This window comes from Pseudomonas sp. R9.37 (genome assembly GCF_963878885.1).
Classification (GTDB): Bacteria; Pseudomonadota; Gammaproteobacteria; order Pseudomonadales; family Pseudomonadaceae; genus Aquipseudomonas.
The window spans coordinates 399,749-440,485 of the sequence record NZ_CAWNZA010000047.1; the positions used below are offsets into that span (position 1 = coordinate 399,749).

Below are 40,737 nucleotides of genomic sequence, written 5' to 3' on the forward strand. Positions count from 1 at the left end.
CCAGATCCGCCCCATCCTTGGCCCGATGATCTTCCACGCCCAGCACCCCACCGGGCTTGAGCACCGTGTAGAACGCGCTGAAGGTGGCCGGCGCGGTGCCCGCGTCAACCCAGTTATGCACATTGCGAAAGGTCAGTACCGCATCGGCCGACGCAGGCTTGCCGAACACCGGCGCCTTGGGATCGAATTCGACAACCTCGGCCTTGGCATAACGCGCAGGGTCGGCGGCGAATTTCTTTTTCAGGTTCTGTTCGGACGTCGCGGCGTAAGCACTGCTGCTCGCAGCCTGCACGGCGGCGACGTAATGCCCATGGTCCTTGAGCAACGGCGCCAGGACCTCGCTGTACCAGCCGCCGCCCGGGGTGATTTCGATCACCGTCTGCTTGGCGCCCAGGCCGAAGAATTCCAACGTTTGCTGCGGATGGCGATAAACGTCGCGCGCGCTGTTGGCCGGGTCGCGCCAGCTGCCGGCAAGCACGCTGGCGTACTGCGCGGCGGTAATCGGTGCGTCGGCTGCCTGGCTGAGCGTTGGAACGAGGAGGGCGGTGAGGGACAGAGCTGCAAGCGTCGTTTTCATGATCATCCTGTAAGGGGCCACTGTGCCGTCGAGGCTAGCATGGGCCCTCTACCGGGCGATCACACATTATCCGAGGTGCACCTCACCCTTGGTTATAAGCCCCATGGCGATCATTGGTTTATTGCGTTTGTAGCGCACCAGACGCTCGCTGAGCGATTGTGGCAGCACCGTGTCCTGAGTGAAGCCCATACGCCGGTACAGACCTTCCAGATCCGGATGGCACAGCAGCCACACTGTGCCTTCCACTTCGGCCACAGCCTGCAGAATCAGCCGCGCCGCCAACCCGTTGCCGCGATACGCGGGGTCCACGAACACCCCCGTCAGCCACTGCCCGCCCAGCACCGGGCTCAGGCACAACCCGGCCACGATCTCGCTGTCGCGCGCCACCCATAAACGCCCGCCTTTGATGGCTTTCATCGACGAGTCGTGGCTACGGTAAAACTTGTTGAGCAGCGGCCACAGCGGCGCTGCCAGCGGTTCGAGGTGCAGTTCGGGCATGGTCTTCAAGCGAGCAATATCAAGGGTCGGGGATTATAAGCGCCTTCTGCCCGGCAATAGGTGGTATACCCACTGTTACATCCCCTTCAGTTGAGCATGCATCATGGCCAAAGGTATGGATTCAAAGAAAGCCGCGAAGAAGAAACCGGCAAAAACCGCCGATGAAAAACGCGCTGACAAGAAAGCCAAGAAGTCCGACACAGGCCTGTTCGGTCACTGAGTTACAAGCTTAGAACCAAACGGTCTGCAAGATTTTCAAGCCTCAATGCACAGAGCAGGAAACACCTGCTCTGAGCTGCCGATGGCCAACTACCTTGATCTGACCCAGCGCCGGGAAATCGAAGCCCTGGTGCACCGTTTTACCGCCCGAACCGAATGGCCGACCTGGCTGTTGCTGATCGGCGTGTACACCGGCTGGTTCGCCGTGATGCTCGCCAGTCAATGGCTGGGCCTGTGGCTGAGCACCTTGCTGCTGATCCCGTTGGTGACGCTGTGGCTGTCGGTGCAGCACGAATTGCTCCACGGCCATCCCACCCGCTCGCTTCTTGTGAACAAACTGCTCGGCTATGCGCCTTTTGCCGTGTGGTATCCCTATACGCTGTACCGCGAAAGCCATTTGTTGCACCACAACGATGAAGACCTGACGCTGCCGGGCATCGACCCGGAAAGCCGCTACCTCAACCAATCCCAATGGGACAACAGCTCGTTGTTCAAACGCAGCGTGCATTGGCTGACCAAAACCGTGCTCGGCCGTTTCCTGCTCGCGGCGCCGTTGGCAATTGGCCGATTGGCGCGCCATGAGTTTCAACGCTTGCCCCACGTGTGGCCGATGTGGCTGGCCCACGGCGCCGTGACCCTATTGATGCTGAGCTTCATTGCCCACTGCAGCGCACTGCCGGTGTGGCACTACCTGCTGCTGGTCAGCGTGCCGGCCTTGTCCCTGGCGTCGATCCGTTCCTACTATGAGCACCGTCCACACCTGCAGCCGGAACAGCGCACCGTCCTCAACGAAGCGGCCTGGCCCTGGACCTGGCTGTTCCTCAACAACAACCTGCACCTAGTGCACCATGACTTGCCGAAACTGCCCTGGTACTTGCTGCCCACCGTCTACCACGCCCGCCGCGAACAATGGGTGGCGCGCAGCGGCGGGTTTGTGGTGCAGGGCTACGGCCAATTGATCAGCCGCCACGGCCTCAAGGCCATCGACAGCCCCCGGCACCCTTTTGCCTGAGAGACGCCCATGAGTGATCACTACGCCGAACTGCTGATGTACGTCGCCCCCGAAGCGGTGCAGCGCGCCAACCAGCAGTGGTTGGCGCGGATAGTCGAGCGTCTGAACCTGAGCCGCCGCAACGCCGACCACCTCGACCTGCACGGCCTGTGGCTGGCGCCCGAACTGCTCGTCACGCAAACCTGCGGCTATCCGCTGATGACCCAACTGCGCGGCCAGGTGCGCGTGATCGGTCGCCCACGCTACGAGTTGGCCCACAGCAGCCAGGGCGAACATTGCAGCCTGCTGCTGGCCCGCGACGACGACCCGCGCACCGCACTGGCGGACTTCTACCTCAGCCGTGGCGTGATCAATGGCCATGACTCCAACAGCGGCATGAACCTGCTGCGCGAACGCCTCGCGCCGTTGCAGCGCGGCGGTCGTTTCTTTGCCAGCGTCGGTATCAGCGGCGCCCACCGTGAAAGCCTGCGCTGGCTGCGCGAAAACCTTGCCGACCTCGCCGCCATCGACAGCGTCACCTACGACTACCTGGCGCGTTTCGCCCCGCTGGAAGTGGCGGGGCTGCGCATCGTCCCCCACAGCGCGCCGAGCCCGACCTTGCCTTACATCGGGCCGCTTAGGCTGAGCGATGAGCACGTGGCGCAGATCCGCGAGGCAATGAACCTGGCGTTGCAGGATTTACCGCAGGTGGTCGACACGCTGGGTATCCAGCAAGTGCTGCCCGCGCGCGAAGACGACTACCGCGTGCTGTTGGATTACCAGCAACAGGCGGTCAACGCAGGTTATTCGAAGCTTCAATAAGGTTATATAAAAATACCTTTTAAATATTATTAATGAATAAGCCGCCTTGCTAGGATCGCTCCACCGGAACACCGGACATAACGCGCAACCTACTCAGATGGAGCCACTATGTCCGGCGCCGACACTTCTCACAGCGATTACGTGGGCGGATTGTTCCGCAGTCATTACGACTGGCTGTGCAGCCGTTTGCACCGCCATCTCGACTCGCGTGCCCACGCCGAAGACATCGCCGCCGACACCTTCGTCCAACTGCTGAGTTCGCCAGGCGTGGTGCCGATTCGTCAGCCCCGCGCCTTGCTCACCACCATTGCCCAGCGCCTGATGTACCAGCTGTGGCGCCGGCGGGATCTGGAGCGCGCTTATCTCGATGCCCTGGACAACGACGAAACCTGCACCGCACCGTCTCCCGAAGACCTGGCGCACATGCTCGAAGCCTTGCAGGCCATCGACCAGTTGCTCGACGGCTTGCCGGCCAAGGTCAAGGCGACCTTCCTGCTGTCGCAACTCAATGGCCTGACCTACCCCGAGATCGCCGCCGAACTGGGAATTTCCCAGCGTTCGGTCAGCGATTACATGGCCCGCGCGCTCAACCGTTGCCTGCGGCTGTGCCTGGAATGAACGACGCCTTGATCGACAGCGCCACGCGCTGGTACGTGCTGCTGCGTTCGGGCGAGGCCACGGCGGCGGACTGGCAGCGCTATCACCACTGGCGCGCAGCCGACCCGCGGCATGACGCGTTGTGCCGGCAACTGGAAACGCGCCTTGGCGTGTTTCAGGTTGCGCAAGCGCAAGGCGTAAGCGGCAAGGTTCTGCAGCAAGCGCTGGATGCGCCTTCCAGCCGCCGCCATGTATTGCAGGTCGCATTGGCGGGTGCAGGCGTGGCCATGGGCGCTGCGCTGTTGAGCAAACCCATGGGGTTAGCGGACCTGACTGCGGACATCCGCACCGGCACCGGTGAACGTCGCACCGTTACCCTGGCCGATGGCAGCGAGTTGTTGCTCAACGCGCAAAGCGCGGCGGATATCCAGTTCGACCCGCAGCGGCGCCTGGTGCGCCTGCGCGAAGGCGAGTTGCTGGCCAGTGTCGCCAGCGACCGTAACCGCCCCTTTCTGATTCAGACCGAGCAGGCGCAGGTGCGCGCCTACGGCAATCGCTTTGTGTTGCGCGAGCGGCAAGGGCAGGGCCAGGTCGTGGCGCTCGATGGCGCGCTGGAAATCGATCGTCAGAGCGGCGAACGCCTGCAACTCGCCGCCGGCCATGAAGTGCATTTCGACCGCGCCGGCTTCGGCCCGGTGCAGGTCAGTTCGGCCGGCGCCACGGCGTGGATCGACGGCTTCCTGCAAGTGCGTGACCGTCCGCTGGCCGAAGTCATCGACGCGTTGCGGCCCTATCACACTGGCGTGTTGCGCCTGGACCCGTCAGTCGCCGGCTTGCGCGTCAGCGGCCTTTATCGGCTGGACAACCCGCAGCAAATCCTCGACACCCTGGCGCGCACCTTGCCGATCCACATCACCCGCCGCACCGGGTTGTGGGTGACCGTCAATGCGGCCTGACGGACTTGCTCGGCCAATGTGGGAGCTGGCTTGCCTGCGATGGCATCACCTGGTTGTGGCAGATGGACCCAGTCGCCTGCATTGCAGGCAAGCCAGCTCCCACAGGGGTGGGGTTTTCACTTCGCGGGTGGGTTCTATCGACATAACCAAACGATCTGCAAGTTTTGCCCCCGCCATCCCACATCACTCCCGTAAGCGCTGCGGGGAGCAGCGTTCTCGAGTTTCCTTGGGGGGAGCCAAAGTGAGTCAGTTCAACCGTGTGCCGCTTCGAACCTTTGCCCTGGTGCCGTTGGCCAGCCTGTTTGTGTCATTTGCCGCCAGCGCCGAAGAGGCGCGTCAGGTCTACCACATCGCCCCCGGCCCGCTGGATGAAGTGCTGTTGAACATCAGCCGCCAGAGCGGCCAGGTGATTTCCTTCACGCCACAACTGGGCAATTATTCCTCGGCCACTGTCGACGGTTCGCTGTCAGCGCACCAGGCGGTGGACGCCGCGCTCAAGGGCACCGGCCTGCAAGTGCAGGTGAGCCCGGACGGTGCGTTCATCATCAAGGAAGGCGCAGCCAAAAACGCGACCAGCAGCGTCAAGGCGCAGACCAGCGCCGCGCAGGCGCCGACCCTCGACCGCGTGGTCGCCATCGGCACGCGGCGCAGCAATGCCACCGCCCTGACCAGCAGCGCGCCGGTGGATGTGATCAACGCCGAAGAACTCAAGCAAACCGGCGCCACCAGCCTCAACCAAGCGCTGTTCCAACTGCTGCCGTCGTTCAACTTTCCGCAGAACAACAGCGCCACCCGCGGGCAAGACCCCAAGGGCGCTTCCTTGCGTGGCCTGTCGCCTGACCAGACCTTGGTGCTGATCAACGGCAAGCGCCGGCACACCTCGGCGGTGGTGAATATTTCCGGTGGCGTGCCGTTCATTGGCGCCCAGCCGGTGGACCTGGACATGATCCCCATCAGCGCCATCGACCACGTCGAAGTGCTGCGTGATGGCGCGTCGGCGCAGTACGGTTCCGACGCAGTGGCGGGGGTGGTCAACATCGTGCTCAAGGAGCGCGACAGCGGTGGCGGCATCAACACGCAACTGGGCAAATACGCCCAGGGCGATGGCTTCAGCAAAACCACCGACGGCTGGTACGGCATTGGCCTGCCGGGCGATGGCTTCCTGACCCTGAGCTTCAACACGCTGAACAACAAGCCCGACGACATTGGCGACAAGTACGTCGCCGACGGTCACGTGCAAGACCCACGCTGGGGCGGCGCCGGGCGTGACAAATACAACCTGGCGGCCAACGCCGAGATCGGCCTGAACGACCAATGGCGCGTCTACAGCTTCGCCACCTTCGGCCAGGACACCTCGGTGAACAACACGCCGCCGCTGTTGGCCAGCAGCCCGAACAACGTTGCCTCGATCTACCCCGGCGGCACGATTCCCAAGTACCGCTATCGCTACGAAGACGGCGCCATCACCGTGGGCACGCGTTATGAAGACGACAGCATCGGCCGCTTCGACCTGAGCGCCACCTATGGCCGCGACGAGCACGACGAACTGGCCTTCAACACGGTCAACCCGAGCTACGGCGCCAACAGCCCGACCAAGTTCAACGTCGCCACGCTGATCAACGACCAGACCAACATCACTCTCGATTACGCCAAGGACCTGGACGTGAACTGGTCCAGCCACCCGCTGACTGTCTCCGGCGGAGTGGCTTATCGGCATGAGCAATATCGCCTGGAAGCCGGCGACTACGATTCCTATTCCTACGGCGGCATCGATGGCGTACAGGTTGGCGCGGTACAAGCCTCGGGCCTGACCCCGGAAGACGCCGGCACGTTTAAACGGGACGTGGGCGGCGTGTATTTCGGCCTCGAAAACCAGGTTACCGACAAGCTGCAAGTCGGTGTTGCCGGGCGCACCGAGCACTACTCGGACTTCGGCTCGGCCACCACCGGCAAGCTCTCGGCGCGTTATGACTTCACCCCGCAAGTGGGCGTGCGCGCCACGGTCAACAATGCTTACCACGCGCCGAGCCTGGGGCAGATTGGCACCTCATGGACCACCACCACCAACCTGGACGCCAACGGCAACCCAGTGCTGACGCGCATGCTGCCGGCCGACAACCCGGCGGCCCGTGCCCTTGGCGCGCAACCGCTCAAACCTGAGAAATCGACCAACTACTCGTTGGGCCTGGTGCTGCGACCGGCAGAAAATGCCTCGCTGACCATCGACGCCTATCAAATCTCGATTCGCGACCGCTTGCTGTTCAGCGGCGGCATCTCCGGGCCACTGGCCGAGCAGATCCTCACCAATGCCGGTTACGGCCAATACTCTTGGGCGCAGTTCATGACCAACGCTGCCGACACCCGCACGCGCGGCGTCGACATCGTCGGCAAGTACAACCTGGACCTCGCGCAGTTCGGCAACCTGGCCCTGTCCGCCGGCTACACCAAGGCGCGCACCACCATCGAGAAAGTCCACGAAAACCCCAACGGCTTTGAAGTGCTGACCCGCGAAGCGCGTGGCTTTATCGAACACGGCTATCCCGAAGACAAACTGGTGTTCGGCGCAGTGCACACGCTCAACCAATGGACCATCGCCCTCAACCAGACCCGCTACGGCAAATACCGCAAATACGCGGCCAGCGAGACCAACGCGCAGTACGACCAGGTTTTCAGTGCGCAGTGGAGCACCGACCTCGACGTCAACTACGCGTTCACCCAGCAACTGCGCGTGTCGGTGGGCGTGAACAACCTGTTCGACAGCAAGCCCGACGACTTCAACAGCCGCCTGCGCCAGACGCCGGGCCAGCAATACAGCTACCTGTCACCGACCGCGCCGGAAGGGGCGTTTTACTACACGCGGCTCAGTTATGACTTTTAACAAATGACCCTGCGATCTAGAGGCTGCTGAAGATCAAATGTGGGAGCGGGCTTGCTCGCGAAGGCGTCGTGTCAGTTAGCACATGTATCAACTGATACGACGCCTTCGCGAGCAAGCCCGCTCCCACACTGACGCTGCCCACTTTGGATCTGTTTTGAATCTCCAAGAGGCTACTCATGAGAACACTAAAAAACCTGCTCGGTGGCTCGCTATTGGCACTGACCGTCCTGGCCCAGCCGGCCCACGCTGCCGATGCCGTCAAACCGATCCACTTCGGTGATATCACCTGGGAAAGCGGCAGCCTGATCACCGAAGTGCTACGCCTGATCGTCGAGAAAGGCTACGGCCTGCCCACCGACACCTTGCCCGGCAGCACCGTGAGCCTGGAGGCCGCGCTGGCCAAGGACGACATCCAAGTGATCGGCGAAGAATGGGCCGGGCGCAGTCCGGCGTGGGTCAAGGCTGAAGGCGAAGGCAAAGTGTTCGGCCTGGGCGACACGGTCAAAGGCGCCACCGAAGGCTGGTGGGTGCCGGAATACGTGATCAAGGGCGACGCCGAGCGCGGCATCAAACCCCTGGCCCCGGACCTCAAGTCGGTGGCCGACCTGTCGCGCTACAAGGACGTGTTCCGCGACCCCGAAGACCCCAGCAAAGGCCGCTTTCTCAACAGCCCCACCGGCTGGACCTCGGAAATCGTCAACAGCCAGAAGCTCAAGGCGTATGGCCTGACCGACACCTTCGTCAACTTCCGTACCGGCTCCGGCGCGGCGCTGGATGCCGAAGTGGCGTCGTCGATCCGCCGCGGCAAACCGGTGTTGTTCTACTACTGGTCGCCAACCCCGCTGCTGGGCCGCTTCAAGCTGATCAAACTGGAAGAACCGCCGTTCAACGCCGAGGCCTGGAAAACCCTGGCCGACGCCAACAACCCGCACCCCATCGGCACCCGTTCAATGCCGGCGCATCTGGCGATTGGCGTGTCGGCGCCCTTCAAGGCGCAGTACCCACAACTGGTCACGTTCTTTGAAAAAGTCGACCTGCCGATTGACCTGCTCAACGGCGTCCTTGCGCAGATGAGCGAGAAACGTGAACAGCCACGCCAGGTCGCGCTGGCGTTCCTCAAAGCGCAGCCGAACGTCTGGCAGCAATGGGTGCCGGCGGATGTCGCGGCCAAGGTCAAGGGAGCCCTCTGATGCTTAAAGCCCTCGCTGTTGTTGTGCTTTCGCTGGTGGCCAGCCATGTGCTCGCCGCCGAACCTTCCACGTTGCGCATCGGCTACCAGAAAAGCTCGGTGAGCATGGTGCTGGCCCGCGAGCACAAGTTGTTTGAAGACGCGCTGCCCGGCACCCAGGTGCAATGGATCGAATTCCTTGGCGGCCCGCCGCTGATCGAGGCGCTGAACGGTGGCAGCCTGGACATCGGCAACATCGGCGACATCCCGCCGATCTTCGCCCAGGCCGCCGGCATTGATCTGCAGTACTTCGCCGTCGAGCCGAATGAGGGCAAGACCGAAGCGGTGTTGGTGCCCAAAGCCAGCCCGATCCAGAACGTGGCCGAACTCAAGGGCAAGCGCGTGGCGCTGCTTAAGGGTTCCAGCGCACACAACCTGTTCCTCAAGAGCCTGCTGCGCGCCGGTTTGCAGTGGAAGGATGTAGACGTGGTGTACCTGTCGCCGTCCGATGGCCGTGCCGCGTTTGAACAAGGCAAGGTCGACGCCTGGGTAGTGTGGGACCCGTACTACTCCGCGGCCGTGGTCGACGGCTCCGCCCGCGTGCTCGGCGATGGCCAAGGCCTCAACCCGGCGGGCAGTTTCTTTGTGGTCAGCAGCCCGTTTGCCAAACAGCACCCGCAAGCGGTCGGCACGATCATCAAGACCCTCGCCAAGGCCCAGCGCCTGTCCCTGGACCAACCCGAGCAAAGCATTGCGCTGATGGCCAAGACCCTGGGCCTGCCACCGGCGGTGGTTAAAAGCTACTTCGAACACCGCTCACCCGCGCCGATTCGTCCGCTGGAGGCCGTCGACATCGCCAACCAGCAACGCACTGCCGACCTGTTTTTTGCCAACGGCCTGATCCCGAAGAAGGTCGATGTGCAGCAGATCGTGTTCAAGGCGCCTTGAATCCTGCGGCCAGCAAGGCTCCTGTGGTGAGCCGGCTTGGTGTAGCAAGCCGGCCAGGTGTGGCGAGCAGGCTTGTTGTGGCGAGCGGGCTTGCCCCGCGTTGGGCTGCGCAGCAGCCCCAAAACCATTCACCGCAGTGTGTCAGGGGACGCGCGCAGGTTTGACATGGGGCCGCTTCGCAGCCCAACGCGGGGCAAGCCCGCTCGCCACGAGAAGCCCGCTTGCCACAGGAGTCCCACTCGGCACCCCAAGCCCGCAAGGCACAACAAGTTCTAAAACCTCCCATCAGTGAGCAGACCATGCAACCGATCTACATCGACTTTCTCAACGGCCTGGACATCGACGCGCTCAACCTTTCCAACGAGGAAATCCTCACCGCCATCCAAGCCAGCCTGGCGATTCAGGGCCGTGGCGAGGCGGTGATCGAGCCGCGCACTCACCTGATTCCTGGCGGCGGCATCAATGGCCACTTCAACGTGTTGCGCGGCGTGCTCGGCGGCGACATCGGTTACGCCGGGGTCAAAGTGGTGGGCGACTTTGTCGATAATTACCGCAAGGGCCTGCCGTCGGAGTTGGCGATCCTCAACCTGCTGGACCCAGCCACCGGCATTCCCAGGGCCATCCTCGACGCCTCGGCAATCACCGACATGCGCACCGGCGCCGTCACCGCCATCGGCGCCAAATACCTCGCCCGGCCCGACAGCAAAGTGCTGGCGCATATCGGCGCGCGTGGCACCGCGTATTGGAATGTGCGCCTGCTGGACCATCTGTTCGACTTCGAGGAAATCCGCGTGCATTCGCGCCGCAGCGAAAGCCGCGAAGCCTTCGCCCACCGCCTGCGCCAGGACTTGGGCAAGCCGGTGATTGTCACCGACGACTGGGAGTCGGCCGTGCGTGGCGCCGACATCGTGGTCGAGGCCTCGCGCCTGGATCAGCCCGAGCCGTTGTTGCGCACCGACTGGATCAAACCCGGCGCCTTCGTCGTGCCCTACGGCACCATGAGCGCGGTGCAATTGTCGCTGACCGACATCATGAGCAAATTGGTGGTGGACGATTGGGGCCAGTGCAAAGGCGGGATGTTTGGCGCACTGCGCGCGCATGTCGATGCCGGCAAGCTCAGTGCCGACACCCTGCACGCCGAGCTTGGGCAGATTGTCGCCGGCTTGAAAACCGGCCGCGAAAACCCGGAAGAAACCATTCTGTTCTGGCACCGTGGCCTGAGCCTCAGCGACATCGCCCTGGGCCATGCACTGCTGGAAAAAGCCCAGCGATTGGGCATCGGCCAGCGGCTGCGCTGGGCATGATCAGCTTCGATCCCCAAGGCTTGGCGTTGGCAGATCTGCTCGCCATTGCCCGGCACGACACACCGGCGCAGTTCAGCGCGCAAGCGCGCCAACGGATCGACGAAGGCCACCGCCTGCTGCTGAAGCGGGCGGCCGAAGGCACGCCGATTTATGGCGTGACCACCGGGCTCGGTGCCGCGGTGGACACGCCCGTGGCACCGTTGCAGGCCACTATTCCTCTGGGCCGAGCGGTGGGCGTCGGGCGTCTGGCCAATCGCCAGGAATTACGCGCAATCACCGCCGCCCGTTTGGCCGGGTTGGCTCAGGGCCGTTCGGGCATTTCACCGGCGGCGGCCGAGGCACTGTTGGCGTTGCTTAATTCCGGTGCCGAGCCCGAGGTGCCGTTGCTCGGCTCGCTGGGCGAGAGTGACCTGGCGCCGTTGGCTCACTTGAGCTTGGCGCTTACGGTGCCGTTGACCGGCAAGGATGGCCTGGCGCTGGTGTCGGCGAATGCGGCAAGTGTCGGGCTGGGGGCGTTACTGGTGGCCGAGGCGCAGCAGGTGTTACAGGCCGTGTTGGCGGCGCTGGCGTTGTCGTGTGAAGGCTACCGGGCCAACCTCAGCCCGTTCCAGCCGTGGGCCTCACGCTTGCGCCCGGCGCCTGGGCAAACCGAGCAGTCGGCGGCGTTGTTGCACCTGCTTGAAGGCGGCGATTTGGCGTACAGCCCGCGCCGCTTGCAAGATCCGTTGAGCTTTCGTTGTGCCACGGTTGTGCAAGGCGCTGCGCAACAGGCGTTACAGCAACTGCATGAACTGATCGAGTTGGAACTGCGCAGTGGCGCGGATAATCCGGCGCTGATCAGCGAGGAATCTTTGGTGTTGGCCACGGCCAATTTCGACAGCACGCACCTGGCCCTCGCCGCTGAAGGTTTGGGCCTGGCGCTGATTCGAGTCGCCGCGTGCAGCGCCGAGCGCATTGCCAAGTTGCTGTCGCCCGCGTCCAGTGATTTGCCGCGCTTTCTGATCACGCAGCCGGGGCATGTCGGCATGGCGGCCTTGCAGCGCACCAGCGCGGCGCTGGTCGCAGAGATCGGGCACCTGGCCAACCCGCTGCCCGCCGTGAGCGTGCCGGTGGCCGATCGGGTGGAAGACTACGCCGGGCAGGCGCTGGCGGTGGTCGACAAGACCCGCCGGTTGACCGAGCGGGTGGTGTGGTTGGCCAGCATTGAACTGATCGTCGCGGCGCAGGCGGTAGACCTGCGGGGTGTATCGCGATTGGGGCAGGGCACGCGGCGGGTCCATGATGCGGTGCGCAGCCAAGTGGCGCATCTGGATCAGGACCGGTCGGGTTCGGTGGATGTACTGGCGCTGAGTGCATTCATCACCGATGGCAGCTTGACACCCTTTCTTTGAAACGAAGCAGATCAACGGTAGGAGCGGGCTTGCTCGCGACTGCGGTGTATCAGTGAATGCATGTGCTGACTGACCCACCGCATTGGCGAGCAAGCGCGCTCCCACATTTTTATTTGCATTTCAGGTCATGCGGCCTCGGCGGCCAATGCGGCGATAGCAGCGGGCCGTGATCCTACGCGTAGTTGAAACGCCGCCAACGCCGGCCACTGTTGCAAATCAATAGCGTGGACACCCGCCCAGCGCAGCACCACAAACAAATACGTGTCCGCCACCGAATACTGCTCGCCCAGCAGGTAATCCTGACGCTCCAGTGGCTGCACCAGAATCGCAAAGCGCTTGAACAGCGTGGCCAGAAACATCGCCCGCACTTCGCCTTGAATGGCCGGGTTGAAGAAAATCGCCAAGCCGCCATGAATCTCGCTGGCGATAAAGTTCAGCCATTCCTGCAACCGCACGCGCTGCCAACTGCCATTGGCCGGGGCGAGCAGGGCCGCGGGTTTGAGGTCGGCCAGGTATTGCAGGATGGCGCTGGCTTCGGTCAGCACATCGCCGTTGTCCAGTTGCAGCGCCGCCACGTAGCCCTTGGGGTTGATCTGCAGGAAATCTTCGCCGTTGCCGAAGGTTTTAGCCTGGTTGTTCACCTGCACCAGCTCGAACGGCAGCGCCAATTCACGCAGCACGATATGCGGGGCGAGCGAACAGGCGTTGGGGAAAAAATACAGTTTCATCAAAGGCGACTCCGTTGGGTTTGCGCCAGTCTCGCGGGCGTGGCACCGTGCGTAAAATTAAACCTGCAGACCCCATCCATAAGGACAGCTACTGCCATGATGAACCTGATGCACTGGCGCCTGCTGGTGGCCGTCGCCGACCACGGCAGCATCACGGCGGCTGCCGAGCAGGTGGGCATGACGCAGTCCGCCGCCAGCCAGGCCATGGCGTCCATGGAGGCGACGCTGGGCGCGCAACTGTTTACCCGTGAACCGCGCAAGACGTTGCCCACAGCGCTTGGGCTCGACGTGATCGCGCAGGCGCGGGTGATGATGGGCGCGCTGCAGGCCATTCGCACCACGGTGGATGAAGCGCGCCCGCTGCTGCGTGGGAACATTCGCATCGCCAGTTTTCCGAAGGTGCTGGCAACTTTTCTCACGCCGTTGCTGCAGCGTTTCCGTCAGTTGAACCCGGGTATCGAGGTCACCACCCTGGAAGTGACTGACAGCGAAGTGCACACCTTGCTCGACGCGGGACTGATCGATTTGGGCGTGGTGCTCAACCCCAAACCCGAGCGCAACGCCACGGTATTGGGTCGCGACCTGTGGATGGCAGTGCTGCCGGCCCACCATCCACTGGCGCAGTGCCCGCAGGATGCCAGCGTGGCGCTCGAAGCCTTACTCGAACAACCCTTCGTACTGGCCACCGGCGGCTGTACCGCGAATGCCCGCAGCCTGGCGGCCGACGCCGGCCTGCGCCTGCACGATATCCGCGTGGAAGTGCGTGAATGGAGCAGCGCCTACAGCCTGGTGCGCGAGGGCGTCGGTGTCACGCTGGTGCCGGAAATGGCCTTGCCGGCCCAGCGCAATGGCCTGCGCGTGATGCCGTTGACGGTGCCGTTGTACCGTGAGTTTGCCTTGGTCGGTTCGCAGACTCTTCCACCCTCGGCGGCGGCCGGTGCATTGTTAAAAATGCTGGCTGACTAGTGGCCTTGCATAGCGCCATGCCCTGTCTATGCTCACCCAGAACCGTTGATGACGCTTGGCATGTAAAGCGATTCGGATGGTTTTTTCCCCATGAAGGTGTGCCAGCAATAGCCAACTGAAGAATGGAATGCGCCGTTTCAGGCGCCGGGAATCTAGGGTGATCTGACCATGTTCAACCGCCATCACAAATCCGACCTGCAAGAAATCGAACGTTTTTCCTGTGCTCTCACCGAAGCCAACGCCAAGCTTGCTGCCATCAGCCGCTCCATGGCGATGATCGAGTTCGACCGCAACGGCGTGATCCTCGACGCCAATCCCAACTTCTGTAAAACCATGGGCTACAGCGTGGAGGAGATTCGCGGCAAGCATCACCGCATCTTTTGCGAAGAGGCGTACACCCACACCGAGACCTACGCCAAGCTGTGGCGCGACCTGGCGCGGGGTGAAGCGCTCAGTGGCACGTTCATGCGCCTGAACAAGCGCGGTGAGGAAGTGTGGCTCGAAGCCAGCTACATGCCGGTGCTGGACAGCAGCAATCAGGTGCAGAGCGTGATCAAAGTGGCATCGGACATTTCTGCGCGGGTCCACCATGAACACGAGAACCAAAGCCTGATCGATGCGATCAGCCGGTCCATGGCCGTGATCGAGTTCACGCCACAAGGCCAGATCATCAATGCCAACGACAACTTTTTGCGCACCGTGCAGTATTCGCGCGAAGAAATCATTGGCCAGCACCACAGCATGTTTTGCCACCGCGGCGAAGTGGAATCCCCGGCGTACAAGGCCTTTTGGGCTTCACTCAACCGCGGCGAATACCATTCCCACCGCTTCGAACGCAAAAACAAATACGGCAAAACCCTGTTTCTGGAGGCGTCCTACAACCCGATCTTCGATGCCAATGGGCGCCTGTACAAAGTAGTGAAGTTCGCCAGTGACATCACCGATCAGGTCACCACCCTGCGTACCGCGGCCGATTCGGCCCACGCCACCTCAGTACAAAACGACGCGTGCGCACGCAAGGGCTCGGAGGTGGTGCAGCAAACCGTGCAGATCATCGAAGAGATTTCCCACGACTTGAACCAGGCGGCCCAGAGCATCGATGCGGTGAGCAAGCAGTCGGACATCATCGGTTCCATCGTGCAGACCATTCGCAGCATCGCCGAGCAGACCAATATGCTCGCGCTCAACGCGGCCATTGAAGCTGCGCGGGCCGGCGAGCACGGGCGCGGGTTTGCGGTGGTGGCCGACGAAGTGCGCAGCCTTGCGGCGCGTACCAGCCAGGCGACGGTGGAGATTGTGGATGTGGTGCGCAAGAACCACGACCTGTCGCTGAGCGCGGTTTCGAGCATGCAGTCGAGCCTGAGCCGCACCGGGCTTGGGGTGGAGCTGGCGAATGAAGCGGGGCAGGTGATCCTGGAGATTCAGGAAGGGTCACGGCATGTGGTGGATGCGATCAGCCAGTTCAACTCGACCCTGCAGCTGCAGTAGGCACGGTCCCTGTGGGAGCAGGCTTGCCCGCGATAGCGTCACCTGGGTGTACTTGATACACCGGGGTGTCTGCATCGCAGGCACGCCAACTCCCACATTTTGATTGGCCGTGTCGGTTAAAGCGCAGCCAGGGTCTCTTTCACCGACTGCGCCGGGTCCGTGGCTTTCGCCGCTACTTGCTGTTCTTGCTGCTGCTTCACACGATCAGCCACTTGCTTGGCAATCGCGTCCTGTTTTTCCTGCGGCATGGCCTGCACCTGCGCTTCGGTCAAACCCTGCTCCTTGAGCAGTTGTTCGCGAATGCGTTCGGCCGGGGATTTGTTCATGTAGTCGGTGAAGTCGGCCCGCGCGCTGCTGGTGGTCGAGCCGGCGGCAGGCACATCGGTGCTTGTTGCCGTCGTGGTGGAGGCCGTCGTGGCTTGCAACTGCACACGGGTCTTGGCAAAGGCTTCGTCGATACGGTCGTTGGCCTTGTCCAGGTCCTTCTGCGCGGCCGGCACGGTCACGCTTTGCTGCGCCGCTTGCAGGGCACCGCTGTACAGCGTGCTGGCGGCGGCATTGGCCGGGTCCATGTCGGGTCGCTTGAGCTGTTGGACGGTCGACACCGCTTGGGCGTTGTTGTTAACCAGCATGATCGGTCACCTGAGGATGTGTTCGGTGTTTGAGGTGGAGCAAATAGCATGCCGAGGGCGATGTGCCCGGTTTTATTGGGGATGACACCGCCGTCGCGGCAACCTTTGGCCCGCCGGCGGCCAAGGCTTGCCGTCAGTGCGCAATATTTTCCAGTGCCAGGTTACGCGTGCGCGGCCCGAACCAGCTGATGGTGATCATCACGATCAACATGCTGCTGGCGATAAACGCCAGCACGCCCGGCGTGCCCAGGTGTTCGAGGATAAAACCGATCAACAGGCTGCTGAACACCGTGGACAAACGGCTGAACGAATAGCAGAAGCCCACCGCCCGCGCGCGGATATTGGTGGGGAACAGTTCGCTTTGGTACGAGTGATAACTGAAACTCAGCCAGGCGTTGCAAAAGGTGATCATCACCCCGCAGATCACCAGCCCCACCGCCGTGGTTTGCAGGGCGAACAGGCTGCCGAAGATCATCGCGCCCATGGCCGAGCCGACGATCTGCCATTTGTTTTCGAAGCGGTTGGCCACCTTCACAAACAGCAACGGGCCCAGCGGGTAGGCGAGGGTGATGATAAAGGCGTACAGCAAGCTGTGGGTCACGCTCACGCCCTGGCCCGAGAGCAACGCCGGCAGCCAATTGCCGAAGCCGAAAAAGCCGATGGCCTGGAACACATGAAACACAATCAGCATCAACGCGCGGCGGCGGTAAGGCGGTTGCCAGATATCGGCAAAACGGCCGTTGCCCTGCACGCTGACGGCTTCGGGTTCGGGTTCATCCAGCGCTTTGCCGTGGTCTTTCTGGCAGCGTGCTTCCAGGCTGTCCATGATCTGACCGGCCTGGTCGAAACGGCCTTTCTGCGCCAGCCAGCGCGGTGACTCCGGCAGACGCTTGCGCAGTTGCCAGATAAACAGCGCAAACACCGCACTGCTGAGCACCACCCAGCGCCAGCCCGACACCCCGAACGGCGCCTGGGGCACCAGCCACCATGACATCAACGCCACCGCCGGCACTGACAAAAACTGGATGAAAAACGCAAAGGCAAAGGCCGAGCTGCGCATGCGCTTGGGCACCAGTTCCGAAAGGTAGGCGTCAATGGTCACCAGTTCGATGCCCAGGCCAATGCCCACCAGAAAGCGCATGCAGATGATGCCCAGGGCGGAGGTCTGGATGCCCATCAACACCGTCGCGACGGTGTACCAGATCAACGCGAAGGTGAAGATCGCCCGACGCCCGAAGCGGTCGGCAATGGGACTGAGCAGGCTGGCGCCGAGGAACAGGCCGAGGAAGGTTGCCGAGGCGAAAGCGGCCTGGTCGGAGAACCCGAACACGCCCTCGCTGCCAGTGTGGAAAATCCCGTCGCTGATCAGGCCGGGGCTGATATAGGCGGTCTGGAACAAGTCATACAGCTCGAAAAAACCGCCGATCGACAGCAACGCCACCAGGCGCCAGAGCGTGGCGACGGCGGGCAAGCGGTCAATGCGCACGCTGATGTGGGCGGCACGGATCGGGTCAATGCCGTCCGTGGCTGAGGCGGTGAGTGTCGACATGGGCGGATTCCAGGGGCAGTGACCTGGAATCTTAGCGGGCTAACGTAAACCGGCGCTTGTGAAATTGCGTGCGCCACGGCACGCAATTGCCGATTTATTGCGCCAAGCCTTCCGGTTTGAAGGTTTTATGGCGCAGGGGGTCAATAGGTGATGGGCATCTCGAAGGTCTGGAATGCATCATCCACCGGCTGATAGCCCAGCACCCGTGTGGTTTCGCTCAAGTCCAGGCGCTTGAAGCGGTTATTGGAAATGCCGTGGGCGATCAGGTGTTTGACCCCTTCGACGTCAACCGAACGTTGCAGCAATTGCACGGCGTCACGCGGGCTGAGCCAGGCGCTGAGGTCGCGGGCGTTGTTCAGGTCGGGGGCTTGGCGCGATTCGAAGGCGCCGATGCGCAGGGCAATGGTCGACAGCGCGGTTTTTGCCGCGTAGTAGCTGCACAGCGCCTCGCCGTAGCATTTGCTCACGCCGTAGAGGTTGCCGGGCATGACCTGCATGCCGGGCGTGATCTGCCGGTCAACCGGGTAGCCCTCGATGGCTTGCGCGCTGCTGGCGTACACCAGGCGTGTTACGCCCGCGGCCACGGCGGCTTCGAACAGGTAGGTGGTGGCGAGGATGTTGTTGGGCAGCAGGTCCTCGAACGCGGCGCTGGCGTCGGGGATGCCTGACAGGTGCACGATCACGTCGATGCCGTTGAGCAGGCCGGCCAGGCTGGCTTTGTCGCTGAGGTCGGCTTTTATGTAACGGTGCTCGCCCAGGTCGAAGTCCGGTGCGATGCGGTCAGTAAGGGTGAAGCGGTAGCGGTCTTTCGAGGCTTCGAAAAACACCTTGCCGATTCTGCCGCAGGCGCCGGTGAGCAATACGTTGAGTCCTTTCACGGTGGTGTCCTTGTTTCAGTTATGACCGCCAAGGGCGAAGGTCTGAAAGCCCGGGCGTTGGCTGAGGCGCTGGTAGTAGGCCGCCACTGCGGGGTAGGGCGGGCGCTCCATGGGGGTGTTCTGCCAGCGATGCACCGAGAGGCCGATGAGGATATCGGCGAGGGTGAATTCGTCGCCAGCCACGTAGGCGCCGGTCTTGGCCAGCTGTTGCTCCAGCAGGCCCATCTTGTCGTTCCATACCCGCACGGCGGCGACTATCTGCGCCGGATCGAGACCGTCCGGGTTGTTGCGCACCAGGGCGGTGAACGCATCGCCCCAGGCGCGGTTGAGTTCGGTGGCTTGCCAGTCCATCCACTGCTCGACCCGAGCGCGTGGCGCCGGTTCGGCGGGTAACAGGTCGTGGCGTTGGTAAAGGCCTATCAGGTAGCGGCAGATGGTGTTGGATTCCCACAGCACGCCGTGGTCGTCGATCAGCACCGGCACCTGGGCGTTGGGGTTCAGGGCGAGGAATTCGGCCGACTGGGTGGGTTTGAAACCGATGCCCCAGTCTTCGCGCACGTAGTCGATGCCCAGTTCCTGGCAGGTCCAGAGCACTTTGCGCACGTTGATGGAGGACGTGCGGCCGAGGATTTTCAGTGAGTGTCCCATGGTACTTCCCTGACGATGGAGATGACCCATGGGAATCTATCAGGGGTAAACCTTCGACGCTACGCGGTTGTGGCCGGCAACGCCGACGCGGGCAAACCGAAGGTGCGGTCGAACAGCCAGTTAAAGGCAAACGTGTAGCAGGGAATGAACAGGATCAACGCCAGGTCCAGCACAAACGCCTGTACCAGGCTGACCTTCATCCACCAGGCGATCAGCGGAATCAGGAAGACGATCAGCGTCAGTTGAAACCCGACCGCGTGGGCAATCCGCCGTTTGACGGTGCGCGTGCGGTCGGCCTGACGGCTTTCCCAGCGCTCGAACAGTGAGGTGTAGATGAAATTCCAGGTGACCGCGATGGTCGTGATGACCACAGCCAACGGCCCTGTGCTGGACGGGTGAGTGCCCGACAGCAGCGCCAGCCCGAACGCCGAGAAGGTCATGCCGATCAGCTCATAGAGCGACACATACACCAGTTTGCGTTTCACGCCTTGCATAGCACTTCCTCTTTTTTACGTGACAGGAACGTCAGAGGGCGCAGACGATAGCGTCAGTTTGGCTGATACTAAAAGTCAGAAGATTTCAGTTTTATTGATAGGTGGCGCGATGAGTTTTACCAGTGACAGTGTCCAGTTGTTCTTGGCAGTGGTGGAGCGTGGCTCGTTTTCGGCGGCAGCGCGGGCATTGGGCAAAGTGCCTTCAGCCGTGAGCATGGGCATTGCCAACCTTGAAGCCGAGCTGGGTTACCCGTTGTTCGATCGCAGCCACCGCGAGCCGGTGCCCACCGACCTGGCGCTGGCGTTGATTCCCCATGCACGGCTGATGGCCGAGCAACTCAAACAATTGCAGGTGCATGCGTTGCAGCTGTCCCAGGGGCTGGAGAGCAAGCTGTCGATTGGCGTGGGCGCCGACATCAATACGCGCCGCCTGCTGGCCGCCATTGGCGAACTCAGTGAGCAATTCCCGTTGCTCGACATCGAAGTGCTGACCGCCCCGCAAGATGACGTTTTGCAGCTGCTGCACAGCGGCCGGGTGCAGCTGTGCCTGGCCTATGCGGGCTTGAGCGTGAATGTGCTGGAGCGGTTTCAGTTTGTCGGCAGCGAGCAACTGATGGCCTGTTTCAGCCCGCGACACCCCCAGGCGGGCGGTGAGCCGTTTTTGGAAGACTTGGTGCGGGTGCGACAGATTCTGGTGGCCGGCCGGGACTTGCCTCTCAGCGATTGTCGACCACTGGTGGGGCAATCCTATTGGCGGACCGACACCCTGGGCATGGCGCTGGAGATGGTGGAAGCCGGGCTGGGTTGGGGCAACTTCCCGCAGTCGGTGGTGGCGCCGTTGTTGGCGGCGGGACGCTTGCGGCGCTTGAACTTCAAGAACATCGAGAACGGGCTGGCCATGGTGGTGAATGCGGTGTGGTTGAAAAATCAGCCGTTGCATAAGGGGGCGTCGGCATTGGTGAACATGCTGGCTTCAGCGGATTAACCCCGCCCTCAAGTGGGCACGGTAAAGGTGGGAGCGGGCTTGCCCGCGAAGGCGGTGGGTCAGTCAACCCATGTGTAGCTGACCCGCCGCCATCGCAGGCAAGCCAGCTCCTACATTTTTAAACCGAGCTAGGCGTTAGGTTCGCGGTGTTTGCTGGTCCATGGCTTTGCCTACCATGAGCACTGATAGTTCGCTCAATTGGTGAATGGCGAGGGCTATGTCGCGGTGCTTGCCGGTGAGGTCATCGGACAGGTCGAGCAACAAGGCGCTGACGGAACACACGGTTTCGTAGCTGTTGATCAGTAGGGACTCGATGGGTGTATCGGGCGTGATGGTGAAAAGAGTAGTTACCGGTTTTTCAGTTTCTTTGATCATTTGAGCGTCCTGGAAACAGGCCGCCGCCGGATCGCTACTAAACGAGGGGTGGCAGCTGTACGCAGGTTAGTAGACCGGTGGACACTCAAAGCCGGCGCACCCGAAGATGCCCTACGCACAGCCGCCATCAAACTCAGATGAGGCTCATGCACTAAGAGTGTCCAAAAGTAGGGCTACTAAACCCGATCACCGAGAAATTCAGCGACCGGCAAACCTTAAAGACCACCACCCAAGCGCACAAGCCGGCGGATTCTGACGTAAGCGTAGGCAGTCGGGCAAGGCGCTGACCGCAATGTCAGCCGCGTCCTACAGGCGTCCTACATCTCAAGCGGGCACGGTAAAAAAGGTGGGAGCAGGCTTGCCTGCGATGGCGGTGAATCAGTCAACACATCGTTGCCTGACACTCCACCATCGCCGGCAAGCCAGCTCCCACACGTTGAGTGTGTCTGGCCTTCAAAAATCAGGTGCTCTCGCGCACTTGCAACTCAAAGCCCATGTCCACCACCGGCTTGGCGATCTTGTTGCCGGCCATGATCGTCAACAGGTGCTCCGCCGAGCGCCGGCCAATCGCTTCACGCGGTGTGCTGATGCTGCTCAAGCGCGGCACCATGAAAGAAGAGGCGGGCAAGTCGTTGAAACCCAACACGGCCACGCGCTCCGGTACGTTGATGCCGTGGCGCAGGGCTTCGAGCAGTGCGCCCTGGGCCAGGTCGTCGTTGCCGAAGAAAATCGCATCCACCTCCGGATGCGCCGCCAGCAATTGCAGAAACAACTCGCCACCCAAACCCACGGAGGAGGGGCGCGGCGTCAGCAATTCCAGCGCCGGGTCATACATGCCGGCCTGTTGCAGCGCGCGGCGGAAACCTTCGCCGCGCAGCAACGTGCGCTGGTCCAATTGCGCGCCGATGTAGGCCAGGCGCTTGCGCCCACGCGAGATCAGATGCGCCGCCGCCGTTTCACCCGCGGCCAATTGCGAGAAGCCCACACAGTTCACGCCGGCATTCGGGTCCAGGTCCATCATGTACACACACGGCACATTGCTCGCCTCGACCATCCGGCGTGCGCTTTCGGTGCGGTCAAAGCCGGTCAGCAGCAACCCGCGTGGCTGGTAGGCCATGTAGTTGCGCAACAGGTTTTCTTCTTCGTCGCGCGAATAGTGAGAGTTGCCGATCAGCACTTCAAAGCCCTTGGGCCGCAGCACTTGGTGGATGGCTTCCAGGGTTTCGATAAACAGCAGGTTGGACAGCGACGGCACGATGACCACCACCGAGTGGCTTTGCGCCGAGGCCAGGGCGCGGGCGGCGGGGTTGACCACGTAGTTGAGTTCGGCGGCGGCCAATTGCACTTTTTCCACCAGCTCGGTGGCCACGGTGCTGATGCCACGCAGGGCGCGGGAGGCGGTGATCGGGCTGACGCCGGCCAGGCGGGCTACTTCATTGAGGGTCGGGCGACCGGTGGTGCGGTTATTTTTATCGTTCTTGGAGGTCATCAGGCGGTTGCCAAACAAAAATCGAGGCACTAAGGTAGCGCTGTCTCCAAAAGGCTGCAAATTCTTGAACGCAGGGTTGCCTGATCCGGTTCAACGGTGTTGGAGAGGATGCACGCGTCACTCCATAAAAATGACAAGTCGGCGCGGGAAAAGCCTGTTTTTGCACTAGCCTTACAGCGTGCGAAGGTAGCGCTATCTGCGTCCTGAGGTGTTTCATGAGTCAACCTGTTACCGCCCTGGTCATCATGGGTGTTTCTGGCTGTGGCAAGTCCAGCGTCAGCGAAGCCCTGTGCCGCCTGAACGGCGCCACCGCCATCGAAGGCGACAGCTTTCACCCCGCCGCGAACATCGAAAAGATGAGTGCCGGCCATCCCCTCAACGACGACGACCGCGCCGGCTGGCTCGACATCCTGTGCGATGAACTGCGTCGCTCGCTCAAAGCCGGCGAGCATCCGGTGCTGACCTGTTCGGCGCTGAAGAAAAAATACCGCGACCACCTGCGCGAAGCCGCGCCGGGCCTGGGCTTTGTGTTCCTGGAGCTGACTCGCGCCGTGGCCGCCGACCGCGTGTCCCATCGCCCCGGCCATTTCATGCCGGCCAGCCTGATCGACAGCCAGTTCGCCACCCTTGAATCGCCCGTGGGCGAGCCGCTGACCCTGGCGCTCAACGCCAGCGAAGACAGCGTCGAGGACCTGGCCGAGCAAACCCATGCCTGGTGGCTGCAACACGGCTTTGAACCAACCCATTAATTTTTTGCCGGAAAAGATAGCGCTATCCCCGGCAGGAAATTCAACACCCGCTTTAATAACAACAACAAACAGGAGAGACCCCCCATGTTTGGCATGTCCCACGAGTCTTACCTGCTGCTAGATGCAGTGGTCACTATCATCGGGCTGATCTTTTTGATCACCAAGTTCAAGGTGCACCCGTTCATTGCACTGATCATCGCGGCCGGCTTTCTCGGCCTGACCTCGGGCATGCCCGTGGACAAGATCATCAAGGCGTTCCAGGACGGCTTTGGCGGCGTGCTCGGCTTTGTCGGCATCATCCTCGCGCTGGGCACGATGCTCGGCAAAATGATGGCCGAGTCCGGCGGCGCCGATCAGATCGCGCAGACCTTGATCCGCGCCTTCGGCAAAGAGAAAGTGCAGTGGGCGATGATGTTCGCCGCGTTCCTGGTGGGCATCCCGCTGTTTTTCGAGATCGGTTTTGTGTTGCTGATCCCGCTGGTGTTTATCGTTGCGCGCCGCACCGGCGTGTCGCTGATCAAAATCGGCATCCCGCTGCTCGCCGGCCTGTCGGCCGTGCACGGCCTGGTGCCACCGCACCCGGGCCCGCTGTTGGCCATCGGCGTGTTTGGCGCGGACATCGGCAAGACCATCCTGTACGGCCTGATCGTCGCACTGCCGACCGCCATCATTGCCGGGCCGATTTTCGGTACGTTTATCGCCAAGTACATTCCGGGTAACCCGTCCCAGGAACTGGTCGATCAACTGGCCCGCGAGCCGGAGTCCAAAGACCTGCCGAGCTTTAGCATTACCCTGATCACCGTGCTGCTGCCGGTGTTCCTGATGCTGCTCAAAACCTTCGCTGACGTCGCGCTGCCGGACGGCCACGCCATTCGTAACTGGATGGACATGATCGGTCACCCGATCACCGCGTTGCTGCTGGCGTTGCTGTTGTCGCTGTACACCTTTGGCCATCGCCAGGGCATTCATTCCAAGCAGATCCTCAAGCTGCTCGACGCCAGCTTGGCGCCGACCGCTGCGATCATTTTGATCATCGGCGCCGGCGGCGGTTTCAAGCAGATGCTGGTGACCAGCGGCGTGGGTGATGTGATCGGCCACATGGCCGTGAACGCGCAGATCAACCCGATCTTGCTGGCGTGGCTGGTGGCGGCAGTGATTCGCGTGGCGACTGGCTCCGCGACCGTGGCGACCATTACCGGCGCAGGTATCGTGGTGCCGGTGGTGGGCATGATTCCAGGGGTTAACCGTGAGCTGCTGGTGTTGGCGACGGGCGCAGGCTCGCTGGTGTTGTCTCACGTCAACGATGCGGGTTTCTGGCTGGTGAAGCAGTACTTCAACATGACCGTGGTCGAGACGTTCAAGACCTGGACAGCGATGGAGACCATCCTGTCGGTGGTGGCGCTGATCTTTATCATGTTGCTGTCGATGGTGGTGTAACAGGTTCACCGCAAAACTTACTGTGGGAACTGGGCCAAATGTGGGAGCTGGCTTGCCGCAAAACAAATGTGGGAGGGGGCTTGCCCCCGATGGCAGTGGATCAGTCACCCGATGCAGTGACGGACACTCTGCTATCGGGGGGCAAGCCCCCTCCCACATTTTGACCGAGTTATGACCCGGTTTTGGCTACCAGCCCATCCGCGCGGAACATCCCGCGAATCCCGCGCACCGCCTGGCGAATGCGGTCCTGGTTTTCGATCAGCGCAAAGCGCACATGATCGTCCCCATACTCACCAAAGCCGATGCCCGGCGACACACACACCTTCGCTTCCAGCAGCAGTTTCTTGGCAAATTCCAGCGAGCCCATGGCGGCATACGCGTCGGGAATCTTGGCCCAGACGTACATCGACGCCTTCGGGTTCTCAACCATCCAGCCCAGTTCATGCAGGCCCTTGACCAGCACATTGCGGCGCTGGCGGTACTGCTCGGCGATGTCTTTGACGCACTGCTGATCGCCTTCGAGCGCCGCAATCGCCGCCACCTGCAGCGGGGTGAAGGTGCCGTAGTCGTGATAGCTCTTGATGCGCGCCAGCGCGTTGACCAGCTCCGGGTTGCCGACCATGAAGCCGATGCGCCAGCCGGCCATGTTGTAGCTCTTGGACAGGGTGAAAAACTCCACCGCAATGTCCTTGGCGCCCGGCACCTGCATGATCGACGGGGCTTTCCAGCCGTCGTAGACGATGTCGGCGTAGGCCAGGTCGTGCACCACCAGTACGTCGTACTGCTTGGCCAGGGCGATCACCCGTTCGAAGAAGTCCAGCTCCACGCACTGCGCGGTGGGGTTGGACGGGAAGCCGAGGATCATCATCTTCGGCTTGGGGATCGAGCCACGAATGGCGCGTTCCAGTTCAGCGAAAAAATCCACCCCCGGAATCAGCGGCACCGAGCGCACCTGGGCGCCGGCAATCACGGCACCGTAGATGTGAATCGGGTAGCTGGGGTTGGGCACCAGCACGGTGTCGCCCTGGTCGAGGGTGGCGAGCATCAAGTGCGCCAGGCCTTCTTTGGAGCCGATGGTGACGATGGCTTCCGTTTCCGGGTCGATGTCCACTTCATAGCGGTCCTTGTACCAGCGCGAGATCGCCCGGCGCAGACGCGGAATGCCCTTGGAGGTGGAGTAGCCGTGGGTGTCTTCACGCTGGGCGACGGTGACCATTTTTTCCACGATGTGTGCAGGCGTGGCGCCGTCAGGGTTACCCATGCTCAAGTCGATGATGTCTTCGCCGCGCCGACGCGCAGCCATCTTCAGCTCGGCAGTGATATTGAAAACGTAAGGGGGGAGTCGATCTATGCGCGCAAAGCGGCGCGGCGAACCTTGGTCTGCCATTGTTGCCTCAAGAGTACGTAAGCGCCCGGAACCGTCCGAGCGACGTCGGCCACTGCGGTGGCCTGCGGGGCAGACAATACGGTCGATGATGGCCAGTTGTCCAGATGGCGCAGGAAAAATTTCTGATTGGGGTGAGGCGTCAATATGCCCCTATACTCGATGCGGGTTTGTGCCCTCACAAGAAGGAGACTGTTCAGATGGATCAGCAGACAAAATTACCGTTGCAGCCACGCCTGGAAGAGGGCAAAGCCCTGGTGATTGCCGGGCTCAAGGGCCATTACGACAAAGCCACCGTGGGGGACATTCCCAAGTTGTGGGAAGTGCTCGACAACAACATCAAAGACATCAGCAAGCGCGTTGACCGCCAGACATACGGCGTGTGCTACAACGCCAAGCAAGGCGAGTTCGACTATCTGGCCGGCGTTGAAGTGCCGGCCAAAAGCGATGTACCCAGCAATTTCCAGTCGGTTGAATTGCCTGCCCGTCATTACGCGGTATTCGCGCACCACGGCCCGGTGCAAGCGCTTGAGCAGACCTACGAGCGCATCATGTTCGAGTGGTTGCCACACTCGGGCTACAAGGTGGCCGGGGCGGATTTCGAGCGCTACAGCGCGGATTTTGATGCACGCAAAGGCACGGGTTCCGTTGAGATCTGGATGCCGGTCGAAAAGAAAGCCTGATGAATCACAGGGGCCGGCGCTCCGGCCCCACAGATCCTTCAATACAGCGTGGCCTTGACCCGCTCCGGCATCTCCCGGTCATACGCCTCGGCGTCAAATTGCCCATCATTGAGTCGCTTGTGAAACGCCCCGGCCGACGGCAATGCCGAACGGTCCAGGTGCTTCTCGGGGTTCCAGCAGTCCGAGCGCACAAACGCTTTTGAGCAATGGAAATGCGCGGCTTGCACCTGCACCAGAATCACCGAGCGCGCAGGCTTGCCATTCACCGCGAAACTCTCCAGCAACTCGGGCTCGATGCAAATCTGCGCTCGGCCATTCACGCGCAAGGTCTCGCCAATGCCCGGGATGATGAACAGCAATGCGATGCGGGGGTCCTGCACCAGGTTGCGCAGGGTATCGAGGCGGTTATTGCCCGGCCGATCCGGGATCGCCAGGGTGCGCTCATCCATAATCCGCACAAACCCCGGCACATCGCCGCGCGGCGAGCCATCGATGCCCTCCGGCCCGGATGAACTGACCACCACCAGCGGCGACGCCCGCACCATGGCCTGGTAATCCTCGTTGAGAAACGGGATCTCTTTGCGCACCGCCCGCTCGTGGGGGAGGCCGTAGAGGGTTTCGAGTTGTTCCAGGGTTGTCAGCATATTCACCACCTCCTTATCGTTTCAAAACACTAACGCCAGCCGGCGCTCATGGCCAATCCGGCCCTTATACGCCTCGCCGCTGTCGACCCAGCCCGCCGCCAGATACAGGCCCATCGCCGCCACATTCTGCGCGTCCACCGACAACTCCAACGCTTTGATCTGCGGCCACGCTTGCAGGGCCGCCGCCGGCAGCGCCTGCAAACAGGCTTTGCCGAACCCACGCCCCTGCTGATGCCGATCAACCTGCAACGCATGCAGCGTGGCGCTGTGTTCGTCGGCCCAATGAGGCAGGCAGGGCGGGCGTTTAAGCAGCAGGAAAGCGACGGGAACGTCATCGGCGAGCAGGGCGAAGCCTTTGATGGCGTTGGGGCTGGGATTGACCAGCAGGCTGTTCAGCGCGCAGTAGATATCGCCTGAATACGCCAGTTGCTCGGGATGCACTTGCAGGGTGTCGAGTTGCTGTTTTTGCACAAGGCTCAGCGTCTCATAGGGCACGAGGCGAGTTTCCATCGAGGGCGCATACCAAATCCTACAAAGAGGCGTGGATTCTAGCGGGTTTGCGCGTGGCGAAATTATTTTTCAGCGCGTTGTCGATTTACCCAAAGCGCGTTCGACTAAGGGTGTCCCTCGTGATTTTCCACCCTCAGGAGTATCGCCATGAGCACTGCAATCACCCGTCTGATCGATGAATGGCAGCAGGCCGTGCTGGCCCGTGATATCGACAAAATTGTCAGCTTTTACGCCGACGATATCGTCGCGTTCGACGCCGTCACCGCGTTGCAATTCAAGGGTCGGGCGGCCTACCGCACGCATTGGGATGACTGCATGAAGCATTGCCCCGGCCCCGGTATTTTCGAGTTTCATGAGCTGCATATCGTCGAGGCCCCAGAGAGTGCGTTTGCCCACTGGCTGGCCCATTGCGGCGGCGCCGGGCCCGATGGCGTGGTGAAGGCGTGCTGGATGCGGGTGACCGCCGGTTACCAGCGCATCGAGGGTCAATGGCGCGTGGTGCATGAGCATTGGTCGGCGCCCTTCGACATGGGCAGCGGCAGCGCACTGTTCGACCTGAAACCCTGACCGCCACCAACTATAGTCAGTAGTCCGAAAACGGAGACGCCCATGAAATACCTCTGCCTGATCTACAGCGACGAGCAGGTGTTGCACACCTCGCCGGACAGCCCTGCGGACCCTGAGTGTTTTGCCTACGCCGAGGCAATCCAGGCCAGTGGGCGCATGCTCGCCGCCGAGCCACTGGAGTCAGTGAGCACCGCTACCACCGTGCGCATGCGCCATGGCAAGTTGTCGATCACCGACGGGCCGTTTGCCGAAACCAAGGAGCAGCTTGCCGGGTTTTACCTGATCGAGGCCAAGGACTTGAACGAAGCGATCCAGGTGGCCGGTGGCATACCGGCAGCCAGGGTCGGCAGTGTGGAAGTACGCCCCGTGCGTGAATTGAATCTCTGAAAACAACAACCACAAGAGGTTTATCCCATGACAACGCCAATTGCCGAATTTGAACTGTCCATCAGCCGCTTGATCGACGCCCCACGTAACCGTGTGTTTCGCGCCTGGACCGAGCCTGCCTTGTTGCAACAATGGTGGGGACCCCACGGCATGACCACGCCCGAGTGCGAAATGAACCTGTGGGTCGGTGGCCTGTTTCGTACCCTGATGCGCGCACCGGATGGCGCCGAGTACCCGACCCAAGGCGTATTCCTGGAGATCCAGGCGCCGAGCCGGCTGGTGTTTACCGATGCTTACGCGCCAGGCTGGGTGCCGTCGGGCAAGCCGTTCATGACCGCCGAAGTGACCTTCGAAGAGGTCGAAGGCAAGACGCTGTACACCGCTCGCGCGATGCACTGGAGCGAAGCCGATAAACAGGCGCACGAAGCCATGGGGTTTCATGACGGCTGGGGCCAGAGCCTCGACCGCCTGGTGACGCTGGTGACCCAGGGCATGCCCGATTGACGCCTGAAATCGAGACGATCTACCGCAGCGAGTCACGCCGCGTGCTCGCCACGCTGATCCGTTTGCTCGGTGATTTCGACCTCGCCGAAGAAGCCCTGCACGAGGCGTTCTTCGTCGCGGTCGAGCGCTGGCAGCGCGACGGTGTGCCGAGCAATCCACGCGCCTGGCTGGTCTCGACCGGTCGTTTCAAAGCCATCGACCGCCTGCGCCGCCAGGCCCGTTTTACCCCCTTGTTGCAGGGGCAGGCCGACGCGCTGGAAGCGGCCGAGTGGAGTGAGGACGACGTGGAAGACGACCGCCTGCGCCTGATGTTCATCTGCTGCCACCCGGCGCTGGCGCCTGACGCCCAGGCGGCGCTGACCTTGCGTGAGATCTGCGCCCTCACCACCGAAGAAATCGCCCGCGCCTTTCTCGCCACGCCCACCACCATCGCCCAGCGCATCGTGCGCGCCAAGGCCAAGATTCGCGAAGCAGGGATTCCCTATCAGGTGCCGTCCCGCGACGAATTGCCCGAGCGCCTGGACAGCGTGTTACGCGTGGTTTACCTGGTGTTCAACGAGGGTTATTCGGCGTCCATGGGCGCGAACCTTACGCGGGAGGACCTGACCCGCGAAGCCATTCGGCTGGGACGCCTGCTGGTGGAACTGCTGCCAGAGCCGGAAGTCATCGGCCTGCTGGCGCTGATGCTATTGCACGAGTCACGCCGCGCGGCGCGCACCTCGGCCGACGGCGAGTTGGTGTTGCTGGATGAACAGGACCGTGGGTTGTGGGACGCGTCCTTGATTGCTGAAGGCTGCGCGCTGGTGGAGCAGGCGTTGAGCACACGGCGTTTTGGCCCGTATTGCCTGCAAGCCGCCATTGCGGCGGTGCACGCCGAAGCGTCGAGCGCGGGGGAAACAGACTGGCCGCAGATTGTCGGGCTCTACGACGTGTTGCTCAGGGCTGTGCCGTCGCCGGTGATCGAGTTGAACCGCGCGGTGGCGCTGGCCATGCGCGATGGACCGTGGGCAGGCCTGCAGGCAGTGGAAGCGATTTTTGCGCGAGGCGAGTTGCTGGATTACCACTGGGCACATTCGGCGCGCGGGGAGTTTTGTCGGCAGTTGGGGCGTACCGAGCAAGCCTGTGCTTCGTACGAAAAAGCCCTGTCACTGATTCAGCAAACCCCAGAGAAGCGTTTTTTAGAGCGGCGCCTGGCCGAACTCAAAACCATCAGACCATAAGGATCAACACTGTGGGCGCTGGCACGCCTGCGATAGCGGTGTATCAGCCAACAGATTGACAGCCTGACACCTCGCCATCGCCGGCAAGCCTGCGCCCACATTCAACAGGGGTGTTTGCAGTTTTTTCGGTTAAGGCTGCTGACGAGTGGCCGCCAACACAATCTCACGGATGCACACATGCTGCGGCTGCTGGTAGGCGTAGGCAATCGCCGAAGCCACATCATCGGCGCTCAACACGGTGCCGCCCATGTCCTGTTTCCAGGCTTGATAACCCGTCTTGATCGCCTCATCAGTGGTGTGGCTGAGCAGTTCAGTTTCCACCGCACCCGGTGCAATGGTGATTACCCGCACGTTGCTTGGCGACAATTCCTCGCGCAGGTTTTCCGAAATCCCATGCACCGCGAACTTGGTGCCGACATACGCGACATGGTTCGGGAAGGTCTTGCGCCCGGCCACCGAGCTGACGTTGATGATCGTGCCGCCCTTGCGCGCGACCATGCTGCCGGCCACCGCATGGATACCGTTGAGCAAGCCTTTCACGTTGACGTCGAGCATCTGCTCCCATTGCTGCGGGTCTTGCTCGCTGACGGCGCCCAGCAGCATGACCCCGGCGTTGTTGATCAGCGCGTCGGCCGGGCCGAATTGCGCCTCGGCTTCTTTAACGGCGGCAACCAGTGCGGCGCGGTCGGTGATGTCGACGCCGCGGTTCAAGGTGTTTGGCAGTGCCAGGTCGTTCAGGCGCTCTATGCGCCGCGCCAGCAACAGCAGTGGGTGGCCGGCGGCCGACAACAGGCGGGCGGTGGCTTCGCCAATACCGGAACTGGCACCGGTGATGATGATCAGTGGCTTGCTCATGAATGCACTCCTGGAATAAGAAATATCGATAACTGAACTGTCGGCGCAGTATATTTACCGCCGCCGAGGCTGAAAAATGCCTTATTCCTCTGTCTGCCATCGGATAAAGCTATGGATGTGCGTCACCTCAGGGCCTTTCTCGCGGTGTTCGAAGAACGCAACATCACCGCGGCCGCCCAGCGTTTGTTTATCAGCCAACCGACGCTGTCGGTGACCATCAAGCAGCTGGAAGACGAACTCGGTGTGGCGTTATTTGTGCGCCAACCGCGGGGTGTAGAAGTCAGTGCCGAGGCCCGGGTGCTGTACCCGCAGGCGCGGCGCATGGTCGCCGAAGCGGACGCCTTGAGCGGTTTGTTTCGCGGGCGCGAAAACCGCATCGCCCTGGAGCTGGGCGTGGAGGGCGATATTGCCGACAGCCAGATCGAGACTTTCCTGCGTATGGCGCACCACGGCCTGCCGGGTTTGCTGCTGACCTTGCAGGAAGGTTGCGAAGGCGACGGGCGCTTGGCCGTGGAGGAAATGTGCTGCGAGGACGAGCTGTTCCTGCCGCTTTGGGAGGAGTCCTACGTGATGGCATTGCCCGAGGCACATCCGATGGCACACGCCGGTAAAGCGCAGGCCTGGGCGCCGATTGAAGACTGGATCACCTGCCCACAACACGATTCGCACCAACGCTTGATGGCGCTGTACGGCCGTTCGCCGCATGCAGTGGCCGGGCATGCCGGTTCGTTGACCCAGGCACTGCACATGGTCGCGGCCGGTGTGGGCGTGGCGATGTTGCCGCAGTCGATGGCGGCCGAACGGGCCGGCGTGCTGATTCGCGAATGGCACCTGCCGGCGCCGACGCGGCGCGTGGGGTTGTGCTTTGCCGCGCAGGCGTTGGAATTGCCTGCATTGCGCGCCCTGCACGAATATTTCCAGAGCAACCGCCCGCCGCAACTCTCTGCGGCGTGACACAAATCTCCTGTTCGAAGCAGTTCCAATGTGGGAGCGGGCTTGCTCGCGAAAGGGTGTGCCAGTCAGCGCATTTTTTACTGACCCACCGCCTTCGCGAGCAAGCCCGCTCCCACATTTGGATCTCTATCGCCTGCAAGTAATCACTCCAACATCTGCCCCAACATCCAACTCCCCGCCGGCCCCGGCGGGTGCTGGCGTGACCACAGCGCATCCACCGCCACCGAACGTGGCCAACTGCGCACCTCAAGTTCCACCAGCCCGGCATTCCCAAATCGCTCCACCAGCCAGCGCGGCAGCGCCGCCCAGCCGAAACCGAGCTGGGCCATTTCCATCAGCATCAGAAAACTCGGCGCCGACCACACACGGCCGGTCGGGCGGGTTTCGTTGGGGTTGATGATGCTGGCCAGACGCAATTCGCGGTGTTGCTGCAAGGCCTGCGGGTCAAGGTTTTGCACGTTGGCCAAAGGATGAGTGGGGGCCACGAACACGGCGATTTCCGTACGCTCTGCCACGGGCGCGCGGGTCAGGTCGGGCGGGTAAACCTCCTGGGCTTCGATCAAGGCAATCTGCGCGCGGCCGCTTTGCACCAGGGCGATCAGGTCTTCGCATTCTGCGATCAGCCATTCCAGCTCCAGATCCGGGTAGCGTTGTTCAAACGCTTTAAGCGCGAGCTCGAAACGCTCCGACTGATACGTATCGGACATGGCGATACTCAACTTCGGCTCCAAACCCATTGCCAACTGGCTCGCCGCCAGCTCCAGGCGGCTGCTGGCTTCCAACACCTGCTCGGCCCGTTGCAATAACACATGGCCGGCGGGCGTGAGCGTTGGCTTGCGGCTGCTGCGATCAAACAGCATCACATCCAGGTCAATCTCCAGACTCGCGACCGCCGCGCTTACGGTGGACTGGCTCTTGCCTAACTTGCGCGCCGCGGCGGAAAACGAACCTTGGGTGGCCGCCTGGACAAACGCCTGCAGCACTTCATGAGAGGCCATGACTATCGCCTTGATCGATGGTTACTAGTTATGAAGTATCGATTCAAAGGGTAATCATGGCAACCGTCGTCACTCACGGAGCCGGGTCATGAACCCTACCAAGTCGATTACTGAACGTGTTTGCCAGGCCATTGGTTTTGAAGGTTTGGCGTTGTTGATCTGTACCCCGTTGCTGGCATGGATCATGGACAAGCCCGCCCTGGAGATGGGCATGGTCACCCTGGCAATCAGCCTGATGGCGCTGACCTGGAACGTGATCTTCAACGGCCTGTTCGATCGCCTCAAGGCACGCTGCAAGCTCGCCAACAACGGCTGGACGCGTGTGCTGCACGCGCTGATGTTCGAGGGCGGCCTGATTCTGGTGTGCGTGCCGTTGATCGCAGCGTGGCTGAACATCAGCCTGATGCAGGCGTTTATTCTCGACATCGGCGTGCTGCTGTTCTTCCTGCCGTACACCTATGTGTATCACTGGGGCTATGACGTGCTGCGGGAAAAGTTCTTACAGCGGCGGCTGGTCAGCCAAGCTTGAGCGAGGCGACAAACTCCAGAAACGCCCGCACCTTGGCGGCGGGCAAATGCCGCGACGGGTAGTACGCGTACAGCGGAAAACGCTCGTCCGGCCAGTCGGGAAACAACTCCACCAGGCTGCCGGCATCGAGCGCCGGCGTCAGGCCCAGGTCGAGCATTTGCGCCACCGCGTGCCCGTGTTCACACACGCTGTACAAGGTGCTGGCGTCGTTGACCACCAAGCGACCGTCGGTGCGCACGATCACTTGCTCGCCCTTGCGGTGGAACTCCCAGGCAAACGGGCGCCCGGTCTGCGAGTCGCGAAAGTCCAGGCACATATGCCCGGTTTCCAAGTCTTGTGGGGTGGCCGGTCGGCCGTATTGCTCAAGGTAAGCGGGAGAGGCCACGGTGAGCACGCGCACTTCCATCAATTTGCGCGCGATCAGCGAGGAGGATTGAGGGATGCCGAAGCGAATTGCCACGTCAAAACCGTCGGCGACCAGGTCGCCGAGTTGATCGCGGGTGTGCAAGTCCAACTGCAGCTGCGGGTAGCGCCGCATAAAATCGCCCAGCACCGGGCCCAATACCAGGCGCGAGAAGTACGGGTCGATATTCACCCGCAAGCGCCCGCGCACGGTCAATGCACTGTCGGCGGCGGAGCTGGCGGCTTCTTCAAGACCGGCCAGCAACGGCGCGATTTGCTGATAAAAACGTCGGCCTTCGTCGGTCAGTTGCACCGAGCGCGTGGTGCGGTCGAACAGGCGAATCCCCAGGCGCTTTTCCAGGCGCGAAATCGCCCGGCTGACCCCCGAAGGCGTCATGTCCAGGCTGTCGGCGGCGCGGGCAAAACTGCCGCTGTCGACCACGGCTGCCAATACGCCCATGCCGCCGGCCAAACCTGGATCGAAACTCATCGGTGATTGCCTGTCTGTGACTTGAAGGCATTGATGCTAGCGCACAATGCCTACAGAAACATGCCGCCCGAAGCTTCGATGCGCTGCCCGGTGATCCAGTTGCTGCCATCGGCCAGCAAGGTCGAGATCGCGCCGCCGATGTCGTCTGGCAAACCGGCACGGCCCAGCGCGGTGTTGTTGGCGACCATTGCGTTGACGTCCGGGTTATCGCGCACTGCGCCGCCGCTGAAGTCGGTGGCAATGGCGCCCGGTGCCAGGGTGTTGACGGTAATGCCGCGCGGGCCCAACTCTTTGGCCTGGTAGCGCGACAGCACTTCAACCGCGCCCTTCATCGAGGCATACGCCGAATACCCTGGCAGGCTGAACCGCGCCAGGCCGCTGGAGATATTGATGATGCGCCCGCCATCGCTGATCAGCGGCAGCAACTTTTGCGTGAGGAAAAACGGCGCCTTGAAGTGGATGGCCACCAGGCGGTCAAACTGTTCTTCGGTGGTTTCGGCGAAGCTGGCGTGAGCGCCGATACCGGCGTTGTTGATCAGAAAATTGAAGTGATCCTGTGCGAAAACATCCTTGAGTACTGTGCTGACCTCGCCGACGAAGTCATTGAAGGTGCCGCTTTGGCTGACATCCAGTTGCAACATGGCAGCACGGCCACCCAGCGCTTGAATCTGTTCCACCACCGCTTGGGCTTCGGCTGCGGCGCTGTGGTAGGTGCCGATGATGTCGACGCCCTGTGCCGCCAGGTGCAGCGCTGCGCTTTTGCCCAGGCCGCGGCTGGCGCCAGTGATGAGTGCGATTTTACGGGTCATGGTGCAGTCCTCGTGTGTGATCAGTGGGACTGAGTGTATTTGTCCGCTCGTAACGTGATAAACAGGGCGCTATCGGAATCACTGGCCGGATAAGGCGAACAATCCCATGAACAAGCTTGAGCTGTTGCGCACCTTCGTGCGGGTCACCGAACTGTCGAGTTTCACCCAAGCGGGCGAGAGCCTGGGGCTGCCGCGCTCCACGGTGTCCGAGCACGTGCAGGCACTCGAAGAATTACTCGGCGCGCGCCTGTTGCAGCGCACCACGCGCAAGGTCCAGGCCACTCAGGACGGGCGCGTGCTGTATGAGCGCAGCAAGGATTTGCTGTCGCACATGGAAGAACTTGAAGGCCTGTTTCGTCAGGATGAAGCGCAACTGACCGGGCGCATTCGCGTGGACATGCCCAACGTCATGGCGCGGGACCTGATCCTGCCGCGCCTGCCCGAATTCATGCACGCCCATCCCTCGATCGAGCTGGAAATCAGCACCACCGACCGTCAGGTAGATCTGCTCGCCGAAGGTTTCGACTGCGTGTTGCGCGTCGGCGCGCAGCCTGATCAGTCGGTGGTGGCGCGCCTGCTGTGCAGCATGCCGATGATCAACTGCGTCAGCGCCGAGTATGTTCAGCGCCATGGCAAGCCCGAGACCCTGGCCGACCTGGCGCATCACCAATTGGTGCACTACGTGCGGCCATTGGGTTCGCGTTCGCCGGGGTTCGAATACCAGCAGGGCAACAAAGTGCACCGCGTGCCGATGGCCGGGCGCGTCACGGTCAACAGCACCGATGCCTACAAGGCGGCGTGCCTGGGCGGTTTGGGCATCACGCAGGTGCCGGTCCTGGGAATTCGCGATTTACTCGAGCGCGGTGAACTGGTGGCCGTGTTGCCCGACTACCCCGCGCCGGCGTTGGACGTGTCGTTGCTTTATGCCGGGCAGCGGCATTTGCCACAGCGCGTGCGGGTGTTCATGGATTGGCTCGCCGCCACCGTGCAAGCCCAGATTTAACGGCGCGCCGACAACTGCTGCGGTGCCAGGAAAGCATCGTGGAAGTAATCCCGAAACGACTGCATCGCCGGTGTAAACGCGCGCTCGCGGTGCCAGGCCAGGCCGACGCTCATGGGCGTCACCGGGTCGGTCACGGTCAGCGTCTCGATGCGCTTGCCTTCCAGGGACCAGGGCCGGTGAACCAGGTCCGACAGAATCGCCACGCCGCTGCCATTGGCAACCATGCTGCGCACCGCTTCCACCGAGCTGGTGCGCAGCCGCACCTTGGGCGTTTGTCCGGCCTGTTCCCAGTAGCGCATGGCGCTGTGTTCGGCCTCGTCGACGGTGAGCAGGATGTAAGGTTCCTGCGCCACATCGGCCAGGCTCACGGCGCCGCGTTCGCACAACGGGTGGTGGCTGGGCAGCCACAGGCGGCGTTCCGAATTGAACAGGATCTCGGAGACGATATCCGGGTGAGTCAGGTTGGCGGTGAGCACCACGGCCATGTCGAATTGACCGTCGAGCAGGCCGTGTTCGATGGCTTGGCGCTCCTGCTCGAACACCTCGATGGTCACGTCCGGGTGCCAGTGTTCCATGCGTTGCAGGTGATGCGGCAGGAAATAGCCGAGCACCGTGTAACTGGCCGCCACGCGCAGCACGCCGCTGGCGCGATAATCCGGCAGCGGGCTGTTCAGCGCGTCGTCCACGCTGCGCACAATCACATAGGCACGGTTGAGAAAGTGCCGCCCGGCATCGGTCAGGTTCATGCCTTGGGCCGAACGCACAAACAGCTGCACGCCGAGCATGGCTTCCAGTTCCTTGATCGCCGTGGTCACCGCCGACTGGGAGATGTTCAAGTGAATGGCCGCCTGGGAAATCTGGCCGATCTCGGCAGTGGCGACGAAGTAGCGAACTTGGCGCAAGGTCAGGGACATGGCTTTATCTGATTTTCAGAAGATGGGCCATCTGATAATAGATCTTCCCAAGGGGTCAAGCGCCAGCCTACTTTCCTGGCATCACCTTTGGCGGAGCGACACCGATGCAGGCAGTGGATTTCAATTCAGACATGGGCGAAGGCTTCGGCCCCTGGACCATCGGCGATGGCGTGGATGCTGAACTGATGGCTTACATCAGCTCAGCCAACATCGCCACCGGCTTCCACGCCGGCGACCCCGGTACCATGCGCCGCACCGTTGCGCGCGCCAAGCAACTCGGCGTGGCCATCGGCGCGCACCCAGGCTTTCGTGACCTGGTGGGGTTTGGCCGTCGGCATATCCACGCACCGGCGCAGGAACTGGTGGACGACATGCTCTACCAGCTTGGCGCCCTGCGCGAAATCGCCCGCGCCCAAGGCGTGCCCCTGCAACACATCAAGCCCCACGGTGCGCTCTACATGCACCTGGCCCGCGACGAAGAGGCCGCGCGCTTGCTGGTGCAAAACCTGCAACTGATCGAACCGACATTGTTGTTGTACTGCATGCCCAACTCGGTGATCTGGCGCGTTGCCAAGGAACTCGGGCAGCCTGTGGTGCGCGAGTTTTACGCCGACCGTGAATACGACCTGAGCGGCTCCATCGTGTTTACCCGCCATGTGCGGGCGCTTGACCCTGCAACGGTCGCGGCGCGGGTATTGCGGGCTTGTCAGACGGGGTTGGTGCGCACGGTAGAGGGCGAAGACCTGCCTATCGAATTCGACTCCATCTGCCTGCACAGCGACACGCCCGGCGCGCTGGAGTTGGTCGAGGCCACCCGCGAAGCGTTGGACCGGGCGGGCATCATAGTCACAGCGGCGAGTGGACGTGTCGGGGCGAGAGGACTCTCTGAGGGCGAGCGGGCTTGCTGAGGCAACCGGGCTTACTGTGGCGAGCGGGCTTGCCCCGCGTTGGGCGGCGAAGCCGGCCCAATAATCGCCGCGTCGTGTCAGGTAGCACCCGATCGCCTGATTTAAGGGCTGCTGCGCAGCCCAACGCGGGGCAAGCCCGCTCGCCACAGTAAGCCTACTGACCACAGTAAACCCACTGGCAACAGCAAGCCGGCTTGCCACAACAACATGCGCTCACCCCAACAAAAAGCGTGCACACCCCACATTATTTTTTGCCTGCCTTTCTACAATGATTCCAAGAGGAACAGACATGGCTGAAACGTCCCCCATCCGCTACAGCTTCGGCGGTGATGAACACTTGTTTGCCGAGGTCAGCGACAGCATGTCCCTGCAGGCCTTTTTCAAAGGCATGGCCGTGACCCGCGCCGTGGAGCGTCTGGCGCTGGACGGCGTATTGGATGTGTGCCTGGCCAATGCGTCGTTTCAGATTCGCTTCGACCCCGACCGCATCGCGCCACACGTGCTGCTCGACGCGGTGCAAAGCGCCGAAGCCCGGGCCGTGGCCGAGCGCACGTTGCACACGCGCATCATTGAAATCCCGGTGCTCTACAACGACCCCTGGACCCACGAAACGCTGATGCGTTTTCGCGACCGTCACCAAGACCCCACGGGCACGGACCTGGAATACGCTGCGCGCATCAACGGCCTGGCCGATGTCGACGCGTTTATCGCCGCCCACAGTGGCGCGCCGTGGTTTGTGTCGATGGTGGGCTTCGTCGCAGGCCTGCCGTTCATGTTCCAGATGGTTGAGCGCGAACGGCAATTGCAGGTGCCCAAGTACCTGCGCCCGCGCACCGACACCCCCAAATTGACCCTCGGGCATGGCGGCTGCTTTGGCTGTATCTACTCGGTACGCGGCGCCGGGGGTTACCAGATGTTTGGCGTAACCCCGGCGCCGATCTATGACCCGGCGCAGCAATTGGCGTACCTCAAGGAGCACATGGTGTTCTTCCGCCCCGGTGACATCGTGCAGTTCAAACCGCTGGACCGCGACGCCTATGACCTGGCGGTCGCCGAGGTGGACGCGGGGCGTTTCGACTTGCGCATCCGTCCGGTGGAATTTTCCCTCGACGCCTTTCTTGCCGACCCCGTTGGCTATCCGAAAACCCTGCAGGAGGCGCTGGCATGATCAAAGTCATCAAACCCGGCCTCGCCACCTCTGTGCAGGACCTTGGTCGTGAAGGTTATTACCACTTGGGCATCCCGCCCTCGGGTGCGCTGGACCAATACGCCTTGAGCGCGGCCAACCACCTGGTGGGCAACCCGGTGGGTGCGGCCGGCCTGGAATGCACCTTGATCGGGCCGGAGTTGCTGTTTCAACAGGACGCGTTGGTGGCGCTCAGCGGTGCGCTGATGGCGCCGCGCCTGGACGGTGACGTGGTGCATCAGGACACCGCGTTCCAGGTGCGCGCCGGGCAGGTGCTGCGCTTTGAATTTCCCAAGGCGGGCGCGCGCACCTACCTGGCGGTGGCGGGCGGCATTGATGTGCCATTGGTGCTCGGCAGCCGCTCGACGTACACCCTCGGCGCGCTTGGCGGGTTTCAGGGACGGCGCTTGCAGGCGGGCGATGAACTGCCGATCGGCCAGGCCTGCGGGCAGGGGCGTGAGGGCAACAGTTTGCCGATGGCGCTGCGTCGCTCAGTCGGCGGCGATGTGACCTTGCGTGTGGTGCCGGGGCTGTATTACGACCGGCTGACTGACGGCGCGAAAAGCAGCTTTTTTGCCGAACCGTGGACAGTGGGCTCCGAGGCGGATCGCATCGGCTATCGCTTCAAGGGCGGCAGCGCGTTGAGTTTTCAGCCGCGTGAGCAGCCGTTCGGCGCGGGCTCGGACCCGTCGAATATCGTCGACAGTTGCTACCCCATTGGCTCGATCCAGGTGCCGGCGGGGTTGGAGCCGATTGTGCTGCACAGGGATGCGGTCTCGGGCGGTGGCTACGCGATGATTGGCACGGTGATCAGTGCGGATCTGGATTTGATCGGGCAGATGCAGCCGAACCAGCGGGCGGGGTTTGTGGCGGTGACGCTTGAGGAGGCATTGGAGGCGCGGCGGGTGTACAAGAAGCGGCTGAAAATAATGGGCGGTTTATTCACTCCCTGAAAACACATAGGACCCATGTGGGAGCGGGCTTGCTCGCGAAGGCGGTGTGTCAGCCAGCCTATTCGGTACT

At 62.2% G+C, this 40,737-nt stretch carries 42 protein-coding genes and 2 pseudogenes (1 of these 44 running past the window's edge); 26 read left to right on the top strand and 18 right to left on the bottom strand.

Annotation, left to right across the window (positions count from 1 at the left end):
- Together AACU78_RS25780 and AACU78_RS25785 are read right to left on the bottom strand one after the other, a co-directional pair.
- Nucleotides 1-577, bottom strand: the 5' portion of a protein-coding gene (locus tag AACU78_RS25780; protein WP_106578455.1) for a class I SAM-dependent methyltransferase. Its footprint begins 242 nt before the window's first position; 577 of the gene's 819 nt are visible here — the first part of the coding sequence; its start codon is at nucleotides 575-577; the stop codon falls past the left edge of the window.
- Between the two features lie 66 nt (nucleotides 578-643).
- Nucleotides 644-1,075 (bottom strand): GNAT family N-acetyltransferase, encoded by a 432-nt coding sequence (locus AACU78_RS25785; protein WP_106578456.1) that lies wholly within the window; start codon nucleotides 1,073-1,075, stop codon nucleotides 644-646.
- Between the two features lie 301 nt (nucleotides 1,076-1,376).
- Between AACU78_RS25785 and AACU78_RS25790 the strand changes: the two genes are divergently transcribed.
- From AACU78_RS25790 to AACU78_RS25830, 9 genes are all read left to right on the top strand, one after another.
- A complete protein-coding gene (locus AACU78_RS25790) occupies nucleotides 1,377-2,306 on the top strand; it encodes a fatty acid desaturase (protein WP_106578457.1) in 930 nt (309 codons plus the stop codon).
- Nucleotides 2,307-2,315: 9 nt separating this feature from the next.
- Nucleotides 2,316-3,107 (top strand): phosphate/phosphite/phosphonate ABC transporter substrate-binding protein, encoded by a 792-nt coding sequence (locus AACU78_RS25795; protein WP_106578458.1) that lies wholly within the window; start codon nucleotides 2,316-2,318, stop codon nucleotides 3,105-3,107.
- 108 nt (nucleotides 3,108-3,215) lie between these two features.
- Complete coding sequence (locus AACU78_RS25800; protein WP_106578459.1) at nucleotides 3,216-3,725, top strand: sigma-70 family RNA polymerase sigma factor; 510 nt, start codon at nucleotides 3,216-3,218, stop codon at nucleotides 3,723-3,725.
- Nucleotides 3,722-4,660: a FecR domain-containing protein gene (locus AACU78_RS25805; protein ID WP_106578460.1), complete on the top strand. Its 939-nt coding sequence runs from the start codon at nucleotides 3,722-3,724 to the stop codon at nucleotides 4,658-4,660. The genes AACU78_RS25800 and AACU78_RS25805 overlap by 4 nt, the downstream gene beginning before the upstream one ends.
- Nucleotides 4,661-4,901: 241 nt before the next feature.
- Nucleotides 4,902-7,538, top strand: coding sequence for a TonB-dependent receptor plug domain-containing protein (locus tag AACU78_RS25810; RefSeq protein WP_106578461.1), 2,637 nt, complete (start codon nucleotides 4,902-4,904; stop codon nucleotides 7,536-7,538).
- A 176-nt stretch (nucleotides 7,539-7,714) separates the two neighbouring features.
- Nucleotides 7,715-8,728, top strand: a complete 1,014-nt coding sequence (locus tag AACU78_RS25815; RefSeq protein ID WP_106578462.1) for an ABC transporter substrate-binding protein — start codon at nucleotides 7,715-7,717, stop codon at nucleotides 8,726-8,728.
- Nucleotides 8,728-9,654, top strand: a complete 927-nt coding sequence (locus AACU78_RS25820) for an aliphatic sulfonate ABC transporter substrate-binding protein (protein ID WP_106578463.1) — start codon at nucleotides 8,728-8,730, stop codon at nucleotides 9,652-9,654. The genes AACU78_RS25815 and AACU78_RS25820 overlap by 1 nt, the downstream gene beginning before the upstream one ends.
- Before the next feature lie 299 nt (nucleotides 9,655-9,953).
- Complete coding sequence (locus AACU78_RS25825; protein WP_106578465.1) at nucleotides 9,954-10,958, top strand: ornithine cyclodeaminase family protein; 1,005 nt, start codon at nucleotides 9,954-9,956, stop codon at nucleotides 10,956-10,958.
- Nucleotides 10,955-12,349, top strand: a complete 1,395-nt coding sequence (locus tag AACU78_RS25830; protein WP_106578466.1) for an aromatic amino acid lyase — start codon at nucleotides 10,955-10,957, stop codon at nucleotides 12,347-12,349. The genes AACU78_RS25825 and AACU78_RS25830 overlap by 4 nt, the downstream gene beginning before the upstream one ends.
- A gap of 125 nt (nucleotides 12,350-12,474) precedes the next feature.
- On the opposite strand, the gene gstA is transcribed toward AACU78_RS25830, so the two are convergent.
- Nucleotides 12,475-13,077, bottom strand: coding sequence for a glutathione transferase GstA (gene gstA / locus AACU78_RS25835; RefSeq protein ID WP_106578467.1), 603 nt, complete (start codon nucleotides 13,075-13,077; stop codon nucleotides 12,475-12,477).
- Between the two features lie 96 nt (nucleotides 13,078-13,173).
- Between gstA and AACU78_RS25840 the strand changes: the two genes are divergently transcribed.
- From AACU78_RS25840 to AACU78_RS30180, 3 genes and pseudogenes are all read left to right on the top strand, one after another.
- On the top strand, nucleotides 13,174-14,043 hold the full coding sequence (locus tag AACU78_RS25840) for a LysR family transcriptional regulator (RefSeq protein WP_106578468.1): 870 nt from the start codon (nucleotides 13,174-13,176) through the stop codon (nucleotides 14,041-14,043).
- Nucleotides 14,044-14,316: 273 nt separating this feature from the next.
- Nucleotides 14,317-14,940: pseudogene (locus AACU78_RS30175) on the top strand (PAS domain-containing protein); the annotation flags it as partial.
- A gap of 177 nt (nucleotides 14,941-15,117) precedes the next feature.
- Nucleotides 15,118-15,531, top strand: a pseudogene (locus tag AACU78_RS30180) (methyl-accepting chemotaxis protein); the annotation flags it as partial.
- 116 nt (nucleotides 15,532-15,647) lie between these two features.
- Here AACU78_RS30180 and AACU78_RS25850 read toward each other — a convergent pair.
- The 5 genes from AACU78_RS25850 to AACU78_RS25870 form a co-directional block, all read right to left on the bottom strand.
- Nucleotides 15,648-16,163: a hypothetical protein gene (locus tag AACU78_RS25850; protein WP_106578470.1), complete on the bottom strand. Its 516-nt coding sequence runs from the start codon at nucleotides 16,161-16,163 to the stop codon at nucleotides 15,648-15,650.
- A 133-nt stretch (nucleotides 16,164-16,296) separates the two neighbouring features.
- Nucleotides 16,297-17,712 (bottom strand): MFS transporter, encoded by a 1,416-nt coding sequence (locus AACU78_RS25855; RefSeq protein WP_106578471.1) that lies wholly within the window; start codon nucleotides 17,710-17,712, stop codon nucleotides 16,297-16,299.
- A 140-nt stretch (nucleotides 17,713-17,852) separates the two neighbouring features.
- Complete coding sequence (locus AACU78_RS25860; RefSeq protein WP_106578472.1) at nucleotides 17,853-18,590, bottom strand: NAD-dependent epimerase/dehydratase family protein; 738 nt, start codon at nucleotides 18,588-18,590, stop codon at nucleotides 17,853-17,855.
- A gap of 15 nt (nucleotides 18,591-18,605) precedes the next feature.
- Entirely contained in the window at nucleotides 18,606-19,238 is a 633-nt protein-coding gene (locus tag AACU78_RS25865) for a glutathione S-transferase family protein (RefSeq protein ID WP_106578473.1), read from the bottom strand.
- Nucleotides 19,239-19,297: 59 nt separating this feature from the next.
- Entirely contained in the window at nucleotides 19,298-19,732 is a 435-nt protein-coding gene (locus tag AACU78_RS25870; protein WP_106578474.1) for a PACE efflux transporter, read from the bottom strand.
- Nucleotides 19,733-19,841: 109 nt separating this feature from the next.
- Between AACU78_RS25870 and AACU78_RS25875 the strand changes: the two genes are divergently transcribed.
- The gene (locus AACU78_RS25875) at nucleotides 19,842-20,717 is read left to right on the top strand and encodes a LysR family transcriptional regulator (RefSeq protein WP_106578475.1); all 876 of its coding nucleotides are present in this window, start codon (nucleotides 19,842-19,844) and stop codon (nucleotides 20,715-20,717) included.
- 135 nt (nucleotides 20,718-20,852) lie between these two features.
- Here the strand turns inward: AACU78_RS25875 and AACU78_RS25880 are convergent, their stop codons facing one another.
- Nucleotides 20,853-21,092, bottom strand: a complete 240-nt coding sequence (locus tag AACU78_RS25880; RefSeq protein WP_106578476.1) for a DUF6124 family protein — start codon at nucleotides 21,090-21,092, stop codon at nucleotides 20,853-20,855.
- A 460-nt stretch (nucleotides 21,093-21,552) separates the two neighbouring features.
- On the bottom strand, nucleotides 21,553-22,584 hold the full coding sequence (locus AACU78_RS25885) for a LacI family DNA-binding transcriptional regulator (protein ID WP_177410105.1): 1,032 nt from the start codon (nucleotides 22,582-22,584) through the stop codon (nucleotides 21,553-21,555).
- A gap of 212 nt (nucleotides 22,585-22,796) precedes the next feature.
- Here AACU78_RS25885 and AACU78_RS25890 point away from each other — a divergent pair, with 212 nt between their 5' ends.
- Together AACU78_RS25890 and AACU78_RS25895 are read left to right on the top strand one after the other, a co-directional pair.
- Nucleotides 22,797-23,330 (top strand): gluconokinase, encoded by a 534-nt coding sequence (locus tag AACU78_RS25890; RefSeq protein ID WP_065932241.1) that lies wholly within the window; start codon nucleotides 22,797-22,799, stop codon nucleotides 23,328-23,330.
- Between the two features lie 84 nt (nucleotides 23,331-23,414).
- Nucleotides 23,415-24,767, top strand: a complete 1,353-nt coding sequence (locus AACU78_RS25895) for a GntP family permease (RefSeq protein WP_106578477.1) — start codon at nucleotides 23,415-23,417, stop codon at nucleotides 24,765-24,767.
- 169 nt (nucleotides 24,768-24,936) lie between these two features.
- On the opposite strand, the gene alaC is transcribed toward AACU78_RS25895, so the two are convergent.
- A complete protein-coding gene (gene alaC, locus AACU78_RS25900; protein WP_106578478.1) occupies nucleotides 24,937-26,154 on the bottom strand; it encodes an alanine transaminase in 1,218 nt (405 codons plus the stop codon).
- Nucleotides 26,155-26,351: 197 nt separating this feature from the next.
- Here alaC and AACU78_RS25905 point away from each other — a divergent pair, with 197 nt between their 5' ends.
- Nucleotides 26,352-26,834, top strand: coding sequence for a GyrI-like domain-containing protein (locus AACU78_RS25905; protein WP_106578479.1), 483 nt, complete (start codon nucleotides 26,352-26,354; stop codon nucleotides 26,832-26,834).
- Nucleotides 26,835-26,872: 38 nt separating this feature from the next.
- Here AACU78_RS25905 and AACU78_RS25910 read toward each other — a convergent pair whose 3' ends face one another.
- Both AACU78_RS25910 and AACU78_RS25915 read right to left on the bottom strand, forming a co-directional pair.
- Nucleotides 26,873-27,478, bottom strand: a complete 606-nt coding sequence (locus tag AACU78_RS25910; RefSeq protein ID WP_106578480.1) for a pyridoxamine 5'-phosphate oxidase family protein — start codon at nucleotides 27,476-27,478, stop codon at nucleotides 26,873-26,875.
- 21 nt (nucleotides 27,479-27,499) lie between these two features.
- Nucleotides 27,500-27,988: a GNAT family N-acetyltransferase gene (locus AACU78_RS25915; RefSeq protein WP_106578481.1), complete on the bottom strand. Its 489-nt coding sequence runs from the start codon at nucleotides 27,986-27,988 to the stop codon at nucleotides 27,500-27,502.
- A gap of 147 nt (nucleotides 27,989-28,135) precedes the next feature.
- Here AACU78_RS25915 and AACU78_RS25920 point away from each other — a divergent pair, with 147 nt between their 5' ends.
- From AACU78_RS25920 to AACU78_RS25935, 4 genes are read left to right on the top strand one after another with little or no spacing between them, the layout of a single operon-like run.
- The gene (locus AACU78_RS25920; RefSeq protein ID WP_106578482.1) at nucleotides 28,136-28,555 is read left to right on the top strand and encodes a YybH family protein; all 420 of its coding nucleotides are present in this window, start codon (nucleotides 28,136-28,138) and stop codon (nucleotides 28,553-28,555) included.
- Between the two features lie 42 nt (nucleotides 28,556-28,597).
- Nucleotides 28,598-28,942, top strand: a complete 345-nt coding sequence (locus AACU78_RS25925) for a YciI family protein (protein WP_106578483.1) — start codon at nucleotides 28,598-28,600, stop codon at nucleotides 28,940-28,942.
- 27 nt (nucleotides 28,943-28,969) lie between these two features.
- The gene (locus AACU78_RS25930) at nucleotides 28,970-29,446 is read left to right on the top strand and encodes an SRPBCC family protein (protein ID WP_106578484.1); all 477 of its coding nucleotides are present in this window, start codon (nucleotides 28,970-28,972) and stop codon (nucleotides 29,444-29,446) included.
- Nucleotides 29,443-30,666 carry an RNA polymerase sigma factor gene (locus AACU78_RS25935; RefSeq protein ID WP_106578485.1) on the top strand — a complete coding sequence of 408 codons (1,224 nt, stop codon included), beginning with the start codon at nucleotides 29,443-29,445 and terminating at the stop codon, nucleotides 30,664-30,666. Before AACU78_RS25930 ends, AACU78_RS25935 begins: the two co-directional genes overlap by 4 nt.
- Nucleotides 30,667-30,795: 129 nt before the next feature.
- Here the strand turns inward: AACU78_RS25935 and AACU78_RS25940 are convergent, their stop codons facing one another.
- Nucleotides 30,796-31,521: an SDR family oxidoreductase gene (locus tag AACU78_RS25940; protein WP_106578486.1), complete on the bottom strand. Its 726-nt coding sequence runs from the start codon at nucleotides 31,519-31,521 to the stop codon at nucleotides 30,796-30,798.
- Nucleotides 31,522-31,632: 111 nt separating this feature from the next.
- Here AACU78_RS25940 and AACU78_RS25945 point away from each other — a divergent pair, with 111 nt between their 5' ends.
- Nucleotides 31,633-32,475 carry a LysR family transcriptional regulator gene (locus AACU78_RS25945; protein WP_106578487.1) on the top strand — a complete coding sequence of 281 codons (843 nt, stop codon included), beginning with the start codon at nucleotides 31,633-31,635 and terminating at the stop codon, nucleotides 32,473-32,475.
- 143 nt (nucleotides 32,476-32,618) lie between these two features.
- On the opposite strand, the gene AACU78_RS25950 is transcribed toward AACU78_RS25945, so the two are convergent.
- Nucleotides 32,619-33,473 carry a LysR family transcriptional regulator gene (locus tag AACU78_RS25950; RefSeq protein ID WP_106578488.1) on the bottom strand — a complete coding sequence of 285 codons (855 nt, stop codon included), beginning with the start codon at nucleotides 33,471-33,473 and terminating at the stop codon, nucleotides 32,619-32,621.
- 88 nt (nucleotides 33,474-33,561) lie between these two features.
- Here AACU78_RS25950 and AACU78_RS25955 point away from each other — a divergent pair, with 88 nt between their 5' ends.
- On the top strand, nucleotides 33,562-34,002 hold the full coding sequence (locus AACU78_RS25955) for a multidrug/biocide efflux PACE transporter (RefSeq protein ID WP_106578489.1): 441 nt from the start codon (nucleotides 33,562-33,564) through the stop codon (nucleotides 34,000-34,002).
- Here AACU78_RS25955 and AACU78_RS25960 read toward each other — a convergent pair.
- Both AACU78_RS25960 and AACU78_RS25965 read right to left on the bottom strand, forming a co-directional pair.
- On the bottom strand, nucleotides 33,989-34,894 hold the full coding sequence (locus AACU78_RS25960; protein ID WP_106578490.1) for a LysR family transcriptional regulator: 906 nt from the start codon (nucleotides 34,892-34,894) through the stop codon (nucleotides 33,989-33,991). The two genes, AACU78_RS25955 and AACU78_RS25960, sit on opposite strands and share 14 nt — an antisense overlap.
- A gap of 50 nt (nucleotides 34,895-34,944) precedes the next feature.
- On the bottom strand, nucleotides 34,945-35,703 hold the full coding sequence (locus AACU78_RS25965; RefSeq protein ID WP_106578491.1) for an SDR family NAD(P)-dependent oxidoreductase: 759 nt from the start codon (nucleotides 35,701-35,703) through the stop codon (nucleotides 34,945-34,947).
- 106 nt (nucleotides 35,704-35,809) lie between these two features.
- On the opposite strand from AACU78_RS25965, the gene AACU78_RS25970 reads away from it, so the two are divergent.
- Nucleotides 35,810-36,706 (top strand): LysR family transcriptional regulator, encoded by an 897-nt coding sequence (locus tag AACU78_RS25970; RefSeq protein WP_106578492.1) that lies wholly within the window; start codon nucleotides 35,810-35,812, stop codon nucleotides 36,704-36,706.
- Here AACU78_RS25970 and AACU78_RS25975 read toward each other — a convergent pair.
- Entirely contained in the window at nucleotides 36,703-37,620 is a 918-nt protein-coding gene (locus tag AACU78_RS25975) for a LysR family transcriptional regulator (protein WP_106578493.1), read from the bottom strand. The genes AACU78_RS25970 and AACU78_RS25975 overlap by 4 nt on opposite strands.
- 104 nt (nucleotides 37,621-37,724) lie before the next feature.
- Between AACU78_RS25975 and AACU78_RS25980 the strand changes: the two genes are divergently transcribed.
- The 3 genes from AACU78_RS25980 to AACU78_RS25990 all read left to right on the top strand — a co-directional run bounded on the left by AACU78_RS25980 (nucleotide 37,725) and on the right by AACU78_RS25990 (nucleotide 40,667).
- The gene (locus AACU78_RS25980) at nucleotides 37,725-38,528 is read left to right on the top strand and encodes a 5-oxoprolinase subunit PxpA (RefSeq protein WP_106578494.1); all 804 of its coding nucleotides are present in this window, start codon (nucleotides 37,725-37,727) and stop codon (nucleotides 38,526-38,528) included.
- Between the two features lie 289 nt (nucleotides 38,529-38,817).
- Nucleotides 38,818-39,696, top strand: a complete 879-nt coding sequence (locus AACU78_RS25985) for a 5-oxoprolinase subunit B family protein (protein WP_106578495.1) — start codon at nucleotides 38,818-38,820, stop codon at nucleotides 39,694-39,696.
- Nucleotides 39,693-40,667: a 5-oxoprolinase subunit C family protein gene (locus AACU78_RS25990; protein ID WP_106578496.1), complete on the top strand. Its 975-nt coding sequence runs from the start codon at nucleotides 39,693-39,695 to the stop codon at nucleotides 40,665-40,667. The genes AACU78_RS25985 and AACU78_RS25990 overlap by 4 nt, the downstream gene beginning before the upstream one ends.
- The last annotated feature ends 70 nt before the right edge of the window (nucleotides 40,668-40,737 follow it).

Coding starts and splice junctions, on each gene's coding strand:
- AACU78_RS25785 (WP_106578456.1), bottom strand. CDS start 1,075: ATGCCCGAACTGCACCTCGAACCGCTGGCAGCGCCGCTGTGGCCGCTG.
- AACU78_RS25790 (WP_106578457.1), top strand. CDS start 1,377: ATGGCCAACTACCTTGATCTGACCCAGCGCCGGGAAATCGAAGCCCTG.
- AACU78_RS25795 (WP_106578458.1), top strand. CDS start 2,316: ATGAGTGATCACTACGCCGAACTGCTGATGTACGTCGCCCCCGAAGCG.
- AACU78_RS25800 (WP_106578459.1), top strand. CDS start 3,216: ATGTCCGGCGCCGACACTTCTCACAGCGATTACGTGGGCGGATTGTTC.
- AACU78_RS25805 (WP_106578460.1), top strand. CDS start 3,722: ATGAACGACGCCTTGATCGACAGCGCCACGCGCTGGTACGTGCTGCTG.
- AACU78_RS25815 (WP_106578462.1), top strand. CDS start 7,715: ATGAGAACACTAAAAAACCTGCTCGGTGGCTCGCTATTGGCACTGACC.
- AACU78_RS25820 (WP_106578463.1), top strand. CDS start 8,728: ATGCTTAAAGCCCTCGCTGTTGTTGTGCTTTCGCTGGTGGCCAGCCAT.
- AACU78_RS25825 (WP_106578465.1), top strand. CDS start 9,954: ATGCAACCGATCTACATCGACTTTCTCAACGGCCTGGACATCGACGCG.
- AACU78_RS25830 (WP_106578466.1), top strand. CDS start 10,955: ATGATCAGCTTCGATCCCCAAGGCTTGGCGTTGGCAGATCTGCTCGCC.
- gstA (WP_106578467.1), bottom strand. CDS start 13,077: ATGAAACTGTATTTTTTCCCCAACGCCTGTTCGCTCGCCCCGCATATC.
- AACU78_RS25840 (WP_106578468.1), top strand. CDS start 13,174: ATGATGAACCTGATGCACTGGCGCCTGCTGGTGGCCGTCGCCGACCAC.
- AACU78_RS25850 (WP_106578470.1), bottom strand. CDS start 16,163: ATGCTGGTTAACAACAACGCCCAAGCGGTGTCGACCGTCCAACAGCTC.
- AACU78_RS25855 (WP_106578471.1), bottom strand. CDS start 17,712: ATGTCGACACTCACCGCCTCAGCCACGGACGGCATTGACCCGATCCGT.
- AACU78_RS25865 (WP_106578473.1), bottom strand. CDS start 19,238: ATGGGACACTCACTGAAAATCCTCGGCCGCACGTCCTCCATCAACGTG.
- AACU78_RS25870 (WP_106578474.1), bottom strand. CDS start 19,732: ATGCAAGGCGTGAAACGCAAACTGGTGTATGTGTCGCTCTATGAGCTG.
- AACU78_RS25875 (WP_106578475.1), top strand. CDS start 19,842: ATGAGTTTTACCAGTGACAGTGTCCAGTTGTTCTTGGCAGTGGTGGAG.
- AACU78_RS25880 (WP_106578476.1), bottom strand. CDS start 21,092: ATGATCAAAGAAACTGAAAAACCGGTAACTACTCTTTTCACCATCACG.
- AACU78_RS25890 (WP_065932241.1), top strand. CDS start 22,797: ATGAGTCAACCTGTTACCGCCCTGGTCATCATGGGTGTTTCTGGCTGT.
- AACU78_RS25895 (WP_106578477.1), top strand. CDS start 23,415: ATGTTTGGCATGTCCCACGAGTCTTACCTGCTGCTAGATGCAGTGGTC.
- alaC (WP_106578478.1), bottom strand. CDS start 26,154: ATGGCAGACCAAGGTTCGCCGCGCCGCTTTGCGCGCATAGATCGACTC.
- AACU78_RS25905 (WP_106578479.1), top strand. CDS start 26,352: ATGGATCAGCAGACAAAATTACCGTTGCAGCCACGCCTGGAAGAGGGC.
- AACU78_RS25910 (WP_106578480.1), bottom strand. CDS start 27,478: ATGCTGACAACCCTGGAACAACTCGAAACCCTCTACGGCCTCCCCCAC.
- AACU78_RS25915 (WP_106578481.1), bottom strand. CDS start 27,988: ATGGAAACTCGCCTCGTGCCCTATGAGACGCTGAGCCTTGTGCAAAAA.
- AACU78_RS25920 (WP_106578482.1), top strand. CDS start 28,136: ATGAGCACTGCAATCACCCGTCTGATCGATGAATGGCAGCAGGCCGTG.
- AACU78_RS25925 (WP_106578483.1), top strand. CDS start 28,598: ATGAAATACCTCTGCCTGATCTACAGCGACGAGCAGGTGTTGCACACC.
- AACU78_RS25930 (WP_106578484.1), top strand. CDS start 28,970: ATGACAACGCCAATTGCCGAATTTGAACTGTCCATCAGCCGCTTGATC.
- AACU78_RS25940 (WP_106578486.1), bottom strand. CDS start 31,521: ATGAGCAAGCCACTGATCATCATCACCGGTGCCAGTTCCGGTATTGGC.
- AACU78_RS25945 (WP_106578487.1), top strand. CDS start 31,633: ATGGATGTGCGTCACCTCAGGGCCTTTCTCGCGGTGTTCGAAGAACGC.
- AACU78_RS25950 (WP_106578488.1), bottom strand. CDS start 33,473: ATGGCCTCTCATGAAGTGCTGCAGGCGTTTGTCCAGGCGGCCACCCAA.
- AACU78_RS25955 (WP_106578489.1), top strand. CDS start 33,562: ATGAACCCTACCAAGTCGATTACTGAACGTGTTTGCCAGGCCATTGGT.
- AACU78_RS25960 (WP_106578490.1), bottom strand. CDS start 34,894: ATGAGTTTCGATCCAGGTTTGGCCGGCGGCATGGGCGTATTGGCAGCC.
- AACU78_RS25965 (WP_106578491.1), bottom strand. CDS start 35,703: ATGACCCGTAAAATCGCACTCATCACTGGCGCCAGCCGCGGCCTGGGC.
- AACU78_RS25970 (WP_106578492.1), top strand. CDS start 35,810: ATGAACAAGCTTGAGCTGTTGCGCACCTTCGTGCGGGTCACCGAACTG.
- AACU78_RS25975 (WP_106578493.1), bottom strand. CDS start 37,620: ATGTCCCTGACCTTGCGCCAAGTTCGCTACTTCGTCGCCACTGCCGAG.
- AACU78_RS25980 (WP_106578494.1), top strand. CDS start 37,725: ATGCAGGCAGTGGATTTCAATTCAGACATGGGCGAAGGCTTCGGCCCC.
- AACU78_RS25985 (WP_106578495.1), top strand. CDS start 38,818: ATGGCTGAAACGTCCCCCATCCGCTACAGCTTCGGCGGTGATGAACAC.
- AACU78_RS25990 (WP_106578496.1), top strand. CDS start 39,693: ATGATCAAAGTCATCAAACCCGGCCTCGCCACCTCTGTGCAGGACCTT.